Raw genomic sequence first — 54500 nt, forward strand, 5'->3', positions numbered from 1 at the left:
CGTGAAGCAGGCCGCCTACGACGTACAGAAGTCGCCCTGGTCCAAGGCCTCGGTGACCGACCGCGACGGTCGCCTGGCCTCGGCCAAGACCCTGTCGGCGACCCCGGCCCTGGCCGAGAGCACCGACGTGGCCGTGCTGCAGCAGGCCTCGACCGGCGGACAGTCGCTGGGCCTGACGCCCCGCGCGGCCGCCGCGCCCTATCAGCCCGTGGTGATCCGCGGCCTGGCCGTGGCCGCCCTGGCCGCCCTCGGCGCGGCCGGCGACAACAACCTGACCTCGATCGAGGCCCTGGCCGCCGACCTCGGCACGGCCAACTGCCTGAACATGGGCAAGCTGAACCTCTACCAATGCCTGGCCGTGTCCAAGCCGCACTACGAGGACATCTTCTGCCTGGGCCAGCACATCCTGATCGACACCGGCGCCTGCATGGTGAAGGCCGTCGGCGCCTCGCTGCCGCCCGAACCGCCGCCGCCCCCGAAGGTCGAGCCGGTCAAGAAGCCGGTGAAGAAGGCTCCCGCCAAGAAGCCGGTCGCCAAGAAGAAGGCCTGATTTCTCCCGAATTCACGGCGAAAGGGCCGGGCGTTGCGTCGCCCGGCCCTTTTGTGTATGTAGCGCGACCCCAAAAAGACGCTGGCGAGCGTGGCAATACAGCCATAGGCGCTGGGTCGCAGCAGAGAGCGTTCGGCTCTCTAGAAAGATACGACTATGGCCGAGATCATTCTGAACGTTGAAGTCCGTGATGGCGCCGGCACCGGCGCGGCCCGCGCCGTGCGTCGCGAAGGCAAGGTCCCGGGCACCCTGTACGGCGGCGGCAAGGCTCCGGTGAACATCGCCGTGAAGATCAACGAATTCCGCAAGTCGCTGTACACCGGCAAGCTGCTGGGCCACCTGGTGACCCTGCAACACGGTGACGAGAAGCAATCGGTCATCGCCAAGGCCGTGCAATTCCACCCCGTCACCGACGAGCCGGTCCACTTCGACCTGTACCGCGTCAGCGAGCACCAGCTGATCAAGATCGAAGTGCCGGTGCACTTCAAGAACCACGACATCTCGGTCGGCATGAAGAAGGGTGGCTCGCTGGAAGTCATCCGTCACACCGTCGAGCTGGCCTGCCCGGCCGACCAGATCCCGGAAGAGCTGGTCATCGACCTGGCCAACCACGACATCGGCGACACCATCCGCATCTCGGAAGTGAAGCTGCCGGAAGGCGTGAAGCCGGCTCAAGACCGCGACTTCGTGATCGCGACCCTGAAGGCTTCCTCGGCCGCCCAGTCGGGCGCCGGCGACACCACCGTCGAAGGCTAATCGCCTCTCGGTCTTCGGATCGAACCGATTTAAGAGACGGGCGGGCCTTCGGGTCCGCCCGTTTTCGTTTGAGGGTCCGACCTCGCCCTTCGACAAGCTCAGGGTGAGGACTACTGGAAGGCCTCATTCGAAATCCTCATCCTGAGCTTGTCGAAGGACGAGGATTTCGCTCACCGTTTTGGGACCAAGCGATGCTGATCCTCGCCGGCCTGGGCAATCCCGAGCCCAAGTACGAGAAGAACCGCCACAACGTCGGCTTCATGGCCGTCGACGCGCTCGCACGAAAGTGGGGCACGGCCCCGTGGCGCGCGCGCTTCCAGGGCCTGGCGTGCGAGGGGCAAGTCTCGACCCCCGACGGGCCGGTCAAGCTGCTGCTGCTCAAGCCCAAGACCTATTACAATGAGAGCGGTCGCGCCGTGGGCGAGGCCATGAAGTTCTTCAAGCTGACGCCGGCCGACGTCATCGTCTTCCACGACGAGATCGACATGGCGCCCGGCCGCTTCCGGATGAAGTCGGGCGGCGGCGCGGCCGGCAACAACGGCATCCGCTCGGTGACCAGCCAGGTCGGCGACGCCTTCCGCCGAGGCCGCATCGGCGTGGGCCATCCGGGCCACAAGGACGCGGTCATGCATTACGTGCTGGGCGACTTCCACAAGGTCGAGCACCAGTGGCTGGACCCGATGCTGGACGCCCTGGCCGACGCCCTGCCCTTCGCCGCCGTCGGCGACGACGAGCGCTATCAGGCCGAGGTCATGCGCCTGGCGCCGGCGCCGAAGGCCGATCCGCGCAAACCCGCCTAGGACGGGCCAAGTCAACGCCGACGATTGACGCGATCGCGATGACGCGAGAGACACCGCGTCGTAGTCCTGGAGTTGTCGATGTCGTTCCTGCTCGGCCTTTCGCCCATCTTGGGCATCGCGTTGCTGGCCTTCTCGATCGCCATGTGCGTGCACGTGGTGCGCAGCCAACGCGAGCTCTATTGGGTGTTCATCATCCTGATCGTCCAGCCGATCGGGGCGCTGATCTATTTCGTGGCGATCTTCCTGCCCGAGTTCATGCGCGGCGGCACGGCCCAGAAGATGCGCAAGGCCGCGCGCGAGACCCTGGATCCGCAGCGCGAGTATCGCGAGGCGACCCGCGCCGTCGACGACGCCCCGACCGTGGCCAACCGGGTCCGCCTGGCCACCGCCGCCACCCAGCTGGGCAAGCACGGCGAGGCCGAAGCCCTCTATGCCGACAGCCTGACGGGCATGTACGCCGACGACGCCCAGCTGCTGCTGGGTCGCGCCAACGCCCTGATCGAGCTGAACCGCCCGGCCGAGGCCCTGCCGTTGCTGGAGAAGCTGGGCGAGCAGCCCACCGCCGGCCGCACGCCCCACACCATGCTGGCCCTGGGCCGCGTCTATCACCAGCTGGGCCGCGAGGATCAGGCCGAGACGGCGCTCAGCTGGGCCGCCGACCACTATCCGGGCTTCGAGGGCATCGCCCGCTATACGGTGTTCCTGGCCCGCATGGGCCGCAAGGACGAGGCGCGCGAGAAGCTGGCCGAGATCGACAAGCGCCTCAGCAAGACCCACGCGCATTTCCGCAAGGAGGCGAAGGGCTGGCGTGACCTGGCCGCCCAGGCGGTGGGAGGTTAGGCGGCTTTCGCCCTGTCCCGCGCCCTGTCCCGCAGCGACAGGCAGTAGCCAAACGTCACCGCGATGCCGACGATGATCGCGCCGCATCCGCCCGCGACCGCCACCGGGATCGGAGCGAACGCCCACAGGCCGGCATAGACGAGCCCGCTCAGGACCAGGGACCAGCTCGCGACCCGCCTGGCCCGCGCGGCGTCGGCGGGCAGCGGGACCAGGGTCTTGGGCATCCGGTTGCCGTACCAGGCGATCATCAGGCCGTTGACGCCCACGACCCGCGCGACCGTGTCCCCATCGATGTAGCCCAGCTTGCGCGCGACCGTCGCGCAAAGCGCCAGGGCGATCATGCCGCCGGCCCAGGCGAGGCTGCCAACCACTTCCTTGTTCATCGTGCGATCTCCGGCTCGGCTTTGGGTGGGGGCTCCGGCGCCTCCGCGAGGCCGCCGAAGGAATGGATGAAGCCCAGCAGCGCCTCTTCCAGCACCGAGAGTTTCAGGTGGTAGATGACGGACTTGCCGGCTTTCTCGGCATGCACCAGGTCGGCCTCCTTCAGCACCGCGAAGTGCGCCGACATGGTCGGCTTGGAGAACTCGAAACAGTCGCAGAGCTCCCCGGCGCTCATCGGCCCGCGCCGCAACAGCTGCAGCACGCGCCGACGGGTGGGATCGGAAAGGGCCTTGAACACCTGGCTCATATTTAGTCATTTAGCTAAATATAGAATTGTTGGCAAGCCCTGTGTGTTTTCGCCCCTAGAGGAAAGCGTCGGCCAGGTCCGACGAGGGCTTCAGCACGTTGCCCGGGACCGCGAAGAGATTGGTCGCCAGGGCGATGGAGAGCCCCAGCTCGGGATAGATGACCAGGCTGGCGCGGGAGCCTTCGTCGGAGCCCGCGTGATGCCATCGCAGGCGGCCCTTCTCGTCGGCGTCGATCCGCCAGCCCAGGCCCAGCGGCGGCATGTTCCCCGCCTTCTCGGTCATGGGCGTGAACAGCAGCGCCCGCTCGGCCTTGGTGATCCTGGAAGCCGGGGTTTCGAGCTGGGCCGCGCCGAAGCGGGCCAGGTCCGACGGCGTCATGATCAGGCCGCCCGCCGCCCACTTGTAGCTGGGATTGTCGCGCCGCGAATTGGCCCAGCCTTCCTTGGCCTGGGGGTAGCCCAGGCTAGCGTACAGCTTGGCGTCGGTATAGCCGCTGACCCGCCCCGGCTTGACGGTGAACGGATTGTCGCCGTCCAGGCTGGCCAGGCCGAAGGTCGCGCCGACCTCGGTCTTCAGGAGCTCCAGGAAGGGCTGCCTGGCGGCGACTTCCATGACGATGGAGGCCAGGGTGTAGCCGTACGACGAATAGGCGACCTGCCCGCCCACCGGGCCGATCAGCGGGTCGTTGATGAAGATGTCCAGGATCTCCTGGTTGGAGGCATAGACCCGCTGGCCCAGCGGCCCGCCCGGCGCCTTGGCGCCGAGGTCGCGCTTGAGGTCGTAGTGACGGATGCCGGCGCGGTGGGTGAACAGCTGGCGCAGCGTGGTCTGGCGGTGCGGCGCGGGCAGGTCGGGCAGCCAGCGGACGATCGGCGCGTCCAGGTCGATCACCCCGCGCGAGATCAGCCGGGCGGCCGCGGCGGTCGTGACCACCTTGCTGACCGAGCCCAGGCCGAAGACGTGGGCGGGGGTCGCCGCGACGTCCAGCTGGAGGTCGGCCTTGCCGTAGGCCTTGGCCCAGACCACGCCGCCCGACCGGGCGATCGCGACGGAGAGCGCCGGCGCCGGGCTGGCGGCCATCAGGCGCTGGGCCACGCCATCGGCGCGGAGGCCGGCGGCCTTGTCCCCGGGGGTCTGGGCGCTGGCGGACCCGGCGACGGACGCGGCGGCCAGGGCCGAGCCGCCCAGCATCATCTGGCGGCGGCTGGTGTCGAAGGCGAAGGGCATCGAGGATCTCCAGGATCAAGGCGCGCGGGATCGCCGCGGGAAGACCAAGGTCTCCCGATCGGGTCGGCGCGAGGGTTGCGGTTTAGGGGGGCTAGACGGGCTTGAGGTCGGGCGCGCGTCGGCTGAGCCACCAGACGGGCGCCAAGCAGGCCAGGGGAATCAGCCAGCCGCTCGACCAGGCCAGCGGCCAGTCCACGCCGAGGTGGTCCATGCCAAGGTCAGGGACGGCCACCAGCAGCGCGCCGATCGCGGCCGAAGCCAGCAGCAGCAGGGCGCTGGGCCGACGCCTCGCCAACAGCACGGCGCCGATCGTCAGGAGGACGGCGACGACCGGCAGGATGGCCAAACGCGGCAACGGATAGGTCTGGAAGAACAGCAGGGTCCGGGCCGTTCCGGGGCCGGAGCCGAGGTCCTGCGGCGTCAGCGACGGCGTGGCCTTGATCCCGATCACCATGGCCGCCGCCAGGGCGTAGCAGCCCGCGCAGACCAGGGCGTAGGCCGCCAGCGTCCAGCGGGCGAGAAAGACCAGGCTCATCATCTCGGCGACTTTCTGGACATAGCTGGCCCGCACGCCGCCCAGCGCGAAGGCAAGGGCGGCCAGGGGCGAAGGGATGTAGTCGAGCTCGGCCCGCATGGCGTCGACCCACGGTCGCCGCGACGGCGGCATCACCCGCGCGGCATGGTCCAGGAGGCGGGCGGCGAGCTTGGTCATGCGGGTTGCGCCTCGAGGCCGGAAGGATCGGGGCTGGCGAGGGTTCGAGCCACGGCATGTCCCTCGGCCGTCAGCCGATAGGCGTGACGCGGCGGGCGGCCGGGCTGCTGGGGCTCGCGCCATTCCGCCTCCAGCCACCCCTGGTCGGAGAGACGGATCAGCAAGGGATAGAGCGTGCCGGACTTCAAGCCCGTCTCCTTCGACAGGTCGTAGCCGTAACGCCAGGCCTGCGGCTGGACCATCAGGGCCTCCAGCACGGCGCGGGTCTGGGGAGAAGGAGCACGGCTACGGGTCATGCGGCGATGCTATATATGTAGACTTAAGAGTCAATCGACATATGTAGAGTTATTGCCCGAGCGAGCCGCAGCCGCTCCCCGCCTTGGCGGAGAGCGGCCGCCGGCATCAGAACCGGCCGCGCTGGAAGTCCTCGAACGCCTGCACGATCTCCTCGCGCGAGTTCATGACGAACGGACCGTGCCAGAAGACCGGCTCCTGGATCGGGCGGCCGGCCAGCAGCAGGACGCGGGCGTCGGTGACGGCCTCGACGCGGACGGTGTCGCCGTTGCCCAGGAACACACCCGACAGCGCATCGACCGTGTCGTGGGCGATGCGGACCTGGCCTTCATAGACCGCGAACATGGCGTTGCGGTCGTCGCCGACCGGCTCCTCGAAGACGGTCCCGGCCGGCAGGACGACGTCGAAATAGAGGGCGTCGACCGCCCCGCCGCCGATCGGACCGGCCGTGCCGCCATCCGTGACACCCGAGATCACCTTCACCGAGACGCCGCCGTCGCGGACCTCGACCGGGATGGCGTCGCTCTCGAACTCCGAATAGCCCGGCGCGCTCATCTTCAGCTTGGCGGGCAGGTTCACCCACAGCTGGAAGCCGCGCATGCGGCCCTCGGCCTGCTCGGGCATCTCGGAGTGGACGATGCCCTTGCCGGCCCGCATCCACTGGATTCCGCCGGGACCGATGATCCCCTCGCGGCCGGTGTTGTCGCGGTGGCGCATCCGGCCTTCCAACATGTAGGTCACGGTCTCGAAGCCGCGATGCGGATGGTCGGGGAAGCCGCCCATGTAGTCGGACGCCTGGTCGTTGTCGAAGCAGTCCAGCATCAGGAACGGGTCGAACATCTGGGCCTCGGGCGTGCCCAGCATGCGGGTCAGCCGCACGCCGTCGCCATCCGAGGCGGGCATGCCCTTCACGATCTTCAGGACGGGTCGAACGCTCATGGGAAGCTCCTTGTCGCGCATTGATATCAGATCTGGTTGCAGTTCGCGCAAGTCCCCTCCCCCGACGGCCCCTCAGGTTCGCCTTTCCCGGCCATCCGTGCTAATCGCCCGCCCAACGAAATTCACGAGAGTTCCATGGCCCTGAAAGTCGCCATCGTCGGCCTGCCCAACGTCGGCAAGTCCACCCTGTTCAACGCCCTGACCCAGACGGCGTCGGCCCAGGCCGCCAACTATCCGTTCTGCACGATCGAGCCCAATACCGGCGACGTGGCCGTGCCCGAGCCGCGCCTGGACGCCCTGGCCAAGATCGCCGGCTCCAAGGAGATCATCCCGGCCCGGATCACCTTCGTCGACATCGCCGGCCTGGTGCGCGGCGCGTCGAAGGGCGAAGGCCTGGGCAACCAGTTCCTGGCCAATATCCGCGACTGCGACGCCGTGGCCTTCGTGGCCCGCTGCTTCGAGGACGACGACATCACCCACGTCGAGGGCCGCATCGACCCGCTCAGCGATCTCGAGATCATCGAGATGGAGCTGATGCTGGCCGACCTGGAGAGCCTGGAAAAGCGCCTTCCGAACATCGAGAAGAAGGCCAAGTCGGGTGGCGACAAGGAAGCCGCCAACACTCTGCGCCTGATCAACCTGGCCCTGGCCCAGCTGCGCGACGGCCGTCCGGCCCGCGCCGCGACCGTGGACAAGGAAGACGAGAAGGCCTGGCACATGCTGCAGCTGCTGACCTCGCTGCCGGCCCTCTATGTCTGCAACGTCGAGGAAGGCAGCGCCGACAAGGGCAACAAGTACTCGGCCCTGGTCGCCGAGCGCGCCGCCAAGGACAACGCCAAGTCGGTGGTCATCTCGGCCCAGATCGAGAGCGAGATCGCCATGCTGGACGCCGAGGAGCGCACCGAGTTCCTCGAAACCCTGGGCCTGGAAGAGCCGGGCCTGAACCGCCTGATCCGCGAAGCCTACAAGCTGCTGAACCTGCAGACCTACTTCACGGTCGGTCCCAAGGAGGCCCGCGCCTGGACGATCCACGTCGGCGACACCGGCCCGCAGGCGGCCGGCGTCATCCACACCGACTTCGAGAAGGGCTATATCCGCGCCGAAACCATCGCCTATGACGACTTCGTCAAGCTGGGCGGCGAAGGCCCGGCCAAGGAAGCCGGCAAGATGCGCGCCGAAGGCAAGGAATATGTCGTCAAGGACGGCGACGTGATGCACTTCCGCTTCAACGTCTAGGACCATGCGGCGCCTCGTTCTGATCGGGGCGCTGCTGTTGACGGCCTGCGGTTCGCCGCGGGCCGCGACGCCTTCTGCTCCCGCCGCCGACGCCAGCGTCGACCGCATCGTGGTCGAGAAGGCCGCCCGGCGCATGACGCTCTATGCGGGCGAGCAGGCGGTGCGGACCTACCAGGTCTCGCTGGGACGCGGCGGCCTGGCGCCCAAGACCCGGTCCGGCGATCGCCGCACACCCGAGGGCGACTACCGCATCACGGGCCGCAATCCCAGGAGCGCCTATCACCTCTCGCTGCGGATCGGTTATCCGACCCCGGCCCAGGTCCAGGCCGCGCGCGCCCTAGGGATCGATCCTGGCGGCGACATCATGATCCACGGCCTGCCGAACGGTCGAGGCAAGCTCGCCGCCCTCTTCAAGGGCCAGGACTGGACCGACGGCTGCATCGCCGTCACCGACCCCGAGATCGAGGAAATCTGGCGTCTGGTCGCCGACGGCGCCCGGGTGCGGATCGCGCCCTAGCGCGCCCCTGGCGGGTTTCGTCGCATCGGCGTTGTAATCCCGACGCGCCGGCCAAACCGTCTGTCCTTCCGCCATGAGCAGAGGGGCTGCACATGAAAACGACCGCCCTCACCCTCGCATTCATCCTGGTCGCCGGCCCCACGCTGGCCCAGATGCGCGACCCGGTCCCACCCTACGACAAGGCCACTCGGAACGCCGTCAGCTATCTCAGCCCCGGCAATCCGCTCCAGCAGAAGGCCGCCGGCGATCTGGCGACCCAGGCCGGCGTCGCCTGCGACCTGACCAGCGCCGGTGTGGTCAAGGAAAGCCACAGGACCGGCCTGCGGACCGTGACCTACGAGGTCGCCTGCAGGGACGACTTCGGCTGGATCGTCACCCGGGCGGGCGACAGGATCAGCGCCTATGACTGCCTGGCGCTGGCGACCTCGGAGAAGGCCTCCAAGGGCAAGCTGGCCACCTGCCGGCTCGAGGCGAACGCCAATGCGACGCTCGGCCTGGCCGCCCTGGCCAGGAAGGCCGGCCTGACCTGCAAGCCGGTGCAGGGCGCCTATATGGGCGGCGGCGGCCAGCCAGCGATCTCGCGCTACGAGGTGCTGTGCGACAACGGCGCGGGCTATGTCATCGACATGCCCCAGCCCCGGTCGAACGCGGCCATGCTGGCCATGTCGTGCGCGCGCGCCAAGGCGACCGGCATGGGGGTCTGCGCCCTGAAGCCCGACAAGGGCTGACGGCCGCGCCGGGCCACATCGCACCCAGGTTGAGCCTCGACGCCGCGCTGGAGAGGTGTAGTCTCTCGCGCATATGCAGAGGGGCTGCACATGAAGAAGACCATTATCCTTAGCATCGCCATCGCGATGATCGCCGGACCGGCCTTGGCTCAGGCCGGGGGCGCCTTATCCCAGCCATCGGCCAATACGACGGGCGCTCGCGCTGTCACGCCGGGCTACACCACCGGCCGCTATCAGGCGGCCAATGAAGGCGGCCAATATCTGGAGCCGGGCAATCCGCTGCAGCAGAAGGCGGCCGCGGAACTGGCCGCCCAGGCCGGCGTGGCCTGCGACATGGTCAGCGCGGGCATCGTTCCCAGCAAGCACCGCGGCGGCGGCCAGCCGGCGACCTACGAGATCGCCTGCAAGAACGACTTCGGCTGGATCGTCAGCAAGGCCGACGGCAAGGTCAACGCCTATGACTGCGTGGCCCTGGCGGCCTCGGAGAAGGCGGCGAAGGGCAAGCTGGCCACCTGCCGCCTGGCCGAGAACGTCGGCTCGACGGCCGGCCTGTCGAACCTGGCCCAGAAGGCGGGCCTGACCTGCAAGCCGGTGCAGGGCACCTATCTGGGCGGCGGCGGCACGCCGGCCATCTCGCGCTACGAAGTGCTGTGCGACAACGGCTCGGGCTACATCATCGATGCGCCCCAGCCGAAGTCGACCGCCGCGATGCTGGCCATGTCCTGTGCGCGCGCCAAGACCGCCGGCATGGGCGCCTGCACGCTGAAGCCCGAAAAGGGCTGAGTCCAGGCTCCACCCGACACGACGAACGGCCCGCGGATCCGCCCGCGGGCCGTTTTTCGTTGATCGCCGCCCGGGCCGGGCGTCTAACGGGGCCACCCAGTTCGAGGAGGCTTGATGTCCGAGACCATCACCCTGACCGCCGCCCATGACGGCTTTGGCTTCACCGCCCTTCACGCCCAGCCGGAAGGCGCACGCAAGGGCGGGGTGATCGTGATCCAGGAGATCTTCGGCCTCGACAAGTACGTCCACGAGGACGTCGCCCGCTGGGCGGCGCGCGGCTTCGAGGTGGTGGCGCCGTCGATGTTCGATCGCGGCGAGAAGGGCTTCACCGCCGAGCATGACGAGGCCGGCTTCGCGCGCGGTCGCGAGCTGGCGGTCGGCAACGGCCCCGACAACGCCATGGGCGACATCCAGGCCTGCATCGACTTCCTAAGCCCCCGGGGCCCGGTGTTCGTGGTCGGTTACTGCTACGGCGGCACCATGACCTGGCTGGCGGCCTCGCGCTGCAAGGGGATCGCGGCCGGCTCCAGCTATTACGGCGGCCAGGTCGCCGGCATGGCCAAGTTCGCCCTGCAGGCGCCGGTGATCGTCCACCTCGGTCGCAAGGATCAGCACATCCCCGCCGAGGACGTGAAGGCCGCCATCTGGGCGGCGCATCCCGAGGTTCCGATCCACGTCTACGAGGCCAGTGGTCACGGCTTCAACAACGACGGCCGTCCCGATTCCGATCTCGCGGACGCCGAGCTGGCCCGCCAGCGCACGGTCGAGTTCTTCGCCGAAAACGGCGCCGCCTGACATGGGTGAGCGCATCGCCCTGGCCTGCCGCGAGGACGGTTCCCCGTTCGCCGCCTGGCACGCCCCCGCCCAGGAGGCCCGGCGCGGCGGCATCGTCATGCTGCACGCCATCTGGGGCGTCACGCCCCACCTGCGCGAGCTGTCCGACAGCCTGGCCGATCAGGGTTACGAGGTCATCGCGCCCAGCCTGATGGACGCGGCCGACGCCGACTTCCCGGTGGAGAACACGACGCCGGCGATCCTCGACGAGCGCATGGCCATGGGCAAGCTGACCGGCTGGGGCGCGAGCACCCTGCCCCGCGTCCAGGCCTGCATCGACGCGCTCGAAGGGCCGGTGTTCGTCATGGGGTTCTGCTACGGCGGCACCACGTCCTGGCTGGCGGCCTGCCGCTGCGAGGGCGTGCAGGCGGTGTCGGCCTTCTACGGCGGCGACATCGTGGCCTATCGCGACGAGACCCCGAAGGTCCCGACCATCCTGCACTTCGGCAAGACCGACACGATGATCCCGATGGCGGATGTCGAGGCGATCCGCGAGGCCCATCCGGAGCTGCCGATCTATCTCTATGACGCCGGCCACGCCTTCGTGGCGCCCAGCGGCCACCATGCCGACAGCGCCCGGCTGTCGCTGCTGCGCACCCTGCAGCTGTTCCAGCGCTCGGGTGGGACAAAGGCCGAGGCTTGAGGACGCTTACGCTCATCCTGATCTTCGGCTGGCCGTTCGCGTTCTTCGGCTGGCTCCTGATCGTTCAGCCGATGCTGGTGCTGAAACGAAATCCGGCTCGGGATGTCCTGCGCATCAAGCGGGATCTGGAAGGTCAGGGCCGCACGGTCATCGCCGTCAGACGCGTCGGGACCGATTGGGGACGCGCCTTCCAGACGCCCACCTACCGCAAGTACGCCGCGACGGTTCGGCGGCACGATGGCGAGGTCGCCGAGTTCATCGTCGGCGTGGCGTTCGGGCTCGGTTCGGACGCCGACTTCAGCGAGGACGACCCCAAGGCTCGCAAGGCGTTCCTCAAGGGCTCGCAGGACTTCTTCTAGCCTGTGGTTCTAGCCTCCGGGGCGGCTTGTCGCCTCGCCGGCCGCCGCCTAACGTTGGCCGATGATCATCCGCTCACTGACCGCCGCCGCCCTGTCGCTCCTGCTCGCCGCCTCGCCGGCGCTCGCCCAGACCGTAGTGATCGTCCGCCACGGCGAGAAGGTCTCGCCCAATGGTGATCCGGACCTGTCGGAAGCTGGCCAGGCCCGCGCCAAGGCGCTGGCCGCCAGCCTGTCGGGCGCCAAGGTCTCGATGGTGCTGGCCACCCCGTTGAAGCGCACCCAGCAGACGGGCCAGCCGACCGCTGAGGCCGCCGGATTGAAGGTCGTCCCCATCACCCTGGACGGCGGCGTGGCGGCCCACGCCCAGCGCGTCGCCGAGGCCGCCCGCAAGGCCGCTCCCGACGCGACGGTGCTGATCGTCGGCCACAGCAACACCTATACCGACATCGCCCGCGCGCTCGGCGATCCCGCGCCCGAGACCCTGACCGACTGCGAGTACGACCACATGACGGTCATCCAGCTGGGCGGGGCGGCGGCGAAGGCGGTTCACGCGCGGTATGGGGTTCCGACGCAGGCTTGCCCTTAGCACCTACTTCGCCGGGATCGCGCCCGCCGCCGGCCAGGCGCTGTCGCCGACACGCTTTAGGTTCATCTCGAAGAACTGCATCGGCGCCTGGCCGGGGGCCACCCGCTCGCCGATCTCGCGCCACGCGCCGTCCTTGATCACGGCGGTGTAGCGGATGGTCATCGGGCCGGCCGGGATCTCCCAGACATAGCCGTCGGCCGTCGGCGTCAGCTTGAAGTCGCCCTTCTGGCCCATGGCGTAGGAGTGCAGGGTGTAGGCGCCGGTCGAGGGCTCGAAGGACAGGATGCCCAGGGCGTTGAAGCCCGTCGAACCGTCGGCGTTGTAGCCGCGCCCTTCCATGATCTTGACGGAACCGCCCAGCAGCGGGCCGATGCGCTCGGTCTGGGTGACCTCGTGCCGGCCGTTCGGCGTGATGGTCCAGGCCGGACCGCGCCAGACGCCGTCCATGGCCGACAGCTTTTTCATCGCCTCGGCCTGGGCCGCGATGCGGGGGCCGGGGTCCGGCGGCATCTGGGCCGAAGCCGCGCCGGCTGAAAGGGTCAGGGCCGCGGCGAAGGCGGCAAGCAGTTTGCGGGTCATGGCGATCCTCCCAGCGGGCGCGCCGTCGCACCCCGGATATCTCCAAGCTTTGTTATGCAAAGTTCTTTTCGTCAACCCTGACCTTACGCGAGAACAGCCGCGCCACCGGCCCGCGCAGCCAGATCGCCAGCGGGATCAGCCAGTAGGCGAAGCCGGGCAGCCACGGCGCCCGGGCCATGGGCCCGAAGGTCAGCCCCGCCGACACCAAGCCGGCCAGCGCCGAGATGGTCCAGACGTCGAAGCTGATGCGCAGCGACTCGCGATCCTCGGCGGCGACCTCGAAATGGTCCGGACGGCGCAGCGGACGCAGGTAGAGCGCGGCGAACAGCCCGGCCAGGATCGCGAAGCCGACGCCATAGATGCGGAAAAGGTCGCGCAGGTCGCCCAGGGTGTTGATGATCTCGGTCCCGCCCAGACGGCCGCGCGACAGCCAGACGAAGCCGGACTCGATCAGCATCCGCAGCGGGAACACATAGACCAGCACCGTGAAGACGATGGCCAGGGCGTTCAGGGTCGAGAGCGTGTCGCGACGCGGGACCAGCCGGCCCCACTCGCGATAGGCCAGCCAGAACATGGCGATCAGGGCAAAGGCGCCCAGCGACGCCGGTATCCGCCCCATCGCCCGCCAGAGGGCGTCGATACTGGCCGTCGGCTCGGCGCTGGCGATGATCAGCAGGCTGACCGCGAAGGCGAAGGCCGCGTCGACGAAGGCGTCCAGCCGCCTGGCCGATTCGTGCTCCGGATCCCGCTCGTCCGACATGGTCGCCCTCCTGCCCCGTGGCGGGCAGGATGAAGACGCGTAACGGCGTTTGTCGAGAGGCGTCGCTTAAGCCGCACGGCTGAGCTAGGCTGGCCGCATGCGTCGTAGCGTCTCCGCCCTGTCCCGTTGCCTGGCCCTGCCCCTCTGCCTTGCTTGGGCCGCCGCAGGCGCCGCGCGGGCCGGCGAGACGGCGTGCTGGTTCGAGAACGGCGCGGTGATCGTGCCGGCGGTGATCGCCGACATGGCCGGCGACTATGTCATCGACCTCTCGGCGCCGCGCACCCTGCTGCACGAGACCAAGGCCCAGATGGCCGGGATCCTCGAGCCCGAGCTGACCCTGCCGGTCGAGATCGCCGGACTGAAGGCACCGGCCGTATCGGTGAAGGTCACCGACCTCGACGCCCGAGGCGCGGGCTTCGTCACCCCCATCGCCGGCGTCATCGGCATGGACGTCCTAGCCGGTCACAGCGTCGAGATCGACTTCGCTCACTGCCGCGTGCGCATCGACCAGCCCTGGCAGGCGCGCCGGCAGGTCGTGATCCCGGTCGAGGTGGTCGAGGGCCTGCCAACCATCGAAGCGGCCGTCAGCGACGGTCCCACGGCCTTGCGCGGGGCGTTCGCCATCGACACCGCGTCCCTGGCCATGGCGCGCCTCTCGACGCGGGGGGCCAAGGTCGCCGGCAAGCTGGATCCTAACGCCCGCCACACCGCCCCGGCCCGCCTGCGCGCCCTGTCGATCGGTGGGGTCCTGGCCGAGAACGTCCCCGCCTCCCTGGCCGAGGACCTGCCCGAGGGGGTCACCGGCACGCTCGGCGTCGGCCTCTGGGCCCGCCACCGCCTGCGCCTGGCCGCCGACGCCCGGACCTTGTCGGTCGCGCCATGACCTCGTAGGACTGGACGCTCAGACGCAGGAGAGCGCCTTTGATCGTCGTCGCCATCACGCAAAGAGCGCGACAGCTGAAAGTGTGAGCGGTTTCAGCGACCGTCGCGCTCCAACTATTCGAATGAGAGCCTGTTGATCCGCTTCGGATCACGATCCGAGGCGGACAGGCTCTCGCGCCGTCGCGGCGACGTGAGCCCTCGCGCCTGACGTCCGCCGCTCGGTCTTCCGCGCTCACTGGAGCGCGATCCCAATACCGAGACTTTTGATGCTGATCGAAGCCAAGACCCAAGACTTCGCCGCCCTGCTGCGCGGCGAGGCCCCTGCCCCCTATCGCCTCTGCGACAGCCCGATCGCCCCGCCGGAGGTGCTGGCCATGTTGGCGCAGCTCGCCGAGCGGATCGGCCAGACCTTCCGCCCCAGCGCCTGGATGATCGTGGAGGACGACGAGATCGTCGGCCTGATCTCGCCGGTCGACACCCTGGAGCTGACCGACCGGTCCTTACGGATCGGCTACGGCGTCGCGCCGACGCGGTGGGGCCGGGGCGTGGCTACCCGCGCCGTCGCCGAGCTGGCGGCCTGGGCGCGGGCGGACGAGCGTGTGCTGGCGCTGACCGCCGAGACGTCGGTGGAGAACCCGGCCTCCCAGACGGTGCTGAGCCGCAACGGCTTCCAGGCCGTCGGCGAGCGGGTCGACGGCGAGGACGGGCCGCTGATCTGCTGGCGGTTGGCGCTGTAGTAAGCAGCTTCCCCAAACATCGCCTCCCTAGGCCTTGTGCCTAGGGCCCAGCGTTCCGGCGATGTTGCGCTCCAAGGCGCTCCTCCACATCGGCGGCGCGCTTCGTCCTCGCCGAGCCTGGCCGAACCATGGGTCCTCGCCACAAGGGCGAGGAAGGCGGTGTTAGGCAGCAGCTAGTCCCAAAGAAGAAGGGCCCGGTGTTTCCACCGGGCCCTTCGAACTTTCAGCTTCTAGAAGCGCGTCGCTCAGTGCGACTCGTTCTTCCAGACCGTCTTGTAGCTGGCGTACAGCAGGCCCGAGAGCAGGACGAGGTAGATCAGAACGGCGAAGCCGGTCTGCTTGCGCTCTTCCAGCTTGGGCTCGGCGGCCCACATCAGGAACGCCGAGACGTCCTTGGCTTGCTGGTCCAGGGTCGACTTGGTGCCGTCGTCGAACGTCACCAGGCCATCCTTCAGCGGCGGGGCCATGGCGATGAAGCCGCCCGGCGGGACGTGCTTGTGGTCGCCCGACCAGGCCGACGACAGGTCGCCCGGGAAGTACTTGTTGTAGTGACCGCCGGTCGGGACCTTCAGGCCGGCCGGAGCCGCCTCGTAGCCCGTCACGACCGAGTAGATGTGGTCCGGACCCTCTTCGCGGGCCTTGGCCAGCAGCGACATGTCCGGCGGCAGGGCGCCGCCGTTCGAGGCGCGGGCCGCGGCTTCGTTGGCGAAGGGCGCGGGGAAGCGGTCGGCGCTGGTGGCCGGACGCTTGATGGCGTCGCCGGTCTCACCGTCGATATCGGCGACCTCGTAGTCCTTGGCGATCGCCTTGACCCACGGGTTGTCGTTCGAGTTCGGGTACTTCTCGCTATAGAACGGGCCGCCCTTGTCGCCGAGGTTGCGGAACGCGACCAGCTTCATCGAGTGGCAGGCCGAGCAGACCTCGCGATAGACCTTGTAGCCGCGTTGCAGCTGGGCCTGGTCGAACTTGCCGAAGGGGCCTTCGAACGACCAGTGCACTTCCTTGGCCTTCAGCGCGCCGCCATTGGCGAGCGCCGGGCCAGCAGCGCCGACGACCAGGAGACCCGCCGCCGCCGCGATAACCGAGAGTTTGCGGAGCATCGGGATCAACCCTTGTGAGCGTCGGCCGAGAGGGCCGGCGAGGCGATCGAGTCCGGAACCGGCAGGGTCTTTTCGACCAGACCCAGGACCGGGAGCACGACCAGGAAGAAAGCGAAGTAGTAGAGCGAGGCGACGCGCGACAGCCACACGAAGCTGTTCAGGTCCGAACCGCCCAGCTGGAACGTGGTCAGGTGCGGGATCACCGGATCGTCAGGCAGCTTGGCGCCGCAGAAGCCCAGGATGATGCAAGCCACCAAGAAGAACACGAAGTAGATCTTCGCGGTCGGGCGGTAGCGCATCGAGCGCACCTTCGAGGTGTCCAGCCACGGCAGGGCGAACAGGCAGGCGATGGCGCCGAACATGGCCAGCACGCCCATCAGCTTGTCCGGAACGGCGCGCAGGATCGCGTAGAACGGCAGGAAGTACCATTCCGGAACGATGTGCGACGGCGTCACCAGCGGGTTGGCTTCGACGTAGTTGTCGGCGTGGCCCAGGGCGTTGGGCATGTAGAAGACGAAGAAGGCGAAGAGGATCAGGAAGACGCTCATCGCGAAGCCGTCCTTCACCGTCGCGTACGGCGTGAAGGGAACGGTGTCGGCCTTCGACTTCGGCTCGACGCCGGTCGGGTTGTTCTGGCCGACCACGTGCAGGGCCCAGATGTGCAGGATCACGAGACCCGCGATCATGAAGGGCAGCAGGTAGTGCAGCGAGAAGAAGCGGTTCAGGGTCGGGTTGTCGACGGCGAAACCGCCCCACAGCCAGGTCGTGATGCTCTCGCCAACCAGCGGCAGGGCGCCGAACAGGTTGGTGATGACGACGGCGCCGTGGAACGACATCTGGCCCCAGGGCAGGACGTAGCCCATGAAGGCGGTGGCCATCATCAGCAGGTAGATCACGCAGCCCAGCAGCCACAGGACTTCACGCGGCGCCTTGTAGGAGCCGTAGTAGAGGCCGCGCAGCATGTGGATGTAGACGGCGATGAAGAACATCGACGCGCCGTTGGCGTGCATGTAGCGGATCAGCCAGCCGTAGTTCACGTCGCGCATGATGTGCTCGACGGACGCGAAGGCGCCCTGGGCGCTCGGCGTGTAGTGCATCACCAGGATGATGCCGGTGATCAGCTGCGAGGCCAGGCACAGCGACAGGATGCCGCCGAAGGTCCACCAGTAGTTCAGGTTCCGCGGCGTGGGGTAGTCCACGAACGAGTCGTAGCCCAGGCGCACGATCGGCAGACGGGCGTCGAGCCAGCGCTCGATACCGGTCTTGGGTTGATAGGTCGAATGTCCGCTCATCTCGCTTAGCCGATCTTGACCTTGGTGTCGGTGAGGAAGGCGTATTCCGGAACCACCAGGTTCAGGGGCGCGGGGCCCTTACGGATACGACCCGAGGTGTCATAGACCGAGCCGTGGCACGGGCAGAACCAGCCGCCGTATTCGCCACCGCCGAAGGTCGGGACGCAGCCGAGGTGGGTGCAGTTGCCGCCCACGATCAGCCAGTTGGACTTGCCGGGCTTCACGCGCGAGGCGTCCGTCGCCGGATCCTTCATCGCGGCGCTGTCGTCGGCCACGGCCTTGGCGATTTCCGCCTTGGTGCGGTTGCGCACGAACAGCGGCTTGCCGCGCCACTTGATCGTGACCTGCTGGCCTTCGGCGACCTTGGTCAGGTCGAACTCGGTCGAAGCCAGGGCCCGCGTGTCGGCGGACGGGTTCATCTGGTCGATGAACGGCCACACCAGCGTCGCACCACCGCCCGCGGCGGCCGCGATCGCGGCGATGTGAATGAAGTCGCGCCGGGAGGGATCGCTCCCGTGTTCCGGCTCAGTCGTTGCGCCCACGGCGGTGTCGGCCACCTAAGTCACCCTCTAATTCCGCCATGTCGCGGAAGCGACCGGCTTGGAGAAGCGTCATTCGACGCCATATCTTGCTCGACCCGCATGCGGATCTCCGCCACAAGGCAGCGGTCGGATCGTCGTATCGGACGCGCGGACCGAGTCCGCAAGCCCTTTCGATTCCCGGCAAAGCCCCTGCTAGCCCTGTGGTTGGTTCGCTTATTATGCGTATCGCACTTTTTCAACCAGGCATTCCCCAAAACGTCGGCGCCGCGATCCGGCTTTCGGCCTGTTTCGGGGTCGGTCTCGACGTCATCGAGCCCTGCAGTTTTCCCTTGGACGACAAGAGCTTGAAGCGCGCGGCCCTGGACTATGGGCCTCTGACGCACATGACGCGCCACGCCAGCTGGGAGACTTTCCTTAAGGCGCCGGAACGCGTTGACGGCCGGCTGCTGCTGTTCACGACCAAGGGCGCCACGCCCTTCCACAGGTTTTCGTTCGAACCCGGAGATACCCTGCTGTTCGGCAACGAGAGTCGGGGCGCGCCGGAGGAGGTCCACGCCGCGGCGCAAGGCCGCATCGTCATCCCGATCCGACCCGAAACGCGCTCGATGAATCTGGCCACCACGGCGGCCATGGCGCTGGGCGAGGCCCTGCGCCAGACGGGCGGATTTCCGGATTAGTCCCCGAAATCCACGTCCCGGCGCGCGGCGACGATGGTCACGATGAAGCCGGCCAGCACGTCCAGCAGCACCATCAGGGTGATCAGGAAGAAGGTCGAGGTCGCGAAGGCCGGGAAGAGCAGGAACTCGACCAGGCAGGCGATGAACAGCACCATCGACAGCGAGTGGTTGATGATCGCGATCTTGCGGCTGGTGGTCGATTTCAGGAGCTCGACGAACAGCACCACCAGCGAGGCGGCCAACAGCAGGTCGCCCATGCTGACCGGCCAGTCGGCGCGCGAGGTCATGTGGATGGTGAACAGCTGACCGGTCAGGCGACCGCCCGGATCGACGGCCTTGAAGCCCCCGGCCAGGGTCAGGGCGATCAGGTTGTAGATGAGAACCGGCAAGGCCAGCAGCGGAACCGCGGCGAACATCGAACTTCCCCCTCCAGCGGATGCAAGCCGCCGTCTTGGTTAAGGGGTAGCGGGATTTTTCGTCGTGGTGAAGGCGGCTCGCCTCATGGCGGGTCCTTGCTCACAGCCGGTCCCCAATTTCCCCGTCATTCCCGCCCTTGTGGCGGGAACCCCTGGTTCAGCTGATACGCAAGACGCCAGCGGACTGCTCAGCAGTCCGCCCCTACCGCACCTGCGGCGGACAGAGAGGTTCCCGCCACAAGGGCGGGAATGACGATGGTATGGGGAGACGCTGCTTGAGTCCCCGCCTTCGCGGGGATGAGCGGGTGTTGGGCAGGACCTACGCTTCGTCCACGCCTTGGGGATTGCGGGCCCGCGACTGCAGCCACATCACGCCCAGCAGGTCCGACACCGAAGCTTTGAGCCGGCCGAAGTTGGTGTATTTCGACACCCCGGTCTCGCGGTGCCGGTGGTTCACGGCCTCGAACGCCACCTCATAGCCTTCGCGCAGCATCAGCGCCGGGATGTAGCGGTGGATGTGATCGAAGTACGGCAGGCGCAGGAAGGCCTCGCGCTTGAAGGCCTTGAGGCCGCAGCCGGTGTCGTTGGCCGTGTCCTTCAGCAGCCGCTTGCGCACGCCGTTGCCGAACTTGGAGGCGAAGCGCTTGGCGTTGCTGTCCTGGCGCTTGACCCGTTCGCCGCCGACCAAAGCGAGGGACTCGGGGCCGGCCTTCAGGGCCTTGGCCAGGCGCGGCGCGTCGGCCGGGTCGTTCTGACCGTCGCCGTCCAGGGTGACGATGATCGCCCCGCGCGCCGCCAGGATGCCGCTGCGCACGGCGCGGCTCTGGCCTGAGTTCTTGCGGTGCCCCAGCACGCGCAGCTGCGGGATCTCGGCCTTGAGGGCGACCAGCAGGGCCTTGGTGTCGTCGCGGCTGGCGTCGTCGACGAAGATCATCTCGTAGTTCTCGCCGGCGAAGGCGGTCGCGATCTCGCGCGCCAGGTTCGGGGCGGCGCCGCCTTCGTCGAAGACGGGCACGACGACGGAGAAGTCGGGGGTGGCGTTCATCGCCCTCCTCATACAGCAAAAGTCGCCCCACGAAAGGATCGTGCTAAACGGGACCGCATGACGCTTGAATCTCGCCTGGATGACTGGAGCCGGGGTTGGCGCGGCCCCCTGTTCGCCGCGCTGGTGGCCCTGATCGCGGGCCTGCCGGGCCTGTTCGCCATGCCGCCGCTGGACCGCGATGAGTCGCGTTTCGCCCAAGCCACCTCGCAGATGCTGGAAACGGGCGACTACGTCGTCATCAAGTTCCAGGACCAGCCGCGCTTCAAGAAGCCGGTCGGCATCCACTGGCTGCAGGCCGTGGCGGTCAAGGCGGTGTCCGACGCCGAGGACCGCCGCATCTGGGCCTATCGCATTCCCTCGCTGCTGGGCGCGATGCTGGCGGCGGCGGCCTGCGCCTGGGGCGCGGCGGCGCTGTTCGACCCGCGCACGGGGCTTCTGGCCGGCTCGATCCTGGGGGCGACCTTCCTGCTGTCGTCCGAGGCCTTCATCGCCAAGACCGACGCGGCCCTCTGCGGCTCCACGACCCTGGCCATGGCCGCCCTGGCGCGGATCTACGCCGCCCGGCTGGCCGACGAGACGCCGGGCAAGCTGACCAAGCTGCTGTTCTGGATCGGCCTGTCGGTCGCCGCCCTGCTCAAGGGGCCGGTCGGCCTCTTGGTGGTCATCCTCGCGGCCATCGCCCTCACCGTCTGGGACCGCAAGGGCGGCTGGTTGAAGGACCTGGGCTGGACCTGGGGCCTTATCCTGTTCGCCGCCGTCGTCCTGCCCTGGGCGATGATGATCACCGTGGCCACCGACGGCGCCTTCTGGGGCGCGGCGGTCGGGGCGGACCTGGCCCCCAAGCTGGCCGGCGGCCAGGAGGGGCACTCGGGCCCGTTCGGCTATCACACCCTGGCCGCGCCGGTGCTGGCCTTCCCGGCCACCTTGCTACTGCCGGCCGCCCTGGCCGTCGGCTGGTTCAAGCGCAACGAGCCGGGCGTGCGGTTCGCCGTCTGCTGGCTGGTCCCGACCTGGCTGATGTTCGAGATCCTGCCGACCAAGCTGGCCCACTACGAGCTGCCGGCCTACGGGGCCCTGGCCATGCTGATGGCCGCCGCGGTGCGCGCGCCGCTGGGCCGCTGGCCGCGCCGCATCGGGGCGGGCCTGTCGGTCTTCGCCGGCTTCGTGCTGGCCGCCATCGCGGTGTATGGCCAGAAGGAATTCGGAACCGGCGGCGACCTGGCCTGGGCGATCCTCGCCGTCCTGCTGGCCCTGGTCGCCGGGATCGTCGGCGCGGTCCTGCTGCTGCGTCACCAGTCGGCCCGCGCCCTGGTCGCCGCCGGCGTGCTGGGCATCGGGGCCCACATCGTGCTGACCGCGGGCCTGATCCCGCACTTGGAGCCGCTGTTCCTGTCCAAGGACGTCGCCGACGCCCTCGACAAGGCCAGGCTGTCGCCGCGCTCGGGCGCCGCCGGCCCGGTGGCCCTGACCGGCTATTCCGAGCCCAGCCTGATCTTCCAGCTGGGCACCGCCACCGAGCTCACCAACGGCGAAGGCGCGGCCGACGCGATCTCGGAAGGCCGCCCGGCCGTGGTCGAGGCCCGCGAGGACAAGCCGTTCCGCGACGCCATGAAGGCGCTGGGCCTGACGCCGCGTCCGGTGGCGACGGTCGAGGGCCTGAACTATTCCGACGGCGACGACGAGCGCCTGACCATCTATCGCGGCGAGCCTCAGGCCGTCGCCCCGCAGGTCCCTGGGACCGAAGAAGGGGAGGCCCAGCCATGAGCCGCTTCATCCAGATCGTCGAGGTCGGGCCGCGCGACGGCCTGCAGAACGAGAAGTCGATCCTGACGGTCGACGAAAAGCTCGACCTGATCCGCAAGCTGGAAGCCGCCGGCGCCCGGCGCACCGAGGTGGTGTCGTTCGTGAACCCCAACCGCGTGCCGCAGATGGCGGGCGCGGAGGACATCATGGCGGCCTTGCCGTCCGACCGCGTCCATTCGCGCATCGGCCTCGTGCTGAACATGCGCGGCTGGGAGCGGTGCGTGTCGACGGGCTGCGACGAGGCCAATGTCGTGGTCTGCGCCTCGGACGGCTTCGGGACGGCCAACCAAGGCGCGACGGTCAGCCAGCAGATCGACACCCTGGCCGCCATCGCCGAGCGCCAGGCCATCGACGGCGGGCCGCCGATCACCGCGACGATCTCGGTCGCCTTCGGCTGCCCGTTCGACGGCGAGGTGTCGGAAGACCAGGTCGTGGCCATCGTCCGTGAGGCCGCCGCCCTGGGCGTGCCCGAGATCGCCATCGCCGACACCATCGGCGTCGCCGATCCGTGGACCGTCCGCAAGCGCATCGAGGCCGCCCGCGCCGCCGCGCCGGATGCGCGCCTGCGCATGCACTTCCACGACACCCGCAACACGGGCCTGGCCAACGCCTATGCCAGCGTCGAGGCGGGCGTCGACGTGCTGGACGCCTCGGTCGGCGGCCTGGGCGGCTGCCCGTTCGCGCCGAACGCCACGGGCAATATCGGCACCGAGGATCTGGTCTACATGCTGGAACGGGCCGGCTTCGAGACGGGTTACGACCTCGACGCGCTGATCGAGATCGGCCGCGAGATCAGCGCCAAGCTGGGCAAGGCCCCCGCCTCGTCCCTTGCCCGCGCCGGAAAGTTCCCCGCATGAAGCGCCTCGCCGTCCTGCTCGCGTTTGGTCTGTCCGCCTGCGCGGCGGCGCCGGTGGCCGACGCCGGTCCGCCCCGCTGCGACGTGACGATCAAGTTCGCCAGCTACGGCGCGGGCATCGACCACGAATTGGCCGACAAGGTCGCCGTGGCGGTCAAGGCCGACCGCGACATCGCGCGCTCCGAGCGCAAGCCCTGGGGCCGCGAGGGCGAGTTCGACCAGTGCCTGACGGTGAAGTCGGGGCGGGATGCGAAGGCTATGTACGAGCGCTATCGGGCGATGCTGCCAGCGAAGAGCCTCAAGGCGCCGACGTCGATCGAAGGGCCGGATGGAATGAGGGCTGAGACGATCGGGCCGATGTAGGAGCGACTGATGCAAGCGGAGCTCGAAGCGGCGAAAATAGGGATCGTCCGCGATATGTTTCTTCGCACCGCTGACGAGAACTATATCACGGCTCGATGGTGCGCTTCGAACACATTATTCACCGACTTCCTTTGGCTTTCGTTGCATTCAGTCGAAAAATATCTCAAGGGCGCGCTCCTCCTGAATGGACACAATGTTTCGAAATCGCGCCACGACATCGAGAGTCTATTTCGTGACTTCCGAAATATAGCGGGCGAGTTTCTACCCAGCACCCTTCAACGTCCGCCAAGATTGAACATGGATTGGTGGGAGCTAGATACGAGCGATTTTGTTCAACGGCTGGCGCGCTGGGGAAACCCCGACAATCGCTACCTTGTACATGGCCACATCACCGATCCGGAAGATGTCCACCGGCTCGACATCTTGGTCTTCGCCATCCGGCGTGCTTGTCACAACCTCGATACCTTGTTGCTGAGAGGCCAACCCGAGCAACTCAGCATCCGCCAAGCACTTCGCGAAAACTCCAAGCTGACTTTCAGCCATGGCCTCCTGCTCGACTGGTTGATCACTGCGAAGGATACGCCGCTTCGCCGAGCCGCTTTGAACCTCAACTTTGCCTTCGCGCCTGCGGACTACCCGCATGGCCCGGACCAGCGATCTAGTTCGGATCACGTATCTCCGCTCGATACCTATTTCTTCGACAACCTGGATTCGCCACGCCGAGAGTCGAACGAGGTCGCAATCGAATTGGGGCGCTGGCTGCTCGACAATGTTCAGTTGCCAGGGGAGCTAAAATCGAGAATTCGCGCGAGCTTGGAGGCTAAACCTTGAGCCAAACTAGGCTCCAGCTAATGCCCCCTAAATCGGTCGCCCCGTCAGCTTCCACAGCAGCGGACGGCACACGCTCATCAGCATGATGGCCGGGGCCAAGAGCACGGCGGCGGCGAACAGCTGCAGGCTGTCGGCGCGCTTGATGAAGTAGCGGGTCAGGCCCACGCCCTTGTGGAACTCCACCTTCACGGGGTGCTCGAGGCTGGTGTGACCGAGGTGGACGACCTGGGCCTTGGGCTGGAACAGCACCTGGCCGCCGGCGCGGCGGGCGCGCCAGCACAGGTCGATGTCCTCGACGTGCAGGAAATAGCCTTCGTCGAAGCCGCTGAGGGCCTCGAAGTCGCGGCGACGCATGGCGAAGCAGGCGCCCGAAATGGTCGGCATGGGGACGGGCGCGCGCGGCAGCGGCTCGTTCTCTCGATGGATCTCGAAATTGGCCAGCTTGGGATAGCGGCGGGTGAGCTGGCCGAAGCTGAGCACGGTGCTCATCGGCGTGACCTCGCCGCGACGACCGCCGCGCTGCTCGGAGCCGTCGACGTTCAGCACCCGCGCGCCGACCACGGTCGGGGTCGGCTGGCCCTTGAAGGCCGTGACCAGGGCCGCCACGCAGCCGGTCTGCAGGTTGGCGTCGGGATTGAGGAAGACGATGTATTCGCCAGCCGCGGTGCTGGCGCCCAGGTTGGCGCCGCGCGCGAAGCCGATATTGCCGTGGCCCTGCTTGAGCACGACGCGCGGCTCGGTCAGGGCCAGCGAGCGCAGCATGTCCTCGTCGCGCGAGCTGGAGCCGTTGTCGACGATGACGAACTCGTCGACCAGCGGCTCGGCGAGGACATGCTTGATGCTCTCGACCAGCGCTTCGCCCGTCCGATAGACGACCATGACCACGGACACGTTCGGACGAGCCGGACGCGCACCTGCGGCGAGAGTCGAAACGGACGGGAGAATGCTGTTCATCAGGCGGTCGCGGCCTCCTGTTGCGCGCGGGCGACGTCGGGCGGCGTGGCGTCGGACTTCAGGACGCGGAGGGCTTCCTCGAGCGACAGGATGTTCTGACCTTCACCGCCCAGGCGGCGAAGGGCCAGTTGCCCCGTTTCAGCTTCCTTGCGTCCGACCACTGCGATCACAGGCACCTTGGCGAGGCTGTGCTCGCGAATCTTGTAGTTGATCTTCTCATTACGCAGATCCACTTCCGCGCGCATCCCCAGCTTCGTCAATTTCTCGACGACCTCGAGGGCGTAAGCGTCGGCGTCGGACGTGATCGTAGCTACGACCACCTGCGTGGGCGCCAGCCAGACCGGCAGCGCGCCCGCGAAGTTTTCCAACAAGATGCCGATGAAACGCTCGAAGGACCCCAAGATCGCCCGGTGAAGCATCACCGGACGCTTCTTCGAACCATCCTCCGAAACGTACTCGGCGTCCAATCGTTCCGGCAAAACGAAATCAAGTTGCAGCGTGCCGCATTGCCAGACACGACCAATCGCATCCTTCAGCGAGAACTCTAGCTTCGGGCCGTAGAAGGCGCCTTCACCTGGCTGCAGGACCAAGGTCTCGCCCGCCGCCTCGGCGGCTTGCGACAAGGCGGCTTCAGCCTTGTCCCAGACCTCGTCCGTACCGGCGCGCAGCTCCGGACGCGTCGAGAACTTCGTATCGGCCAGCGTCATGCCCAGGTCGTTATAGACGCTGCGCAACAGTTCGATGAACCGGGCGCTTTCCTCCGTGACCTGCTCTTCGCGGCAGAAGATGTGGGCGTCGTCCTGCGTGAAGGCGCGCACCCGCATGATGCCGTGCATGGCGCCCGAGGGCTCATAGCGGTGGCAGGCGCCGAACTCGGCCATGCGCAGCGGCAGCTCGCGGTAGGACTTCTGGCCGACATTGAAGATCTGGATGTGGCCGGGGCAGTTCATCGGCTTGACGGCCAGGACCTCGCCCTCGGCGCTTTCGCACATGAACATGGCGTGGCCGAACTTCTCGGCGTGGCCCGACTTCTCCCACAGGCTCTTGTCGAGGATCTGCGGCGTCTTCACTTCCTTGTAGCCGGCCGCGTCGAGGCGACGGCGCATGTAGTCCTCGAGCACGCGGTAGAGCGCCCAGCCCTTGGCGTGCCAGAACACCATGCCCTTGCCCTCTTCCTGGATGTGGAAGAGGTCCATCGTCTTGCCCAGCTTGCGGTGATCGCGACGCTCGGCTTCCTCGATGCGCTTCAGGTGCGCTTCCAGGTCGGCGTCCGAGGCCCAGCTCGTGCCGTAGATGCGCTGCAGTTGGGCGTTGTTCTGGTCGCCGCGCCAGTAGGCGCCGGCCAGCTTCGTCAGCTTGAAGGCCTTGCCGACATGCTTGGTGGACGGCAGGTGGGGACCCCGGCACAGGTCCTTCCAGTTCCCTTGGCGATAGACCGTGATCGTGTCCGTGCCCGGCAGGTCACGGATGATCTGGGCCTTGTACTGCTCGCCGATGCCGTCGAAGTGGGCGATAGCCTCCTCGCGGTCCCAGACCTCGCGCGTGATCTTCTCGTCGCGGTCGACGATCTCCTTCATGCGCTTTTCGATCTTCTCCAGATCGTCGAGGCTGAACGGCTCGTCGCGGGCGAAGTCGTAGTAGAAGCCGTCCTCGACGTTCGGGCCGATCGTGACCTGCGTGCCGGGGAACAGCTCCTGCACGGCTTCAGCCAGCACGTGGGCCGTGTCGTGGCGGATGGTGTCCAGGGCTTCCGGAGCCTCGCGCGTCAGGATCTCGAACTTGCGCTCGCCCGTCAGCAGGTCCGGCGTCAGGGCGCGGTCCAGGTCCAGCACCTGGCCGTCCAGCTTGATCAGCAGGGCCTTCTTTTCCAGCGACTTGGAAATGGCGGCGGCGACGTCACGCCCCGTCGAACCGTCAGGGTACTGACGAGCCGAACCGTCGGGGAAAACCAGATCGATCATTCTTCACATATCCACTTGCGTGGCTGGCGCCCCGGCGGCGGGGGATCAAACCCCGAACCACCTAACGGATTGCATCGGCAAATCCGTCGCAACGCCAACCAGGAACCCTTGAGCGGGCCATGATCCTTGAGGGCGGCCGCCGCATACTCCGAACAACTCGGCGCGAAGCGGCACTGCCGCCCGATGAGGGGCGAGAGCGTCAACTTGTAGGCCCTGAGACCCAAATCGACGGTGCGTTCGTAGAAGGTCATGCCGGCGCGCGTATTGTTGCAATCCGCTTACACACCCCTGGAGGGGGTACGATCAAGCCGCGCCGGCGGTGCTAGTTCGCGTTTCACCGACGCCTGTGGCCTTACGGACAGCCTCGACCGTCGCCTCGAACGCGAGCAGCGTCGAGGCGTGACGAGCGGGATAGTCCTTGACCGGCTCCAGCACGGCGAGCTCCGCAAACCGGCCCGCGGGAGGCGAACCGTTCGTCTTCAGCATAGCGATAAGCGAGTCCCGCGCCAACTCGATGTCCGAAAGTTGCGCGCCGACAACGTTCGCGCCCAGGATCGCAGCGGCCGCCTGGCCCAGGGCGCAGGCCGAAACCTCCTGGGCGTAGTCGACGATCTTGCCGTCCTCGACGACCACATCGACCACGATCCGGCTGCCGCACAGCTTGGCGGTCTTCTCGGCGCTGGCGTCAGGCGCGGCCAGGCGCCCGGCGCGCGGCATGTTGGCCACGAGCCCCAGGATCCTGGCGCTGTAGAGGTCGTCGATCATCGCTGACCTAAGATGGGGTCTTCTGGCGCTCGGACCAGATCGCCTCGGCGCGGTCGCGGACGGCCTCCCCCATCTCGGTGAAGGCGTTGCGCATCTTGCGGCGCTCGTCACGGCTGACGAGGCGCAGCAGCATGCCGATCATCAGCTCGCCGTTCGAGAAGGTCGAGCTGGCGTCGCCCATGTTCTCGATCTCGAGATAGCGCACTGTCTTCACGAACCCGCCCAGGCGCGCGGATCGCCAGTGCAGCTGCTCGTACGGCACCCAGTCCTGGACGATCGGCTGGATGACCCTGGCCGGCTCGCCGGGCAGGTGCTCTTCCAGCGTCAGGGCCGTACCGATCTTCAGCTGCCCCTCGGCCTTGCGGTAGAGCGGGTTCCACTGCGGCCAGGAGTCGAAGTCGGAGACGACTTCCCAGACGATGTCGGCGGGGGCCTGGACCCCAATGCGATGTTCGACGGCGCGTTGCATGGCGCGGTCCATATCATCACCGCTCATCGCCGCTCAACTTCACTCCTCCAAAACTCCGCTCATCCCCGCGAAAGCGGGGACCCAAGCGGCGCTTCAGATTTTACATGTTCATGATATGTTCTGAACATGGATCGAATGTTCGCCGTCTATCTCCTGGCAAGCAGGCCGTATGGCACGCTGTATTGCGGCTACACAGACGATCTGTCGCGGCGTATCTGGGAACACAAGGAGAAGACCCTGAAGGGCTTCACCTCGAAATACGGCGTCGATCGGCTAGTCTGGTACGAACTTGGTGAGACACGGGAAGGCGCATTCACTCGCGAACGTCAGATCAAAAAATGGAACCGCGCCTGGAAGATCCAACTGATCGAGGCGCTGAACCCGACCTGGGCCGATCTGTACGAGACTTTGAATTGCTGAGTCCGCCCCTTCACCGCTCATCCCCGCGAAAGCCCCGACCTAAGCCGAGGCAGCGGGACGCGCCCAGTCGTTCAATTGAGCGAAACGGACGGTCAGCTTGGGTCCCCGCTTTCGCGGGGATGAGCGGTGTTTTGGGAACGGGCTGAATAGGTTGAGCTACCCTCAGTCCTTCATCCGCCAGGTTGCGCCGGCAGGGCCGTCCATGACCACCACGCCCAGGGCGTCCAGCTCGGCGCGGATGCCGTCGGCGGCGGGCCAGTCCTTGGCGGCGCGGGCGGCCAGGCGCTTGGCCAGCAGGTCCTCGACTTGGGCCTTCAGCTCGTCGGAGGCGTCGCCTTCGAACCAGCTGTCCGGATCGGCCTGCAGGAAGCCCAGCAGGGCGCCGGCCTCGAGCAGGCGCGCCTTGTTGGCGGCGATGGCGACTTCGTCACCCGCCGTCACGGCCTTCTCGATCAGGCTCGACACCTCGAACAGGGTCGAGGCGGCCAGCGGGGTGTTGAGGTCGTCCATCAGGGCCGCGACCGTATCGGCGGGGGCTTCCATGGCCTGGTCCGGCGCGACGTCCTTGGCGCGGCGCAGGGCGCCGTACAGGCGATCCAGCGACTTGCGCGACTGCTCGATCAGCTCCGGCGTCCAGTCCAGCGGCTGGCGGTAGTGGGCCGACAGCAGCGCCCAGCGGATCACCTCGCCCGGAACCGTCTGCAGCAGTTCGTGCGGGATGATCACATTGCCCAGGCTCTTGGACATCTTCTCCCCGCTCATGTCGAGGAAGCCGTTGTGCATCCAGTAGTTGGCCAAGACCGGCGCGCCGTGGGCGCAGCGGCTCTGGGCCACTTCGTTCTCGTGGTGCGGGAAGGCCAGGTCGATGCCGCCGGCATGGATGTCGATCGTCGTGCCCAGCGCCTTGTCGATCATGGCCGAGCACTCGATGTGCCAGCCCGGACGACCCGCGCCCCAGGGGCTGTCCCACTCGGGCTCGTTCTCCTTGGACGGCTTCCAGAGCACGAAGTCGGCGGGGTGGCGCTTGTAGGGTGCGACCTCGACGCGGGCGCCGGCGATCATCTCGTCCAGCGGCCGGCCCGATAGCTGGCCGTAGTCGGCGAAGCTCTGGGTGTCGAACAGCACATGGCCCTCGGCGGCGTAGGCGCTGCCGTTGTCGACCAGCTTGCCGATCATCTCGACGATCGCGCCGATGTGGTCGGTGGCCTTGGGCTCCAGATCGGGGCGCAGCGCGCCGAGCGCATCCGCGTCCTCGTGATAGGCGGCAAGATAGCGGTCGGTGATGACCTTGATCTCGACGCCCTCGTCGGCGGCCTTCTTGTTGATCTTGTCGTCCACGTCCGTGACGTTGCGCGCATAGACCACCGCGTCCTCGCCATAGATGTGGCGCAGCACGCGATAGAGGACGTCGAAGGCGACCACGGGCCGGAAATTGCCGATGTGGGCGTAGTTGTAGACCGTCGGACCGCAGACATACATCGTCACGCGCTTGGGGTTGGCGGGAACGAAGTCGCGCTTCTCGCGCGCCATGGTGTCGTGGATCTTGAGGGTCATTGGGCCGCAGCAACCTAACGTAACGGAGGTGTTGCCCCCGAAGGGGGCCGGCCCCATATAGCTAGGACACGCGCTCATCACCACGTCTGATTGGTGGATAAGGCGCGACGGGTGGCACGCGTAATTCCGGAACGAGAGGCGTTCCGGCGCAACTCAGCCCGAGGAAGAAACCCCCACAACATGGACGCACTGTCCCGCGAGCGAACCCTGATCGGCTCTGACACCGGTCTTGATCTTGAACCCGCCCAGCGCCCCACCAAAGACGAGGCCATGGCCGCCGTCCGGACGTTGCTGGCCTGGGCCGGCGACAATCCCGACCGCGAAGGCCTGCTGGACACGCCCGAGCGCGTCGTCGAGGCCTATGGCGAGTGGTTCGCCGGCTATCACGGCGACCCGGCCAAGGAGCTGTCGCGCACCTTCGAGGACGTGCAGGGCTATGACGACATGGTCATGCTGCGCGGCATCGACGTGCAGAGCCACTGCGAACACCACATGGCGCCGTTCCTGGGCAAGGCCTGGGTGGCGTACATGCCGACCGGCAAGGTCGTCGGCCTCTCCAAGCTGGCTCGCCTGGTCGAGATCTTCGCCAAGCGTCTCCAGACCCAGGAGACCATGACGATGCAGATCGCCGACGCCATCGAGGATCACCTCTCGGCCGCCGGCGTCGCCGTGCTGATCGACGCCGAGCACCAGTGCATGAGCACCCGCGGCGTGCATCACCACGACGTCTCGACGATCACCACCCAGTTCCGCGGCGTGTTCAAGACCGACAAGGTCCTGCAGCAGCGGTTCATGGATCTGGTGCGGAAGTAAGGTCTAGGAATCTCCTCCCCCGCTGGGGGAGGTGGCCCAGAGGGCCGGAGGGGGCAGCTCGGCATAGGCCGCATTAGCCCCCTCAGTCGCTCTGCGACAGCTCCGCCAGAGGGGGAGCAGAGACTAAGCCGCCCGCCAGATCCCCTGGCGCAGCCGCGCCACGCAGGCGTCCACCGGCCGGTGGACCAGCGTCACCAGCACGAAGCTGATCAGCATCAGCAGGTACCAGGCGCCCATCTTCTCGATCGGCACCACGCGCCAGCCGTCGCTCTGGCTGGGATAGATCCAGGCGCCGGCGAAGGTGCCGAGGTTCTCGGCGATCCAGATGAACAGCGACACCAGCACCGCCCCCATCAGCATGGGCATGCGGCGCGCCGTCTGGTCGGGCGTGAACACGAACCAGGTCCGGCCGAACAGCACCGCCGACAGGGCGAACAGACCGACCCGGAAGTCGACGATGTAGTGGTGGGTGAAGAAGTTGGCGTAGATCAGCACCGCCAGGATGTGGGTGCTCCAGAACGGCGGGTACTTCACGAAGGTGATGTCGAACAGCCGCCAGATGCGAGCGATGTAGCTGCCGACGCAGGCGTACATGAAGCCGGTGAACAGCGGCACACCGCCGATCCGCAGGAGACTGGGCTCGGGATAGATCCACGAGCCGTGGGCGGTCTTGAACAGCTCCATTACCGTGCCGACGGCGTGGAACATGAAGATGACCAGCGCCTCGTCCCAGCGCTCCAGCTTCAGGGCCAGCAGCATGGCCTGGACGGCCACCGAGGCCACGACCAGGAAGTCGTAGCGGGCGATGATGGCGTGCTCGGGCCACAGCAGCTTGGTGCCGACCAGCAGGACCAGCATCAGGCCACCGAACAGGCAGGCCCAGGCCTGCTTCAGCCCGAACAGCAGAAATTCATAGGCATAGCCGTTCCAGCGCGACTGCCGCGCCCACGGTCTTGCCCTCTCGTCCAGCGCCGCCACGCCGGCCTTGATGCGGTCTTTCAGGTTCATCATGTCCCCTGGAGCGCGTCGCGAAACCCGCTCCAAACCTTGTCCGGAGCCGCCCCCGCTGGCTCCTCGGCGGCGGAAACTAGCGCAGGCCCTTTCGCTGCGCCATATGTGGCGCCATGAGCACCGACCTGTTCCCCCAAGCCCACACCAAGCACGACCTCGAGCGCGGCTCCGCCCTCGCGCCGCGCTTCAACGCCGACGGCCTGGTCGTAGCGGTGGCCCAGCATGCCGACACGGGCGAGATCCTGATGCTGGCCTGGATGAACGACGAGGCCCTGAAGCTGACGGTCGAGACCAGCATCGCCCACTATTTCAGCCGCTCGCGCAATGAGCTCTGGAAGAAGGGCGAGACCAGCGGCCAGCTGCAGGACGTGATCGAGCTGCGGGTCGACTGCGATCAGGACGCGGTGCTGATCAAGGTGCGCCCGCGCGGCGACGGCGGCGCCTGCCACGTCGGCTTCCGCTCATGCTTCTACCGGGTGCTCGAAGACGGGGCGCTGGTCGAGAAGCCCTGACGCCCGCGCAGGCGCCGGGCCGCCCACGGCTCGAACCAGCGATGGGCGGCGAAGGCCGCGCCCAGCGCCAGCGGGATCGCCAGGGCGTTCAGCCCCCAGCGCGCCAGACCGACCGGCATGTGGCGCGTCGCCTCCGCCAGGCCCATGACGATCGGGATGTGCAAGGCGTAAAGCGCGTAGGACATCCCCGCCAGGCCATCGAGCACGGGCCTCAAGCCCCCGACCTGCGCCTCCACCGCCGAGGCGACCAGCAGCGGGAAGATCGCCAGGGCCGCAAAGAGGTCGAAGACGGCGCGCGCACTTTCCGGGATCGGCGGCGACAGGGCCAGCACCACGACCGCCAGGATCACGAGGATCGGCGCGGCGGGGACCTTCAGCCGTCCCGTCATCGCCAGCCTGGCCAGCAGCACACCGGCGAAGAACCCGTAGATCACCCGAGGCGCTCCCGCCCACCAGGTGTGGCCGTACGGGCCCAGGGAGCCGGTCCCAAAGGTCAGCGCCAGGATCGCGTGGGCGATCCCGCCGACAACCACCAGCCCGACCAACCGCCGCGTCGTCAGCCACGGCGCGACCACCGCGTAGAGCAGGTTGGCCAGCAGCTCCCACATCAGCGACCACTGCGGGCCGTTCAGCGGAAAGACGTCGCGGCCGTTCGCGAACGGAACGAACACCAGCCCCAGGATCAGCAGCAGCAGCAGCAGGGTCGAGGTCGGATCCTTGCCGCCCGCCAGCCAGAGCGCGGCGCCCAGCATCAGCCCCAGCAGCGCCGTCGGGTAGAGGCGCTTCAGCCGCTTGGCCGCGAAGCTCCTGCCCTCCCCCGCCGCCAGCCCCGCGTCATAGGCCAGGGCCAGCACGAAGCCGCTGATCACGAAGAACAGGTCGACCGCCAGATAGCCGTGGCCCAACACTTCACGCGGCAGGGCAAGCCTTCGTGCGTGGAAGCCCAGCACCAGGAGGGCGGCGAGGCCCCGCAGGGCGTCCAGGCCGGGGATGCGGCTTGCGGTCATGGTCGCATGGGACCATGGATTGGTTGACTGCTACGCGCCGGAGCCCTGCGGCCAATGACCACGCCAGATGACCGTCTCTGAAGCCTTGATCGCCTTCACCCTGGCCGCAGGCCTGCTGACCATCACGCCCGGCCTGGACACGGCCCTGGTCATCCGCACGGCCGCCGCCGAGGGCCCGAAACGGGCCATCGGGGCCGGGATCGGCATCTGCCTGGGCTGCCTGATCTGGGGCGCGGCGGCCGCCTTCGGGGTCGGGGCGCTGCTGACCGCCTCGGAGCTGGGCTACACGGTGCTGAAATGGGCCGGGGCGGCCTACCTGGCCTGGACCGGGATCCGGATGATCCTGAAGCCCCGCGACAGCTTCGAGCCCGGCGAGATGAAGGCTGTCGACGCCGGCCCGATCGCCGCCGCCCGCCGGGGCCTGCTGACCAACCTGCTCAATCCCAAGGTCGGGATCTTCTACGTCTCGTTCCTACCCCAGTTCATGCCGGCCGGCGTCGACCCGGTTCGCTTCGGCTTCCTGCTCACGGCGATCCACGTCGTCGAGATCCTGCTGTGGTTCGCCGTCGTGATCGCCGCGACGGTGCCGATCGCGGGCCTGTTGCGGGTTCCGGTCGTGGTGAAGTGGTTGGACCGGGTGACCGGCGGGGTGTTCCTGGCGTTCGGCCTGCGGCTGGCGCTGGAGCGGCGGTAGAGCCCAGACTCTCCTCCCCCATCGGGTGAGGGGGAGGAGAGATAATCCTACACCTCCTTCAACGCCTCCACCCCGCCGCCGCTGGCCGGCGTCACCGCGAAGCGCTTCAGCGTGCTGACCTCGTATTTCGGCTCGAAGATCGTCGAGACGGCCCGCAGTTCGCCGGTCGCCTTGCCGTGCTCCAGGGTCAGCAGCAGGAAGCCCTTGGCGCTGGGATGGGCGTATTTCACTTCCCGGTTCCGCTGCACGAAGGCCTCGCCCAGCGGCACGCCCGGCAGCACGTCGCCATAGCCCGGCGAGGTGACCGAGGTCGTGCCGAACTCGGCCGCCACGCGGGTCTTGCCGGCGTCGTCCCACAGCTCGTTGGCCCAGAACATGTGGCTGTCGCCGGCCAGCACGATCGGCCGGGCCTTGGCGGCGGTCAGGATGTCGTAGACCCGCTGGCGGTCGGCCGGATAGCCGTCCCAGGCATCCAGGTTCGAGGGGATGTCGTAGGCCGACATCGCCGTCGAGTGCGCCACCCGCTTCCTGGCATAGGCCGGCAGGGTCTCCAGCATCGCCGCGAACTTCTCATCGCCCATGGCGGTCTTCAGGTTCGGTGAGGCGACGCGGGCCATCAGCACCTGGTTGCCCAGCACCTGCCAGGCCGTCCCGCCCTTGGCTGAGGCGCCGACCTCCGAGGCCAGCCACTGCTCCTGGTCCGCGCCCATCATCCGGCCGGCGGAGTCCTTCCACTTGGCTGTGAAGGCCGCCACGTCGGGCTTGCCGTCGACCATCGGCAGGTCGACGTCGTAGTCCAGCGCGTGGGTGCGTCCGGTCAGGCGCGTCTCGACCATCAGCAGGCTGGCGACATCGCCGAACTGGAACTTGCGCCAGGCGGCCTGCGGCAGGTCGCGCGGGTAGGAGTCGGCGATCGGCATCCACTCGTAATAGGCCTTCAGCGCCGCGGCCTTGCGCGCGGCCCAGTCGCCTTCGCCCTTGTCCGGATTATGGTTCTCGGCCCCGCCGACCCAGCTGTCGTTGGCGGTCTCATGGTCGTCCCAGACCACGATCCAGGGCGCACGGGCATGGGCGGCCTGGGCCGCTGGATCGCGCTTGGCCTGGGCGTGACGGCGGCGATAGTCCTCCAGCGTCACGGCTTCATGGACCGGATCGGGCATCCGCGACTTCGAGACCGGCGAGTTCATGCCGTAGTCGCCATCCGCCCCGCCGTACTCGTAGATGTAGTCGCCCAGGTGCAGCACAGCGTCGACGCGCGGCAGCTTCGCGATGGCGTCGTAGGCGTTGAAGTAGCCGTTCGAATAGAGGCTGCACGACACCACCGCCAGGACGACGTCCTTGGTCGCGCCCTTCGGCAGGGTCTTGGTGCGGCCGACCGGCGAGACCACGACGCCGCCCTCCTGCTTGGCGCATTTGAAGCGGTACCAGTACTCGGTCGCGGGCTTCAGGCCCTGGCCGTCCAGGTCGTGCTTGACCGTCCAGTCGCGGCTGGCGCGGGCGCGAAGTCCGATGCTGCTGCGGACGATGGTCTTGAAATCGGGATCGGCGGCGACCTCCAGGTCCAGGTCGATGTCGCCGGTCGTCGGCTGCTGCGGCGTCACGCGGGTCCAGAAGATCGCGTAGCTCGTCCCGGGATCGCCGCTGGCCACGCCGTGCTCGAAGGCGACTGCGCCCTTGTACCAGTTGATGGACTGGGCGGCGGCCTCGCCAGCGGCGGCCCCCGACAGGCCCAGCAGGCCCAGAACCTTGCGGCGATCGATCTTCATGACGCTGTCCCCATGCGGCTTCCCGGTCCGCCTACCCGCACGAGACAACAGTATGGTGACGGACGCCAGTGGCGCCGCCCCCCGGCATCGACTATCCGGTGAGCGGTGAGCTCTTTCGATGAAAAGCTGGACGACGACGTCCTGGACGAGGCTGGTCCCGATGCGGGCGGCGAGGGCGAGGCGCTGAGTGTCGACCTGCCGGAGAGCCTGGCCGGCCAGCGGCTGGACAAGGTGCTGGCCCCGCTGTTCCCCGACCTCTCCCGCGCCCGCCTGCAGGCCCTGATCGGCGAGGGGCGCCTGACCCTGGACGGACAGCCGATCACCGACGCCTCGCGCAAGGCCAGGGCCGGGACCTACGCCCTGCTGGTGCCGCCGCCCGTTCCGGCCGATCCGGAGCCGGAGGCCATCCCGCTGTCGGTGCTGTACGAGGACGAGCACCTGATCGTCATCGACAAGGCCGCCGGCATGGCCGTGCACCCCGCGCCGGGCACCCCGAACGGCACGCTGGTCAACGCCCTGCTTCACCACTGCGGCGACAGCCTGTCGGGCATCGGCGGGGTGGCGCGACCGGGCATCGTCCACCGCCTGGACAAGGACACCTCCGGCGTCATGGTCGCGGCCAAGAGCGACGTGGCGCACCAGGGCCTGTCGAAGCTGTTCGCGACCCACGACATCGACCGCCTCTACGTCGCCCTGACGCGCGGCGCGCCCTCGCCCGCCAATGGCACGATCGACACCCAGCTGGGCCGCTCGCTCAGCGACCGCAAGAAAATGGCCGTGCTGAAGTCCGGCGGCCGCCAGGCCATCACCCACTACCGGGTCGAGGCCCTGTTTGGACCTCAGGACAAGCCGCTGGCCGCGCGCGTCGCCTGTCGCCTGGAGACCGGCCGCACCCACCAGATCCGCGTCCACATGGCCAGCAAGGGTTCGCCCTGCCTGGGCGATCCGGTCTACGGCGCCAGCCAGCCCGCGACGGCGGTGCGCGAGCAGATCGCCGCCTCTGGCCTGAAGCGCCAGGCCCTGCACGCGGCCCTGCTGGGCTTCGTCCATCCGGTGACGGGCAAGACCCTCAGTTTCGAGACGCCCTTGCCGCCGGACATGGCGATCCTGGAAGAGGGGCTCTCCAAGCTGTGACACCGTGCGTAGTCCCCGCCCTTCGACAGGCTCAGGGTGAGGACTACTTTCGAGGCCGTTCAGTAGGAAACCTCACCCTGAGCCTGTCGAAGGGCGGGGTTGACGCTTCCCGAGTGCTTAAACTTGCGTCCAGGCAACAAAAGCGCCCTAATTGCGCTGGCTTGGCGGTCCAGTTTGTCGACCTGTCATCCTGGAGCGTACCCATGCGGCCCCTTATCGCGATCCTCGCCCTCGCCGCCACCTTCGCTTCCCCCGCGTTCGCCGCGACCGTCGCCGAGATGGACGGAGACGACGAGGTCATCGCCACCGCCCACGCCAAGCCGAGCGCCGAAGCCCTGGCGACCGCCGCGACCCAGGCCGCGCCGCCCGTGCTCGCGCCTCCGGCCCGTCCACTGACCACCCAAGAACAGATCGACGCCTTCGTCGGCGCCGGCGCTCCGGCGGAGGACGGTTCACGGGGCCTGCTGCCCGCCGACCGCGATGAGGACGGCAAGCGCAAGGTCCACGGCTCGGTCAGCGCCTCGGTCGGCACCGGCGGCTATCGCAGCTTCTCGGCCTCGGCCCTGTTCCCCGTCGGCGAGAGCACCACGGTCGGCGTCGCCGTCTCCAAGACCGACTGCGGCAAGCGCGGCGGCTGTTATGGCGGCCCCTACTACGGCGGCCCGGGATACGACGGTTACGGCTATGGCGCCGGTTATGGCTACGGCTATGGGCCGGGCTATGGCTACGGCCGGGGCTATGGCCGGGGCGGCGAGCGCCAGTCGATCGCCCTGTCGGTCATGACCGGGGATCGCCAGCGGGCCGACACGCCCGAAGGCTGCGCGCCGGGATTCCGCGCCGACGGCCGTTATGTCGAGCCCCTGTGGGTCGAAGGCATGCGCGACGGCGCCCACCCGTGCTCCGCGGCGGCCCCCTCGCGCTGAACGTCCCGATAACGGGTAGCTAAAACCGCTCGCTACGGTACCGCTGTTCGGGGATGTTTAACGGCTTGGGCGCCATGGTGCCGCGCACGGGCGTCTGAGGCTTATCTATGCAGCCGGAAATCACTGCTTATCGCCATCCCGCCACGGGGACGGTGACCTACCTGATCGTCGATCCGGCCACCTTCCTCTGCGCCATCGTCGACCCTGTGCTGGACTTCGATCCGGTCACCGAAGCTGTCGATACGAGTTTCGTCGACAAGATCATCGCCGATATCCGCGCCAAGGACCTGGGCCCGACCTGGATCCTGGAGACTGGCCTGCACGCCGGCCACGTCTCGGCCGCCGGCCACCTGAAATACGAGACCGGCGCCTCGGTCTGCATCGGCGCCAAGGTCGTCGAGAGCCTCAAGCGCCTGGCCCCCAAGTTCGACGAGCCCATGGTCGACGTCGAGGGCTGGGACTTCGACAAGCTGGCCCAGGACGGCGACGCCTTCCCGATGGGCGGCGTCGAGTTCACCCCGATCGCCCTGACCGGCCGCCTGCCGGGCGCGCTGGCCTATCTGATGGGCGACGTGCTGTTCACCGGCGACACCATCCTGGCTCCGTCCGAGGGCGCAGGTCGCTGCGACATTCCCGGCGCGGACTATGGCAAGGCCTGGGACGACGCCCGCAAGCTCCTCAAGCTGCCGGCCAAGACCCGCGTGCTGCCAGGCGTCTGCGCCGGCGAGGCCAGCGAGTCGACGATCGCCGAGGAAAAGGCCTCCAACACCCAGCTGAACGACAAGATCGACCGGCTGGACTTCATCGCCCTGCGCACCGCCGCCGACGCGATCCTGCCCGACCCGGTCCTGGCCTCGGCCGCCCTGCGCGTGGCCATCCGCTCGGGCAAGCTGCCGTCCGAGCCGGAAAGCGGCCCCCGCTTCCCGGTCGTGGACGTCACCAAGCTCTAGGCGTCCGCCAAAGTCCGTTCTTTTTGAAAATGGACTTGCGCCAGCGCCTTGCTCCGCACATATGGTTCGCACGCGAAGCATGTGGAGGCACGACATGGCCCAGGATTTCAGCGCCCAACTGACCGCCGGCCAGGCCGGGACCCTGCCCGACCTGCTGGGCCTGCAATGGCTGGAGGCGGTTCCGGGCTACGTGAAGGGCCGCTTCGAAGTAGACAAGCGCCACATGGCCCCCAACGGCTTCCTGCACGCGGCCAGCGTCATCGCCCTGGCCGACTCGGCCGCCGGCTACGGCTGCGTGATCTCCCTGCCCGAGGGCGCGACCGGCTTCACCACCATCGAGCTGAAGTCGAACTTCCTGGGCACCGCCCTGGAAGGCGGCGTGGCGGTCGAGGCCAGGCTGATCCACGGCGGCCGCAACACCCAGGTCTGGGACGCCGTCGTGACCAACGAGACCACCGGAAAGACCATGGCGCTTTTCCGCTGCACCCAGATGATTCTGCGACCAAAAGGCTGATCGCGAAAAAGCTTGGAGAGGGGGCTTGCGTCCCGGCGGCGACGCCGCTAGGTATCGCGCCCTCGACCTCGGGCGGCTTCAAAACCGCTCAGAACGGCGGCCTGGAGAGGTGGCAGAGTGGTCGAATGTACCGCACTCGAAATGCGGCGTGCCTGGAAGGGCACCGTGGGTTCGAATCCCACCCTCTCCGCCACCACCCCCTTGAAAAACCAGACTTTCCCCGCCCCAGCCGTACCCGCTGGGCGGCTCTCTCTCGCTTGACGGCTATGCGCCTCCAGACTGACCAACCCTAGGCTGCTCAAGCATCAGCACGCTAGCATAGGTCGCCGCCGCCGCTTATCGTCTTCTTTGCAGAGCGGGGAGCGGCCATGCCTACGATTATCAGCCAGAATACGACCTGGGCCGCAGGCCAAACCTACAACCTAGCCGACGATGTCCAGATCGCCGATGGCGTTACGTTGACCGTTGAGCCGGGCGCTATTGTCAACGGCAATAGCCACAAGATTCAAGTTTTTGGTAATCTTGTCGCAACGGGAACAGCCAACAACAAGATCATATTCAACAATACAGATTTTATTTTCAGTTCGCTTTTCTCAGACCCGGGCGAAATACAGATTTCGTTTGCCAACCTTTCGGGGGGAACCTTTCTCCCACCCACGGGCAACGGGTCCTATGGGAAATTCACACTTACAGACAGCGTCGTAAGCGGCGGATCCATGATCTATGTCTGGTATCCAACGTCGGACAGCGTGATTGCCAGAAATCTATTCCTGAACGCTGGAAAGCTGAGCATCGGCACAGACCGAAGCGCACAGGTGTCCGTTATCGACAACACGTTCTACAGCAACAACAAGTCTTCAACAATTTTGGAGAACTGGGTCGCATATGGGAAGCCGCTACTGATTAGCGGAAATAATTTCTACACGAATGGCATCGCAATCGAGTCACCCAAGAGCTATCCGGACACAGCAATAGACGCGAAGAACAACTATTTTGGCGCATCAACCTACGACGAGGTATCGTCCAAAATCCTGGACAAAGCTGACGACCTCACCCGATTCGCCACCGTCAGCATCAATACTCAGTCCCTAAGCGCAAACGCGTCGGCTCCAGCGCTGCCTTCGGCCGAGTACGCCGAAATGCTGACCCTCAACGTTCTTCGACAGGGCAAAGGAACGACGACTTACACTGCTGTTCTATCGATCGTGAACAATTCCTCGAGCCAGGCAGTTGCGTTGGATAGCGTGGTCAAACTGGCTGATTTGACGACTTCGGTCGCAACACTCAGCTATCAGTTTTTCACTGGAAAGGTGCCCAGCTCAGGCGGCCTGGATTACCTGGTTTCCACAAGCGGGCCCAACCCCAATAATATTAATAGCTCGTACTATCAGCTCTTCTCCATGGAGAACCGTTACATCAATTTTGCCGTCAATCTTGGCCGAGATGGAGAAGGCAAGACCGGCTTCGCCGCGAAGTACGCACAACTCTCTCTATTTGAAGCCACACGGGAAGCTTACAAAACCATATTCGGATCGACGCCGACGGACGCAAAGGTGCACGCGCTGATCGACGGTCGAGCCGAGTATTTCGCCTACTATGGGAAGGATGGCGTCGAGGGTATCGGCACAAAGGCCGCGATGGTTGGTTGGCTGTTAGCGGAAGCAGAGAAGGCCGATTTGGGCAGCTTCGCGAAGGCGAATGCCGCATTGCTGGCCGACCTGTCCGACGGCGCTCCCCTGGCCATCGATCTCATCGGAATCTACGGAAAAGCGGAATACGCGTTCCTGAGCTAGCTCCACCGCCCCGGCTTCGGTTCGCCGACTGCGGGGCGGACAACGTATGCAAAATGGCCCGGAAGCCGCTCGGCGTCCGGGCCATCTCGTCTCGGTTAGACGCTCGTCCCTAGACGAACACGCCGCCGTCCGCCGCGTGGTCGACCGGCTGGGCCACCACGCCGACCGGTTCCGCCGGCGCCTTGGCGGCCGTGATCAGGTCGCCGCCGTAGGTGGCGGTGCCGTCATAGGCCTTGGTCAGGAAACCCTTCACGGCCTCGGCGTAGAGGCCGACATTGGCTTCCAGGCCCTTGGACATCAGGAAGCCGGCGACGGCCGCCTTGGAGCCCAGGGCGTCGTGGCCATAGGCCTCGAAGTACTTCTGCTGCGAGACGATGTAGTCCAGCGCCGCGGCGACATTGATACCGGCGGCCACGGCCTTCGAGTTGCCGATGATGGTGTCGTAGATCTTCGCTGCGGCCTCGCGGAACGCCAGGCTGTTATAGGCGTCCTTGAAGATCTGGGCGCCCGTGCCGCTCATGGCCTGGTTCACCGCGAACTCGATGTATTTGTTCTCGGTGTTGTAGATGGCGTAGGCGTAGTCGGTCAGGTCGTTGTTGTTGGTGGCGCTGTCGATCAGCTCGGCCAGGGCCGCGGCGCTGGGCGTCTTGCCCGTGAAGAAGTTCACCGCCTGCAGGGCCAGGGCCGAGGTGTCGGCCGAGAACTTGATCATCGTGTCCAGGAACGCCGTCTTGGTCAGCGTGCCGGCCAGGACGTCCAGCTGCAGCTTCGCCAGCTGCTGCATCTCGGCGTAGAGGGCGTTGGCCACCTTCTCGCCCTTGGGGCCGGTCAGGAATTCCGACAGCGCCTTGGACGAGGTCGAGGCGATGCCCGCCAGCGCCTTGTAGGCGTCCTTGATCTGGGCGTCCGTCAGGACGATGGGCGTCGTGGTCGTTCCCCCGCCCGTGCCGCCCCCGCCGCTGGTGATGCCGAAGGCGACGCTGATCGGCGTATCCAGCGGCCACTTGGTCAGGGCGTCCTTGAGCGTCTGGACGCCGATATTGATCAGGGCCGGATTGGCCTCGACCTGGGCCAGGGCCAGGTCGACGTCCGGCGTCAGGGCGCCGAAGCTCTTCAGCAGCGCGCGCAGGTCCACGAACTTGAAGCTGGCCTGGATCAGACCGGTGTCGATCAGCTGGACCAGGAATTGGAAATCACGAAGTGTCGGTTCCGCCATGACTATGCTCCCTCATGGAGCCTGCTCGACAGCAACACGCGTCACTTCTGGCCCCGCGCGCCGTTGTAAAACCGGAGGGTGAGCCCCTGACATCCCCCGAACAGGGGATGGCGAACGCCGATATTCGACATCGCGGGACCTTGTGGCGCTTAGGATTGCGCGATTGGCGCCGCTTTCTGTCGACTAGGCGCCGGATCCGAAGGGCGCGAGACGCCCGCCGACACGCTAGTCCAGCTCGACCGGAGGCCGCTCGGCCTCCTTGGGCGCGGCGCGGAACTTCTCGGGGTTCAGCATGGCCTCGACACGCTTGAGCAGGTCCTGCGGTCCGAACGGCTTGATCATGTAGCCGTCGGCGCCGGTCTGCATCGCCTCGCGCACGGCGGCCGCGTCGCTGCGCGCGGTCATCATCATCACCGCCGCCTTGACCCGCTGGTACTTGCGCAGCAGGCGCAGGACCTCCAGCCCGGTCATCTGGGGCATGTTGATGTCGAGCAGCACGAGGTCCCAGTGCGAGGTCTGCAGCGCCTTGATGCCCATCTCCGCCGTGGCGGCGGACGAGACCGCATAGCCGGCCTGGGCCAGCACCAGTTCCACGAACTGCCGAACGACGGCGTCGTCATCGATGACCAGGACGGACGGGGACGCGGACACGGGCGGGGCTCCTTGGGGCTCAGGCGAGCTGCTGCCCACGCGCGTCGGCGGCGGCGAGGTCCGCTTCCCAGCGTCGGGCGATCTGGATCGTTCGCGAGACGAGGCCGCGTGTCAAATCCAGGCTCGCGGCATGGTCGCCGCCGGCGACGATGACGGTCTCCAGGTCGCGGCAGGCCTGGGACAGGTCGGGGAAGCCCATCATGCCCGCCGAACCGGCCAGGGCGTGGGCGTCCTCGCGCACGGTCCTGGCGTCGTCGTGTGTGAAGCGGATGTCCAGCTGGGTGAGCAGAATGCCCAGCAGGGCGCGGACGGACGCAGCCCCCATCACCTCGACCAGGCCGGCGCGCGTCACCTCGCCGGCGTCGGCCACAGGTTTCGGCGCGGCGCCCGCGACCGGGGTGTCGCGCAGCATCATCTCCAGCACCCGCTCCAGGGCGCCGGGATTGAGCGGCTTGGTCAGGTGGTCGTTCATCCCGGCCGCTTCGCAGCGGGCCAGGTGCTCGGGCTGGGCGCTGGCGGTCAGGGCCACGATCGGTATGTCGGCATAGGCCTCGCCCGAGGCGCGGATGGCCTCGGTGGCGGCGAAGCCGTCCATCACCGGCATCTGGCAGTCCATCAGCACCAGGTCGAACGGCAGCGCCTTGACGGTCTCCACTGCCTGGGCGCCGTCCTCGGCCAGGGCCACCTCGCAGCCGTACTTGCTGAGCAGGGCCAGCATCAGCTCGCGGTTCAGCTCGACATCGTCGACGACCAGGATCCGGCGGCCGTGCAGGCGCAGGGGCTGGGCCTCGGCGACCGGCTCCGCGCCCTTGGCGCCGGCGGCCGGCAAGGCCAGCTCGAACCAGAAGGTCGAGCCCTGGCCCACGGCGCTCTCGACGCCGATCTCGCCGCCCATCAGAGCGATCAGCTGGCGGGAAATGGCCAGACCCAGACCGGTGCCGCCGTAGTGGGCCGACACTGACGAGCCGGCCTGGACGAAGCGATTGAAGATGCCGTCCCGCTTGCCCTCGGAGATGCCCGAGCCGGTGTCGGCGATCTCGATCCGCAGGCGCGGCGCGGCGTCGGTCCCGCCGACGCGCATCAGGCTGGCGGTGACGCCGCCCTTGGACGTGAACTTCACGGCGTTGGACAGCAGGTTCAGCAGCACCTGGCGCACCCGCCCGACGTCGCCGATCACGCCCAGCGGCGCGTCGGAGTCGATCATGGTCTTCAGGCGCAGGTCCTTGGCGGCGGCCTGCGGCTCCAGCATGGCCACGGTCTGGCGCACCAGCTCGACCGGGTCGAAAGGCGCGGTGTGCAGCTCCAGCGCGGCGGCCTCCAGCTTCGAGAAGTCCAGCACGTTGTCGATGACCGCGTGCAGGGCCTGGCCGGCGCCGTGCACCAGCTCGACCCGGCGCTGGTCCTCGGAACACAGGCCCTGGCTTTCGGTCAGCAGGCGCGAGAAGCCGATGATGCTGTTCAGCGGCGTGCGCAGCTCGTGGCTCATATTGGCGAGGAACTCGGCCTTGGACCGCATGGCGGCCTCGGCATCGAGACGGGCCTGGGCCAGGGCGTCTTCCTGCGTCTTCTGGGCGGTGACGTCGCGGATCACGTCCAGGAAGCCGGTGGGTTGGCCCGTGACGTCGTCGCGCATCAGGACGGGGTTGGACTCCACCCAGACATAGTCGCCGGTGAGCTTGTGCTGGGCGCGCCAGCGGACCCGGCCAGCGGCCTTGCCCTTCAGGAGTCCCTTGAAGGCCTGGTAGAGGGCGGCGTTGTCGTCGGGGTGGCTGATCGGCTTGGGCGAATGGCCCATCCGCTCCTCGGGCTTGTAGCCCGTCACGGCCTCGCTGGCCGGTGAGACGAAGGTCGCCACGCCGTTCAGGTCGCTGATGACGATGACGTCGGTCGCGTTCTCGGCCATCAGCCGGTAGCGGTTCTCGATGGCGCGCTGGTCGGTCAGGTCCTGGATCTGGCCGATGAAGTGCTTGGGCGCGCCGTCCTTGTCGCGCACCAGCGATACTGACAGGCGCACGCAGATCACCTGGCCATCCTTGCGGATGTAGCGTTTCTCCATCTGGTAGCGCTTGATCTGGCCGGCCAGCAGACGGTTCAGGAACGCCAGGTCCGCCTCGAGGTCGTCGGGGTGGGTGATGGTCTGGAAGTCCAGCGTCCGGGCTTCCTTAGCCGGATAGCCGACAATGTCGCAGAAGACGGCGTTGACCTTGACCAGCTTGCCGTCGAGGGCGACCAGGGCCATGCCGATCGGGGCGTGGTGGAAGGCGTTCTCGAATAGCTCCTCCTGGTTCGCGCGCTGCTGGGCTTCCCAGGCGGCGCTCTCCAGGGCCTTGGTCTTCTCGGCCAGCAGGATCTCGTTCTGCTGGAACGCCAGCTGGTGGGACATCTGTGCGCCCAACAGCGAGGCCAGCACGCGCAGGATGTCGATATCGTCGTCGCCGAAGGCGGCCTTCTCGCCGGAGAAGACCTTCAGCACGCCAAGGGCCTCGGCCGCGTGCATCAGGGGCGCGCAGACCATCGAGCCGACGCCGACCCGGATGCAGGCCTCGCGGTCGACGCGGTCGTCGGTCAGGGCGTCGGCGCAGACCTGTACCTCGGCGGTGGCGACGCACAGGCCCGAGAAGCTGTTGGCGCGCTTGAGGCGGGTGCCGATCAGAGCCTTGTCGGTGGCGGCGCGGTAGACGAGGTCGCCGCCCTCGACCAGCTCGACGATCGCGCCCTTGGCGCCGGTCAGATCGGCCAGGTGCTCGACGATGGCCTGCATGAACGCGTCGAGGTCCAGGTCCGCCTCGGACAGCGCCGTCTGGGCCGCGGCGAGACGCGTCATGCGGTCGAGCCGCGCGCGCAGGATCGCGACGTCCGTTTCAGCGGTCTCGACGGCCATGGCCCACTTTCAATTAGCCCCAAAGAAAGGCGGGTTCCTATCGGTGCCGTAAAAGCATGAAGGGCGGGTTATCCACGCCGCGTACAACCTGCGGCCTCTTGATCGTGGCGCGTCCCACGGCAAGGCTGAGCTTGTGCTCCGATCGCACCCGCAGCCAGGATGGACCGATGCAGCCTGACGCCGTCGCCCCCTCGATCTATGTCGTCGACGACGATCCGCTGATCCTGGCGTTCCTCCAGACGGCGCTGGCCCCGCAGGGGTTCCTGGTCGAGGTGTTCGAGACCGGCGAGCGGATGCTGGGCAAGACCCGGGCGCGGGCGCCGTCCCTCTTCGTGGTCGACGTCCGATTGCCCACTACGGACGGGATCGAGCTGGTCCGCACGCTGCGTTCGATCGACGCATGCGCCGACACGCCTATCCTGATGCTGACCGGCGAAGGCCGCCTGGACCGCATCGTCATGGCCATGCAGGCCGGGGCGAACGGCTACCTTATGAAGCCCTTCTCGCCCGAGCAGATCGTCGCCAAGGTCCGGGACCTGGTCGGCTAGCCCCTAGGCCGGCAGGTGGCAGCGAACCGCCTCGCCGATGCGTTCGGCGTCAGGGCCTAGCACCACGTGCACCGTCCGCTCGCCCACCCGGACCACGCCGCGCGCGCCCAGGGCCTTCAGCGCGGCCTCGTCGACGCCGGCCTGGTCGGCCACGACTAGGCGCAGGCGGCTGGAGCAGGTTCCGACGGTCTTGAGGTTGCCGGCGCCGCCCAGGGCGCTGACCAGGGCCTCGGCCTTGCGGTCGTCTTCCACGGTGGGCAGCGTCGAGGGCGCGGTCTTCGCGGCGACGACAGGCTTGGCGGCTGCGATCGGAGCCGGGGCTCCCATGGCTTCGCGGATCTCGCCCGCCACGCCGTCGGCGATGGGACCCAGCACGACCTGCAGCGCCTTGTCGGACGGCTTGACGATACCGCGCGCGCCGAGGGCCTTCAGGGCGCTCTCGTTGACCGCGCCCTGGTCGGCGACGATCAGGCGAAGGCGGGTGGTGCAGGCGTCGACGCTGACCAGATTGGCCGCGCCGCCCAAGGCCTGAACGAAGTCGGCTCCACGTCCGCCGCCCGTGGCGACGGTCTGCGCGGTCGCGACGTCGTCGGCCTCACGGCCCGGGGTCTTCAGATCGAACTTTTGGATGAAGAAGCGGAACAGACCGTAATAGACCGCGCCATAGACCGCCCCCAGCGGCAGCAGCCACAGGGGGTTAGTCGCCTTGCCGAAGTTCAGGACGTAGTCGAACAGGCCGGCCGAGAAGGTGAAGCCCAGCTTGATGTCGAGTGCGTTCATCGCCGCCATGGCCACGCCCGTCAGCACCGCGTGCACGGCGTAGAGCACCGGGGCCAGGAACATGAAGCTGAACTCGATCGGCTCGGTCACGCCGGTCAGGAACGAGGTCAGGGCCAGCGAGAACAGCATGCCGCCGACGGCCTTTCTCTTCGCAGGAAGGGCGGTGTGGTACATGGCCAGGCAGGCGGCCGGCAGGCCGAACATCATGACCGGGAAGAAGCCGCTCATGAACGCCCCGGCGCTGGGGTCGTCGGCAAAGAACCGGCGCAGGTCGCCCGTCGCGCCGTGGAAGTCGCCGACCACGAACCAGGCGATGTTGTTGAGGATGTGGTGCAGGCCGGTGACGATCAGGATCCGGTTCAGGAAGCCGTAGACCAGCAGGCCGAACTCGCCCGAACCGACGATGGCGCGACTGGCCGCGTCGACCCCGCCGTTGATGGCGTCGTAGCCCAAACCGATCAGCACGGCCATCAGCAGGCCTGCCACGCCCGAGATGATCGGCACGAAGCGGCGACCGCTGAAGAAGGCCAGGTACTCGGGCAGCTTGAAGCCAGAGAAGCGGTTGTAGAACAGCCCGCCGATCACGCCCGAAATGATGCCGATGGGCACGCTGAGCTTGGACAGCGCCTTGGCCTTGTAAGCCGCGCCCGCGAGGTCGGCGTGGGCCGTGACCAGCCCCGCCGTGACCTCGGCCGGGACGTGCAGCAGGGTCTTGGCGCCCTCGCTGGCGATCAGGAAACAGACGACGCCGGCCAGGCCGGCCGCGCCGTTGTTCTCCTTGGCCAGGCCGACGGCGACACCGATGGCGAACAGCAGGCCGAGGTTCGAGAAGATCGCGTCGCCAGCGGCGGCGATGAAGCCGATGTTCAAGAGATCGGGCTGGCCCAGACGCAGCATCAGGCCGGCCACCGGCAGCACCGCGATGGGCAGCATCAGGGCGCGGCCCAGGGGCTGCAGGATTTCGAGCGGAGACTTCATGGGCGCTTAGGCTCCGAAGGATTTCGAAAGGGCCCGGACCGCCTCGGGCGAGGTCTGGTCCAGGGCCTGGGCCGCGAGGCTACGGCAAGACTCAAGGGAAAGGCTACGGACGCGGGCCTTCACCTCGGGCGCGATGGACGCCGTGGTCGAAAGCTCGGTGACGCCCAGGCCCAGCAGGATGGGGATGGCGGCGACGTCGGAGGCCAGGCCCCCGCAGACGCCGACCCAGCGATGGTGTTTCGCCGCGCCCTTGCAGGTCAGGTCGATCATCCGCAGCACCGCCGGGTGCAGGGCGTCGATGCGGGCGGCCAGCTCCGGATTGCCCCGGTCCATGGCCAGAACGTACTGGGTCAGGTCGTTGGTGCCGACCGAGAGGAAGTCGGCCTCGGCGGCGATCAGGTCGGCGGTCATGGCGGCCGCCGGCGTCTCGATCATCACGCCCAGTTCGATCTTCTCGATGATGCCCATCTCGCGCTTGGCCTCGTCCAGCACGGCGCGGACGGCGCGCAGTTCGTCGAGGCTGGCGACCATGGGGACCATGATCTTGCACTGGCCCAGGGGCTTCACCCGCAGGATGGCGCGCAGTTGGGTCTTCAGGAGATGCGGCCGCCACAGGCTGACGCGGACGCCGCGCAGGCCCAGGGCCGGGTTCTCCTCGGCCGGGATCGGCAGATAGGGCGCGGCCTTGTCGCCGCCGACATCGAGCGTGCGAATGATCAGCGGCTTGCCATCCAGGGCCGAGGCGATGGCCTGGTACTGGCGGGCCTGCTCGTCCTCGTCAGGCGGGGTGTCGCGGTCGAGGAACAGGAACTCGGTGCGCAGCAGGCCCGAACCTTCCGCGCCGTTGGCCACGGCGGCCAGGGCGTCGTTCAGCGAGCCGGTGTTGGCGAAGACCTCGATCCGCGTTCCGTCCTGGGTCACGCACGGCTGATGCGCGGCGGCCTTGGCGGCGGCCTTGCGTTCCTGGCGCTGGGCCAGGGCGGTCTGGGCGGCTTCCAGGGCCGGCGCATCCGGCGCCACGCGGAGCAGGCCGCTGTCGGCGTCGATGATCAGCGTCGCGCCGTCCTTGATCTTCAGCAGCGCCCCGCCGAGGGCGACCATGGCGGGAATGCCCATGGCGGCGGCCAGGATGGCGACGTGCGAGGTCGGGCCGCCGCGCGCGGTGGCGAAGCCGGCGACGAGACCCGGATCGACGCCCATCAGCTGCGAGGGCAGCAGTTCGTCGGCCAGCAGGATCGAGCCCGGCGGCAGGATCGCGCCGTCCTCTTCTTCACCCGTGAGAGCGCGCAGGACCTGGCGCTCCAGGTCGACGAGGTCGTCGACGCGCTCGGCCAGGCGGCGGTCGCCCAGGCCGCGCAGGGCCTCGACATAGCCGCCGACGGCCGTGCGCCAGGCGAAGCCCGCGCTCTTGCCCTCGGCGATCAGGCGGCGCGCGCCGGCCGAAAGCTCGGGATCTTCCAGGAAGGCCAGGTGGGCGCCGAGGATGGCCTTGCGAGCCTTGTCACCCTTGGCGGCGTTGGCCTCGATACGGGCGCGAACCTTGTCAAGGGCGGCGGCCAGGGCCGCTTCCTCGTGAGCCACGCCATCACCGCTCTCACGCACGATGATGTCGGCCGAGGCCAGCCGCACGGCCTTGCCGATGGCCAGACCCGGCGCGGCCAGCACGCCCTTCAGCACGCCGTCGCGCGGCAGTTCGGCGGGGCCGGTCGGCTCGGGCGTGACCAGGGCGACGGGCGTCGAGACCGCGGGCTCGGCGGGAACCGGACCGCCCTCGCCCATGCCGCCTTCGATCAGTTCGGCGACGGCCTGGATCGCCGCGTCGGCGTCCATGCCACAAGCCACCACCTGGATGGTGTCGCCATGGCGGACGGCCAAAGACATGACGCCCACCGGGCTCTTGGCGCTGGCGCGGCGATTGACGGCGACCAGGGCGACCTCGGCCACGAACTTGCGAGCGGCTTCGGCGATGCGGGCGGCGGGACGGGCGTGGATGCCATGCACCAGCGGAACGATGACGTCACGAGACACCTCGCCGGCGGCGGTCTCGCTGGAGGTCGAGGCCCCGCCAATCGGCGACAGCTCCATCAGGAAGTCGCCCACGCTGATCTCGCGATCCTGGTCGCGACGGACGATTTCGAAGGCGTCGAGATTGGTGATCACCACCGGGGTGATCAGGCTGCGAGCCCGCTGCGCCAGCAGGTCGAGATCGAAGCCGAGCAGCTTGTCGCCCGTCTTCACCGCCTGGCCTTCCTTGACGAAAACGCTGAAGCCCTCGCCGTTCAGGGCCACGGTCTCCAGGCCGACGTGCATCAGGATCTCGGCGCCGTTGGCCGCGCGCAGGGTCACGGCGTGGCGGGCGCGATGGACGGTGACGACCGTGGCGTCGCACGGCGCGTGCAGCGTCGAGTCCAGCGGATCGATCGCCAAGCCGTCGCCCAGCATGCGCTCGGCGAACACGGCGTCGGGCGTCTCGTCGAGCGGCGCGATCCACCCCTTCATGGGTGAGAAGAGAACGAGGGGCGCGGAGGGAACGAGGTTGGACACGGCCTTCAACTCTTCTTCGAAAACTAGTTCGCGGGCTTCACGGACACCCGCTCGATCACCCAGAAGGGGTCCAGCGTCTTGGACGTGAAGGTCAAGCACAGATCGGCCTTGCCCGCGCGGGCGGGCAGGCGCGTCGTCACCGTGGACAGGCCGGGGTTACGCGCTGCGTCGCCCAGCGGGATCGCGGCGATGCGCTCGCCCGTGCAGCCCAGCCTCACCTCCAGCTCGCCGCCCGGCGTGGCCGGCGGGTGCAGCGGGATGTGGTCGCGGTCCTTGCCGACCTGGAAGTTGAACGGGATCTGGGTGATGCGGGCCGTCAGCAGCGCGCCCTTGTCCAGGCTCGCGCCTTCCCAGATCCAGCACGGGTTGAAGATGTCGACCATCATCATCGGCCGCTTGTCGAGGGCGGCCGGCGCATCGTCGATCATGGTGATCGGCACCTTGTCGGTGCACAGCTTCAGCTGGCCGCTGGTGCGGGTCTGCAGCAAGTTCGCCGAGATCGTCCAGCCGCGCTCGCGGCCCAGGGCCTGACCGTTCACGAAGGTACGGGCCTTGACGCTCGCGCCCTTGGGCAGGTCCAGCGCGCCGGCATAGGCGGTCGACGCCGCCGTCGGCGCCTTGCCGTCGGTGGTGTAGCGGATCTCGCCGACACCCAGGCCGGTCGACAGCGCGACCCTGGTCTTGCCGCCCTCGCCTTCCGACAGGGCCGGCTGGGGTTCAAAGGGCACGCTGTTGGCGGCGACGCCCAGGATCTTCAGGCGCGCCATCTCGGCGGGCATGCGGCTGGCGAAATCCGTCCAGTTCACGCCGCCCTCGGGCGTCCAGCCGCGTTCGGCCAGGGCGACGGCGCGCGGGAAGGCCATCTGCATCATGCGCTGGTCGGTCTGCATGTGCTCGGTCCAGACATTGGCCTGGACGCCGAGGATGTGCTTGCGCTCGTCGGCTGACAGCTGTTCCGGCGCGGGATCGAAACCGTAGACGTCCTTGAGGCTGACCACGCGGCCGCGGCCGGTCGGCTCCTCGGGCGAGGTGCTCTGGCGGTTGTCGAGATAGAGCACCGGATGGGGCGACAGCACCGTGTCGTGGCCCTGCTTGGCGGCGGCGATGGCGCCGTCGATGCCGCGCCAGGACATGACCGTGGCGTTGGGGGCCAGACCGCCCTCGAGGATCTCGTCCCAGCCGATCAGGCGGCGGCCGCGCTTGTCCAGCGACTTGCCGACGCGCTGGATGAACCAGCTCTGCAGCTCGTGCTCGTCCTTGAGGCCCAGTTCCTTGATCTTGGCCTGGATCTTGTCGCTGGCCTTCCACTGGTCCTTGACCGCCTCGTCGCCGCCGACGTGGATGAAGGTCGAGGGGAAGATGTCCATCACCTCGTTCAGGACGTCGTCCAGGAAGGCGAAGGTCGCGTCGTCGGTGTTGTAGAGCCAGGGGAAGACGCCCCAGTCGCCCATCTTGGTCGCGTCCGGCGTGGCCGTGCCCAGCTGCGGATAGGCGACGATCGGCGCCAGGGCGTGGCCCGGGGTCTCGATCTCGGGCACGACGGTGATGTTGCGCGCGGCGGCATAGGCGACCAGCTCGCGGGCCTGGTCCTGGGTGTAGAAGCCGCCGTACTTCGGATAGTTCACCGCCGCGCCGGGATCGCGACGCCAGCCGGCGACCTGGGTCAGCTTCGGATACTTCTTGATCTCCAGCCGCCATCCTTGGTCGTCGACCAGGTGCCAGTGGAAGGTGTTGAGCTTGTGCGCCGCCATGGCGTCGATGACCGCTTTCAGCGTGTCCAGCGACTGGAAGTGGCGGGCGCTGTCGACCATCAGGCCGCGCCAGGCGAAGCGCGGCGCGTCCTCGATCGCGGCGGCCGGCAGGGCCACCGGGCCCTTGGCCTCGTCCGGCGTCGCCAGCTGCCACAGCGACATGGCGCCGTAGAAGAGGCCCGCGCGCTTGGCGGCGGCGATCGTCACGCCCTTGGGGCCGATGTCGAGCTTGTAGGCCTCGCCGGCGGGGCCTTCGCGGGTCAGGACGATAGCGCCGCTGGAGGGCGCCGCGCCCTCGACCACGGCGGGACGGAAACCGCGCGAGCGCTGGATCAGGTCGGCGAGCTGGTTGGCCACGCCCTTGGCCTCGACGTCACCCTTGGCGACGTGGATGCGGGTGGCGGCGGAAAGCGGGAAGGAACCCTCGGCGACAACGACCTTGGCCGGGGCGGGGGTGATGCTGAGGCGCGCGGATTGCGCGTTCACGGACGAAGCGCCGAGAACGGCTGCCAGGGTTAGCGCCGAGACGGCGGCGATGCGGAGCGGGGTCTTGGTCACGCGGCCTCGCGAATGGGAAAGCGACAGGTTGGTAGACGGCAAAAAGCGGGCGGGACAGCCAAGCCGCCCCGCCCCAGCTCCATGCTTGCAGTCAGGAGGGGATCGATCGCGTGGAGCGGGGCTTGGCGGGTCATGAGGGCGATCCTGAACCAAGCGGCGCGCGCGAAGCAATGTGCTGAGGGCCGGAGGCTCCGGAATGGCCCGGAGCCTCCGCCGCCGAGCGTCTTAGAACGAGACGTTCAGCGTGGCCTGCAGCTTGCGGCCCGTGCGGTAGACACCGCGCGGCAGGGCCGTCGTGTTGGCGTAGGCGTAGTACTCGCTGTCCAGCAGGTTCTGACCCGAGACCGAGGCCGTGATGTTCTTGGTCACGGCGTAGCCGACGGTGGCGTCCAGGGACTTCGAGGCGCGCACATACATGTTGTCGCCGCGGTCGACGCCCGTGAAGTACTTCGAACGCCAGGTGTAGGTGGCGCGGGCCGAGAACGGACCGGCTTCGAAGAACGGGCTGATGTTGACCTGGTGCTTGGAGCTGTAGGGCAGCATGGCGCCGCCTTGGGCCGAAGCGTCGGCGTAGGTGTAGTTGGCCAACAGGCCCAGGCCGTGGCCGAAGGTCTGTTGGTAGGCGACCGCCAGACCCTTCACCTCAGCCGAGCCCGCGTTGAACGGACGGCTGATCTGGTAGGTCGTGACCTTGCCCTGCGACTGGTTGAAGTACGATTCCGGCTGCGTGCGCTGCAGGATGTAGTTCGAGATGTCCTTGTAGAACACTTCGGCCGACAGGATGGCTTGCGGCTGGAAGTACCACTCGGCCGAGGCGTTGACGTTGCTCGACTTGTAGGGCTCCAGGTTCGGGTTGCCGCCGCCGCCGGTCAGGATGCCGTCCGACAGCCAGAAGTAGTTGGTCATGTCGGCATAGTTCGGACGGGCGATCACCTGGGCCGCCGCGAAGCGCAGGACCAGGTCCTCGCGAGCGTCGA

At 67.7% G+C, this 54500-nt stretch carries 58 protein-coding genes, 1 tRNA gene and 1 pseudogene (2 of these 60 cut by a window edge); 31 read left to right on the forward strand and 29 right to left on the reverse strand.

The window, feature by feature from the left end; translation table 11 throughout:
- The 5 genes and pseudogenes from AC07NN_RS15475 to AC07NN_RS15495 form a co-directional block, all read left to right on the forward strand.
- On the forward strand, positions 1 to 550 hold the 3' portion of the coding sequence (locus AC07NN_RS15475; RefSeq protein ID WP_494642617.1) for a hypothetical protein. It extends 515 nt beyond the left edge of the window; 550 of the gene's 1065 nt are visible here — the last part of the coding sequence; its start codon lies beyond the left edge, outside the window; its stop codon occupies positions 548 to 550.
- 156 nt (positions 551 to 706) lie between these two features.
- The gene (locus AC07NN_RS15480) at positions 707 to 1306 is read left to right on the forward strand and encodes a 50S ribosomal protein L25/general stress protein Ctc (protein ID WP_494642621.1); all 600 of its coding nucleotides are present in this window, start codon (positions 707 to 709) and stop codon (positions 1304 to 1306) included.
- Between the two features lie 76 nt (positions 1307 to 1382).
- A pseudogene (locus AC07NN_RS15485) lies at positions 1383 to 1504 on the forward strand (hypothetical protein); the annotation flags it as partial.
- Entirely contained in the window at positions 1498 to 2106 is a 609-nt protein-coding gene (gene pth, locus AC07NN_RS15490) for an aminoacyl-tRNA hydrolase (RefSeq protein ID WP_494642624.1), read from the forward strand. The pseudogene AC07NN_RS15485 and the gene pth, both read left to right, overlap by 7 nt.
- A 78-nt stretch (positions 2107 to 2184) precedes the next feature.
- On the forward strand, positions 2185 to 2946 hold the full coding sequence (locus AC07NN_RS15495; protein WP_494642626.1) for a tetratricopeptide repeat protein: 762 nt from the start codon (positions 2185 to 2187) through the stop codon (positions 2944 to 2946).
- Here AC07NN_RS15495 and AC07NN_RS15500 read toward each other — a convergent pair.
- The 6 genes from AC07NN_RS15500 to AC07NN_RS15525 all read right to left on the reverse strand — a co-directional run bounded on the left by AC07NN_RS15500 (position 2943) and on the right by AC07NN_RS15525 (position 6807).
- Complete coding sequence (locus tag AC07NN_RS15500) at positions 2943 to 3329, reverse strand: ammonium transporter (protein ID WP_494642628.1); 387 nt, start codon at positions 3327 to 3329, stop codon at positions 2943 to 2945. The genes AC07NN_RS15495 and AC07NN_RS15500 overlap by 4 nt on opposite strands.
- Positions 3326 to 3634: an autorepressor SdpR family transcription factor gene (locus AC07NN_RS15505; RefSeq protein WP_494642630.1), complete on the reverse strand. Its 309-nt coding sequence runs from the start codon at positions 3632 to 3634 to the stop codon at positions 3326 to 3328. Before AC07NN_RS15505 ends, AC07NN_RS15500 begins: the two co-directional genes overlap by 4 nt.
- A 55-nt stretch (positions 3635 to 3689) precedes the next feature.
- Entirely contained in the window at positions 3690 to 4862 is a 1173-nt protein-coding gene (locus AC07NN_RS15510) for a serine hydrolase domain-containing protein (RefSeq protein WP_494642632.1), read from the reverse strand.
- 91 nt (positions 4863 to 4953) lie between these two features.
- Complete coding sequence (locus AC07NN_RS15515; RefSeq protein ID WP_494642636.1) at positions 4954 to 5574, reverse strand: hypothetical protein; 621 nt, start codon at positions 5572 to 5574, stop codon at positions 4954 to 4956.
- On the reverse strand, positions 5571 to 5870 hold the full coding sequence (locus AC07NN_RS15520) for a PadR family transcriptional regulator (RefSeq protein ID WP_494642638.1): 300 nt from the start codon (positions 5868 to 5870) through the stop codon (positions 5571 to 5573). Before AC07NN_RS15520 ends, AC07NN_RS15515 begins: the two co-directional genes overlap by 4 nt.
- A gap of 106 nt (positions 5871 to 5976) precedes the next feature.
- Positions 5977 to 6807, reverse strand: coding sequence for a pirin family protein (locus AC07NN_RS15525; RefSeq protein WP_494642640.1), 831 nt, complete (start codon positions 6805 to 6807; stop codon positions 5977 to 5979).
- 135 nt (positions 6808 to 6942) lie between these two features.
- On the opposite strand from AC07NN_RS15525, the gene ychF reads away from it, so the two are divergent.
- From ychF to AC07NN_RS15565, 8 genes are all read left to right on the forward strand, one after another.
- Complete coding sequence (gene ychF, locus AC07NN_RS15530; protein WP_494642642.1) at positions 6943 to 8043, forward strand: redox-regulated ATPase YchF; 1101 nt, start codon at positions 6943 to 6945, stop codon at positions 8041 to 8043.
- A gap of 4 nt (positions 8044 to 8047) precedes the next feature.
- Positions 8048 to 8560, forward strand: coding sequence for a L,D-transpeptidase family protein (locus AC07NN_RS15535; RefSeq protein WP_494642644.1), 513 nt, complete (start codon positions 8048 to 8050; stop codon positions 8558 to 8560).
- A gap of 92 nt (positions 8561 to 8652) precedes the next feature.
- Positions 8653 to 9288, forward strand: coding sequence for a hypothetical protein (locus AC07NN_RS15540; protein WP_494642646.1), 636 nt, complete (start codon positions 8653 to 8655; stop codon positions 9286 to 9288).
- Between the two features lie 90 nt (positions 9289 to 9378).
- The gene (locus tag AC07NN_RS15545) at positions 9379 to 10071 is read left to right on the forward strand and encodes a hypothetical protein (RefSeq protein ID WP_494642648.1); all 693 of its coding nucleotides are present in this window, start codon (positions 9379 to 9381) and stop codon (positions 10069 to 10071) included.
- 114 nt (positions 10072 to 10185) lie between these two features.
- Entirely contained in the window at positions 10186 to 10866 is a 681-nt protein-coding gene (locus AC07NN_RS15550) for a dienelactone hydrolase family protein (RefSeq protein WP_494642650.1), read from the forward strand.
- A 1-nt stretch (position 10867) separates the two neighbouring features.
- Complete coding sequence (locus AC07NN_RS15555; RefSeq protein WP_494642652.1) at positions 10868 to 11548, forward strand: dienelactone hydrolase family protein; 681 nt, start codon at positions 10868 to 10870, stop codon at positions 11546 to 11548.
- Positions 11545 to 11907 (forward strand): hypothetical protein, encoded by a 363-nt coding sequence (locus AC07NN_RS15560; RefSeq protein ID WP_494642654.1) that lies wholly within the window; start codon positions 11545 to 11547, stop codon positions 11905 to 11907. The genes AC07NN_RS15555 and AC07NN_RS15560 overlap by 4 nt, the downstream gene beginning before the upstream one ends.
- A gap of 61 nt (positions 11908 to 11968) precedes the next feature.
- On the forward strand, positions 11969 to 12493 hold the full coding sequence (locus AC07NN_RS15565) for a SixA phosphatase family protein (RefSeq protein ID WP_494642657.1): 525 nt from the start codon (positions 11969 to 11971) through the stop codon (positions 12491 to 12493).
- A gap of 3 nt (positions 12494 to 12496) precedes the next feature.
- Here AC07NN_RS15565 and AC07NN_RS15570 read toward each other — a convergent pair whose 3' ends face one another.
- Together AC07NN_RS15570 and AC07NN_RS15575 are read right to left on the reverse strand one after the other, a co-directional pair.
- Positions 12497 to 13072 (reverse strand): DUF1579 domain-containing protein, encoded by a 576-nt coding sequence (locus AC07NN_RS15570; RefSeq protein WP_494642659.1) that lies wholly within the window; start codon positions 13070 to 13072, stop codon positions 12497 to 12499.
- A gap of 52 nt (positions 13073 to 13124) precedes the next feature.
- Positions 13125 to 13832 carry a TMEM175 family protein gene (locus AC07NN_RS15575; protein ID WP_494642661.1) on the reverse strand — a complete coding sequence of 236 codons (708 nt, stop codon included), beginning with the start codon at positions 13830 to 13832 and terminating at the stop codon, positions 13125 to 13127.
- A 97-nt stretch (positions 13833 to 13929) separates the two neighbouring features.
- On the opposite strand from AC07NN_RS15575, the gene AC07NN_RS15580 reads away from it, so the two are divergent.
- Positions 13930 to 14715, forward strand: a complete 786-nt coding sequence (locus AC07NN_RS15580) for a hypothetical protein (protein ID WP_494642663.1) — start codon at positions 13930 to 13932, stop codon at positions 14713 to 14715.
- A gap of 265 nt (positions 14716 to 14980) precedes the next feature.
- Positions 14981 to 15451, forward strand: coding sequence for a GNAT family N-acetyltransferase (locus AC07NN_RS15585; RefSeq protein ID WP_494642665.1), 471 nt, complete (start codon positions 14981 to 14983; stop codon positions 15449 to 15451).
- A gap of 245 nt (positions 15452 to 15696) precedes the next feature.
- Here AC07NN_RS15585 and AC07NN_RS15590 read toward each other — a convergent pair whose 3' ends face one another.
- Genes AC07NN_RS15590 through petA form a run of 3 tightly spaced genes read right to left on the reverse strand, consistent with a single transcriptional unit; the run spans position 15697 to position 18400 of the window.
- Positions 15697 to 16551: a cytochrome c1 gene (locus AC07NN_RS15590; RefSeq protein WP_494642667.1), complete on the reverse strand. Its 855-nt coding sequence runs from the start codon at positions 16549 to 16551 to the stop codon at positions 15697 to 15699.
- A gap of 5 nt (positions 16552 to 16556) precedes the next feature.
- Positions 16557 to 17843 carry a cytochrome b gene (locus AC07NN_RS15595; protein WP_494642669.1) on the reverse strand — a complete coding sequence of 429 codons (1287 nt, stop codon included), beginning with the start codon at positions 17841 to 17843 and terminating at the stop codon, positions 16557 to 16559.
- 5 nt (positions 17844 to 17848) lie between these two features.
- Complete coding sequence (gene petA, locus AC07NN_RS15600; protein WP_494642671.1) at positions 17849 to 18400, reverse strand: ubiquinol-cytochrome c reductase iron-sulfur subunit; 552 nt, start codon at positions 18398 to 18400, stop codon at positions 17849 to 17851.
- A gap of 203 nt (positions 18401 to 18603) precedes the next feature.
- Between petA and AC07NN_RS15605 the strand changes: the two genes are divergently transcribed.
- Positions 18604 to 19062: a tRNA (cytidine(34)-2'-O)-methyltransferase gene (locus AC07NN_RS15605; RefSeq protein WP_494642673.1), complete on the forward strand. Its 459-nt coding sequence runs from the start codon at positions 18604 to 18606 to the stop codon at positions 19060 to 19062.
- On the opposite strand, the gene AC07NN_RS15610 is transcribed toward AC07NN_RS15605, so the two are convergent.
- Positions 19059 to 19478 carry a hypothetical protein gene (locus tag AC07NN_RS15610; RefSeq protein ID WP_494642675.1) on the reverse strand — a complete coding sequence of 140 codons (420 nt, stop codon included), beginning with the start codon at positions 19476 to 19478 and terminating at the stop codon, positions 19059 to 19061. The two genes, AC07NN_RS15605 and AC07NN_RS15610, sit on opposite strands and share 4 nt — an antisense overlap.
- A gap of 319 nt (positions 19479 to 19797) precedes the next feature.
- Positions 19798 to 20523, reverse strand: a complete 726-nt coding sequence (locus tag AC07NN_RS15615; protein WP_494642677.1) for a glycosyltransferase family 2 protein — start codon at positions 20521 to 20523, stop codon at positions 19798 to 19800.
- A gap of 57 nt (positions 20524 to 20580) precedes the next feature.
- On the opposite strand from AC07NN_RS15615, the gene AC07NN_RS15620 reads away from it, so the two are divergent.
- Genes AC07NN_RS15620 through AC07NN_RS15635 form a run of 4 tightly spaced genes read left to right on the forward strand, consistent with a single transcriptional unit; the run spans position 20581 to position 24376 of the window.
- Positions 20581 to 22287, forward strand: coding sequence for an ArnT family glycosyltransferase (locus AC07NN_RS15620; RefSeq protein ID WP_494642679.1), 1707 nt, complete (start codon positions 20581 to 20583; stop codon positions 22285 to 22287).
- Positions 22284 to 23183 (forward strand): hydroxymethylglutaryl-CoA lyase, encoded by a 900-nt coding sequence (locus AC07NN_RS15625; RefSeq protein ID WP_494642681.1) that lies wholly within the window; start codon positions 22284 to 22286, stop codon positions 23181 to 23183. Before AC07NN_RS15620 ends, AC07NN_RS15625 begins: the two co-directional genes overlap by 4 nt.
- On the forward strand, positions 23180 to 23545 hold the full coding sequence (locus AC07NN_RS15630; RefSeq protein ID WP_494642683.1) for a hypothetical protein: 366 nt from the start codon (positions 23180 to 23182) through the stop codon (positions 23543 to 23545). Before AC07NN_RS15625 ends, AC07NN_RS15630 begins: the two co-directional genes overlap by 4 nt.
- 9 nt (positions 23546 to 23554) lie before the next feature.
- Complete coding sequence (locus tag AC07NN_RS15635; protein ID WP_494642685.1) at positions 23555 to 24376, forward strand: HEPN domain-containing protein; 822 nt, start codon at positions 23555 to 23557, stop codon at positions 24374 to 24376.
- A 27-nt stretch (positions 24377 to 24403) separates the two neighbouring features.
- Here AC07NN_RS15635 and AC07NN_RS15640 read toward each other — a convergent pair whose 3' ends face one another.
- From AC07NN_RS15640 to AC07NN_RS15660, 5 genes are read right to left on the reverse strand one after another with little or no spacing between them, the layout of a single operon-like run.
- Positions 24404 to 25330, reverse strand: coding sequence for a glycosyltransferase family 2 protein (locus tag AC07NN_RS15640; protein WP_494642687.1), 927 nt, complete (start codon positions 25328 to 25330; stop codon positions 24404 to 24406).
- The gene (gene thrS, locus AC07NN_RS15645) at positions 25330 to 27291 is read right to left on the reverse strand and encodes a threonine--tRNA ligase (protein ID WP_494642689.1); all 1962 of its coding nucleotides are present in this window, start codon (positions 27289 to 27291) and stop codon (positions 25330 to 25332) included. The genes AC07NN_RS15640 and thrS overlap by 1 nt, the downstream gene beginning before the upstream one ends.
- Positions 27288 to 27542 (reverse strand): membrane protein insertion efficiency factor YidD, encoded by a 255-nt coding sequence (gene yidD, locus AC07NN_RS15650; RefSeq protein ID WP_494642691.1) that lies wholly within the window; start codon positions 27540 to 27542, stop codon positions 27288 to 27290. Before yidD ends, thrS begins: the two co-directional genes overlap by 4 nt.
- A gap of 52 nt (positions 27543 to 27594) precedes the next feature.
- Positions 27595 to 28056, reverse strand: a complete 462-nt coding sequence (locus tag AC07NN_RS15655) for an iron-sulfur cluster assembly scaffold protein (RefSeq protein WP_494642693.1) — start codon at positions 28054 to 28056, stop codon at positions 27595 to 27597.
- A 7-nt stretch (positions 28057 to 28063) separates the two neighbouring features.
- Positions 28064 to 28525, reverse strand: coding sequence for an SRPBCC family protein (locus AC07NN_RS15660; protein ID WP_494642695.1), 462 nt, complete (start codon positions 28523 to 28525; stop codon positions 28064 to 28066).
- 135 nt (positions 28526 to 28660) lie between these two features.
- Here AC07NN_RS15660 and AC07NN_RS15665 point away from each other — a divergent pair, with 135 nt between their 5' ends.
- Positions 28661 to 28945 carry a GIY-YIG nuclease family protein gene (locus AC07NN_RS15665; protein WP_494642697.1) on the forward strand — a complete coding sequence of 95 codons (285 nt, stop codon included), beginning with the start codon at positions 28661 to 28663 and terminating at the stop codon, positions 28943 to 28945.
- A 162-nt stretch (positions 28946 to 29107) separates the two neighbouring features.
- Here the strand turns inward: AC07NN_RS15665 and cysS are convergent, their stop codons facing one another.
- A complete protein-coding gene (gene cysS / locus AC07NN_RS15670) occupies positions 29108 to 30499 on the reverse strand; it encodes a cysteine--tRNA ligase (RefSeq protein ID WP_494642700.1) in 1392 nt (463 codons plus the stop codon).
- Positions 30500 to 30679: 180 nt separating this feature from the next.
- Here cysS and folE point away from each other — a divergent pair, with 180 nt between their 5' ends.
- Positions 30680 to 31312, forward strand: coding sequence for a GTP cyclohydrolase I FolE (folE, locus tag AC07NN_RS15675; protein WP_494642702.1), 633 nt, complete (start codon positions 30680 to 30682; stop codon positions 31310 to 31312).
- A gap of 123 nt (positions 31313 to 31435) precedes the next feature.
- Here folE and AC07NN_RS15680 read toward each other — a convergent pair whose 3' ends face one another.
- The gene (locus AC07NN_RS15680) at positions 31436 to 32320 is read right to left on the reverse strand and encodes a DUF817 domain-containing protein (RefSeq protein WP_494643980.1); all 885 of its coding nucleotides are present in this window, start codon (positions 32318 to 32320) and stop codon (positions 31436 to 31438) included.
- A 116-nt stretch (positions 32321 to 32436) separates the two neighbouring features.
- Between AC07NN_RS15680 and hisI the strand changes: the two genes are divergently transcribed.
- Positions 32437 to 32835, forward strand: a complete 399-nt coding sequence (gene hisI, locus AC07NN_RS15685; protein ID WP_494642704.1) for a phosphoribosyl-AMP cyclohydrolase — start codon at positions 32437 to 32439, stop codon at positions 32833 to 32835.
- Here hisI and AC07NN_RS15690 read toward each other — a convergent pair.
- Positions 32793 to 33842: an acyltransferase family protein gene (locus AC07NN_RS15690; protein ID WP_494642706.1), complete on the reverse strand. Its 1050-nt coding sequence runs from the start codon at positions 33840 to 33842 to the stop codon at positions 32793 to 32795. The genes hisI and AC07NN_RS15690 overlap by 43 nt on opposite strands.
- A 67-nt stretch (positions 33843 to 33909) precedes the next feature.
- Between AC07NN_RS15690 and AC07NN_RS15695 the strand changes: the two genes are divergently transcribed.
- Entirely contained in the window at positions 33910 to 34536 is a 627-nt protein-coding gene (locus AC07NN_RS15695) for a LysE family translocator (protein WP_494642709.1), read from the forward strand.
- 47 nt (positions 34537 to 34583) lie between these two features.
- On the opposite strand, the gene AC07NN_RS15700 is transcribed toward AC07NN_RS15695, so the two are convergent.
- Positions 34584 to 36302, reverse strand: coding sequence for an alkaline phosphatase D family protein (locus tag AC07NN_RS15700; RefSeq protein WP_494642711.1), 1719 nt, complete (start codon positions 36300 to 36302; stop codon positions 34584 to 34586).
- Positions 36303 to 36407: 105 nt separating this feature from the next.
- Between AC07NN_RS15700 and AC07NN_RS15705 the strand changes: the two genes are divergently transcribed.
- The 6 genes from AC07NN_RS15705 to AC07NN_RS15730 all read left to right on the forward strand — a co-directional run bounded on the left by AC07NN_RS15705 (position 36408) and on the right by AC07NN_RS15730 (position 41616).
- Complete coding sequence (locus AC07NN_RS15705) at positions 36408 to 37436, forward strand: RluA family pseudouridine synthase (protein ID WP_494642713.1); 1029 nt, start codon at positions 36408 to 36410, stop codon at positions 37434 to 37436.
- Between the two features lie 203 nt (positions 37437 to 37639).
- On the forward strand, positions 37640 to 38359 hold the full coding sequence (locus AC07NN_RS15710) for a hypothetical protein (RefSeq protein WP_494642715.1): 720 nt from the start codon (positions 37640 to 37642) through the stop codon (positions 38357 to 38359).
- A gap of 107 nt (positions 38360 to 38466) precedes the next feature.
- Positions 38467 to 39309 carry an MBL fold metallo-hydrolase gene (locus AC07NN_RS15715; protein ID WP_494642717.1) on the forward strand — a complete coding sequence of 281 codons (843 nt, stop codon included), beginning with the start codon at positions 38467 to 38469 and terminating at the stop codon, positions 39307 to 39309.
- Positions 39310 to 39403: 94 nt separating this feature from the next.
- Complete coding sequence (locus AC07NN_RS15720; RefSeq protein ID WP_494642719.1) at positions 39404 to 39823, forward strand: PaaI family thioesterase; 420 nt, start codon at positions 39404 to 39406, stop codon at positions 39821 to 39823.
- Between the two features lie 103 nt (positions 39824 to 39926).
- Positions 39927 to 40016, forward strand: a tRNA-Ser gene (locus AC07NN_RS15725).
- Between the two features lie 175 nt (positions 40017 to 40191).
- Complete coding sequence (locus AC07NN_RS15730) at positions 40192 to 41616, forward strand: hypothetical protein (protein WP_494642721.1); 1425 nt, start codon at positions 40192 to 40194, stop codon at positions 41614 to 41616.
- A 109-nt stretch (positions 41617 to 41725) separates the two neighbouring features.
- Here the strand turns inward: AC07NN_RS15730 and AC07NN_RS15735 are convergent, their stop codons facing one another.
- The 3 genes from AC07NN_RS15735 to AC07NN_RS15745 form a co-directional block, all read right to left on the reverse strand.
- The gene (locus AC07NN_RS15735) at positions 41726 to 42832 is read right to left on the reverse strand and encodes a hypothetical protein (protein ID WP_494642723.1); all 1107 of its coding nucleotides are present in this window, start codon (positions 42830 to 42832) and stop codon (positions 41726 to 41728) included.
- A gap of 225 nt (positions 42833 to 43057) precedes the next feature.
- The gene (locus AC07NN_RS15740; RefSeq protein ID WP_494642725.1) at positions 43058 to 43483 is read right to left on the reverse strand and encodes a response regulator transcription factor; all 426 of its coding nucleotides are present in this window, start codon (positions 43481 to 43483) and stop codon (positions 43058 to 43060) included.
- A 19-nt stretch (positions 43484 to 43502) separates the two neighbouring features.
- The gene (locus tag AC07NN_RS15745; protein ID WP_494642728.1) at positions 43503 to 46364 is read right to left on the reverse strand and encodes a PAS domain S-box protein; all 2862 of its coding nucleotides are present in this window, start codon (positions 46362 to 46364) and stop codon (positions 43503 to 43505) included.
- Between the two features lie 167 nt (positions 46365 to 46531).
- On the opposite strand from AC07NN_RS15745, the gene AC07NN_RS15750 reads away from it, so the two are divergent.
- On the forward strand, positions 46532 to 46912 hold the full coding sequence (locus tag AC07NN_RS15750) for a response regulator transcription factor (protein ID WP_494642730.1): 381 nt from the start codon (positions 46532 to 46534) through the stop codon (positions 46910 to 46912).
- 3 nt (positions 46913 to 46915) lie between these two features.
- On the opposite strand, the gene nagE is transcribed toward AC07NN_RS15750, so the two are convergent.
- The 4 genes from nagE to AC07NN_RS15770 all read right to left on the reverse strand — a co-directional run.
- The gene (nagE, locus tag AC07NN_RS15755; protein ID WP_494642732.1) at positions 46916 to 48670 is read right to left on the reverse strand and encodes an N-acetylglucosamine-specific PTS transporter subunit IIBC; all 1755 of its coding nucleotides are present in this window, start codon (positions 48668 to 48670) and stop codon (positions 46916 to 46918) included.
- Positions 48671 to 48676: 6 nt separating this feature from the next.
- Entirely contained in the window at positions 48677 to 51169 is a 2493-nt protein-coding gene (gene ptsP / locus AC07NN_RS15760; RefSeq protein WP_494643984.1) for a phosphoenolpyruvate--protein phosphotransferase, read from the reverse strand.
- A gap of 68 nt (positions 51170 to 51237) precedes the next feature.
- Complete coding sequence (locus tag AC07NN_RS15765; protein ID WP_494642733.1) at positions 51238 to 53523, reverse strand: family 20 glycosylhydrolase; 2286 nt, start codon at positions 53521 to 53523, stop codon at positions 51238 to 51240.
- A 225-nt stretch (positions 53524 to 53748) separates the two neighbouring features.
- Positions 53749 to 54500, reverse strand: the final stretch of a protein-coding gene (locus tag AC07NN_RS15770; RefSeq protein ID WP_494642734.1) for a TonB-dependent receptor. The gene runs 1915 nt beyond the window's last position; only the last 752 of its 2667 coding nucleotides appear in the window; its start codon lies off the right edge, out of view — the gene reads right to left on this strand; it ends in the stop codon at positions 53749 to 53751.

The sequence above is a fragment of the Caulobacter sp. GW821-FHT09H08 genome, assembly GCF_059415885.1.

Coding starts and splice junctions, on each gene's coding strand:
- AC07NN_RS15480 (WP_494642621.1), top strand. CDS start 707: ATGGCCGAGATCATTCTGAACGTTGAAGTCCGTGATGGCGCCGGCACC.
- pth (WP_494642624.1), top strand. CDS start 1,498: ATGCTGATCCTCGCCGGCCTGGGCAATCCCGAGCCCAAGTACGAGAAG.
- AC07NN_RS15495 (WP_494642626.1), top strand. CDS start 2,185: ATGTCGTTCCTGCTCGGCCTTTCGCCCATCTTGGGCATCGCGTTGCTG.
- AC07NN_RS15500 (WP_494642628.1), bottom strand. CDS start 3,329: ATGAACAAGGAAGTGGTTGGCAGCCTCGCCTGGGCCGGCGGCATGATC.
- AC07NN_RS15505 (WP_494642630.1), bottom strand. CDS start 3,634: ATGAGCCAGGTGTTCAAGGCCCTTTCCGATCCCACCCGTCGGCGCGTG.
- AC07NN_RS15510 (WP_494642632.1), bottom strand. CDS start 4,862: ATGCCCTTCGCCTTCGACACCAGCCGCCGCCAGATGATGCTGGGCGGC.
- AC07NN_RS15515 (WP_494642636.1), bottom strand. CDS start 5,574: ATGACCAAGCTCGCCGCCCGCCTCCTGGACCATGCCGCGCGGGTGATG.
- AC07NN_RS15520 (WP_494642638.1), bottom strand. CDS start 5,870: ATGACCCGTAGCCGTGCTCCTTCTCCCCAGACCCGCGCCGTGCTGGAG.
- AC07NN_RS15525 (WP_494642640.1), bottom strand. CDS start 6,807: ATGAGCGTTCGACCCGTCCTGAAGATCGTGAAGGGCATGCCCGCCTCG.
- ychF (WP_494642642.1), top strand. CDS start 6,943: ATGGCCCTGAAAGTCGCCATCGTCGGCCTGCCCAACGTCGGCAAGTCC.
- AC07NN_RS15535 (WP_494642644.1), top strand. CDS start 8,048: ATGCGGCGCCTCGTTCTGATCGGGGCGCTGCTGTTGACGGCCTGCGGT.
- AC07NN_RS15540 (WP_494642646.1), top strand. CDS start 8,653: ATGAAAACGACCGCCCTCACCCTCGCATTCATCCTGGTCGCCGGCCCC.
- AC07NN_RS15545 (WP_494642648.1), top strand. CDS start 9,379: ATGAAGAAGACCATTATCCTTAGCATCGCCATCGCGATGATCGCCGGA.
- AC07NN_RS15550 (WP_494642650.1), top strand. CDS start 10,186: ATGTCCGAGACCATCACCCTGACCGCCGCCCATGACGGCTTTGGCTTC.
- AC07NN_RS15555 (WP_494642652.1), top strand. CDS start 10,868: ATGGGTGAGCGCATCGCCCTGGCCTGCCGCGAGGACGGTTCCCCGTTC.
- AC07NN_RS15565 (WP_494642657.1), top strand. CDS start 11,969: ATGATCATCCGCTCACTGACCGCCGCCGCCCTGTCGCTCCTGCTCGCC.
- AC07NN_RS15570 (WP_494642659.1), bottom strand. CDS start 13,072: ATGACCCGCAAACTGCTTGCCGCCTTCGCCGCGGCCCTGACCCTTTCA.
- AC07NN_RS15575 (WP_494642661.1), bottom strand. CDS start 13,832: ATGTCGGACGAGCGGGATCCGGAGCACGAATCGGCCAGGCGGCTGGAC.
- AC07NN_RS15580 (WP_494642663.1), top strand. CDS start 13,930: ATGCGTCGTAGCGTCTCCGCCCTGTCCCGTTGCCTGGCCCTGCCCCTC.
- AC07NN_RS15585 (WP_494642665.1), top strand. CDS start 14,981: ATGCTGATCGAAGCCAAGACCCAAGACTTCGCCGCCCTGCTGCGCGGC.
- AC07NN_RS15590 (WP_494642667.1), bottom strand. CDS start 16,551: ATGCTCCGCAAACTCTCGGTTATCGCGGCGGCGGCGGGTCTCCTGGTC.
- AC07NN_RS15595 (WP_494642669.1), bottom strand. CDS start 17,843: ATGAGCGGACATTCGACCTATCAACCCAAGACCGGTATCGAGCGCTGG.
- AC07NN_RS15605 (WP_494642673.1), top strand. CDS start 18,604: ATGCGTATCGCACTTTTTCAACCAGGCATTCCCCAAAACGTCGGCGCC.
- AC07NN_RS15610 (WP_494642675.1), bottom strand. CDS start 19,478: ATGTTCGCCGCGGTTCCGCTGCTGGCCTTGCCGGTTCTCATCTACAAC.
- AC07NN_RS15615 (WP_494642677.1), bottom strand. CDS start 20,523: ATGAACGCCACCCCCGACTTCTCCGTCGTCGTGCCCGTCTTCGACGAA.
- AC07NN_RS15620 (WP_494642679.1), top strand. CDS start 20,581: ATGACGCTTGAATCTCGCCTGGATGACTGGAGCCGGGGTTGGCGCGGC.
- AC07NN_RS15625 (WP_494642681.1), top strand. CDS start 22,284: ATGAGCCGCTTCATCCAGATCGTCGAGGTCGGGCCGCGCGACGGCCTG.
- AC07NN_RS15630 (WP_494642683.1), top strand. CDS start 23,180: ATGAAGCGCCTCGCCGTCCTGCTCGCGTTTGGTCTGTCCGCCTGCGCG.
- AC07NN_RS15635 (WP_494642685.1), top strand. CDS start 23,555: ATGCAAGCGGAGCTCGAAGCGGCGAAAATAGGGATCGTCCGCGATATG.
- AC07NN_RS15640 (WP_494642687.1), bottom strand. CDS start 25,330: ATGAACAGCATTCTCCCGTCCGTTTCGACTCTCGCCGCAGGTGCGCGT.
- thrS (WP_494642689.1), bottom strand. CDS start 27,291: ATGATCGATCTGGTTTTCCCCGACGGTTCGGCTCGTCAGTACCCTGAC.
- yidD (WP_494642691.1), bottom strand. CDS start 27,542: ATGACCTTCTACGAACGCACCGTCGATTTGGGTCTCAGGGCCTACAAG.
- AC07NN_RS15655 (WP_494642693.1), bottom strand. CDS start 28,056: ATGATCGACGACCTCTACAGCGCCAGGATCCTGGGGCTCGTGGCCAAC.
- AC07NN_RS15660 (WP_494642695.1), bottom strand. CDS start 28,525: ATGCAACGCGCCGTCGAACATCGCATTGGGGTCCAGGCCCCCGCCGAC.
- AC07NN_RS15665 (WP_494642697.1), top strand. CDS start 28,661: ATGTTCGCCGTCTATCTCCTGGCAAGCAGGCCGTATGGCACGCTGTAT.
- cysS (WP_494642700.1), bottom strand. CDS start 30,499: ATGACCCTCAAGATCCACGACACCATGGCGCGCGAGAAGCGCGACTTC.
- folE (WP_494642702.1), top strand. CDS start 30,680: ATGGACGCACTGTCCCGCGAGCGAACCCTGATCGGCTCTGACACCGGT.
- AC07NN_RS15680 (WP_494643980.1), bottom strand. CDS start 32,320: ATGAACCTGAAAGACCGCATCAAGGCCGGCGTGGCGGCGCTGGACGAG.
- hisI (WP_494642704.1), top strand. CDS start 32,437: ATGAGCACCGACCTGTTCCCCCAAGCCCACACCAAGCACGACCTCGAG.
- AC07NN_RS15690 (WP_494642706.1), bottom strand. CDS start 33,842: ATGACCGCAAGCCGCATCCCCGGCCTGGACGCCCTGCGGGGCCTCGCC.
- AC07NN_RS15695 (WP_494642709.1), top strand. CDS start 33,910: ATGACCGTCTCTGAAGCCTTGATCGCCTTCACCCTGGCCGCAGGCCTG.
- AC07NN_RS15700 (WP_494642711.1), bottom strand. CDS start 36,302: ATGAAGATCGATCGCCGCAAGGTTCTGGGCCTGCTGGGCCTGTCGGGG.
- AC07NN_RS15710 (WP_494642715.1), top strand. CDS start 37,640: ATGCGGCCCCTTATCGCGATCCTCGCCCTCGCCGCCACCTTCGCTTCC.
- AC07NN_RS15715 (WP_494642717.1), top strand. CDS start 38,467: ATGCAGCCGGAAATCACTGCTTATCGCCATCCCGCCACGGGGACGGTG.
- AC07NN_RS15720 (WP_494642719.1), top strand. CDS start 39,404: ATGGCCCAGGATTTCAGCGCCCAACTGACCGCCGGCCAGGCCGGGACC.
- AC07NN_RS15730 (WP_494642721.1), top strand. CDS start 40,192: ATGCCTACGATTATCAGCCAGAATACGACCTGGGCCGCAGGCCAAACC.
- AC07NN_RS15735 (WP_494642723.1), bottom strand. CDS start 42,832: ATGGCGGAACCGACACTTCGTGATTTCCAATTCCTGGTCCAGCTGATC.
- AC07NN_RS15745 (WP_494642728.1), bottom strand. CDS start 46,364: ATGGCCGTCGAGACCGCTGAAACGGACGTCGCGATCCTGCGCGCGCGG.
- AC07NN_RS15750 (WP_494642730.1), top strand. CDS start 46,532: ATGCAGCCTGACGCCGTCGCCCCCTCGATCTATGTCGTCGACGACGAT.
- nagE (WP_494642732.1), bottom strand. CDS start 48,670: ATGAAGTCTCCGCTCGAAATCCTGCAGCCCCTGGGCCGCGCCCTGATG.
- ptsP (WP_494643984.1), bottom strand. CDS start 51,169: ATGAAGGGGTGGATCGCGCCGCTCGACGAGACGCCCGACGCCGTGTTC.